This window comes from Micromonospora sp. NPDC007271 (assembly GCF_040634005.1).
In the GTDB taxonomy this organism is placed as follows: domain Bacteria; phylum Actinomycetota; class Actinomycetes; order Mycobacteriales; family Micromonosporaceae; genus Micromonospora.
The window spans coordinates 1-57,197 of record NZ_JBEYER010000006.1 but is presented as its reverse complement, the minus strand read 5'-3'; the positions used below and the strand labels follow the sequence as shown (position 1 = coordinate 57,197).

The 57,197-nt window shown below is 72.7% G+C and carries 51 protein-coding genes (1 of these 51 running past the window's edge); 25 read left to right on the top strand and 26 right to left on the bottom strand.

Annotated elements, in window-relative coordinates; genetic code table 11:
• Positions 1–640, top strand: the 3' portion of a protein-coding gene (locus ABZ570_RS04115) for an ABC transporter substrate-binding protein (RefSeq protein WP_358056569.1). It extends 581 nt beyond the left edge of the window; only the last 640 of its 1,221 coding nucleotides appear in the window; the start codon falls outside the window, past its left edge; its stop codon occupies positions 638–640.
• 76 nt (positions 641–716) lie between these two features.
• Here the strand turns inward: ABZ570_RS04115 and ddaH are convergent, their stop codons facing one another.
• Positions 717–1,550 (bottom strand): dimethylargininase, encoded by an 834-nt coding sequence (gene ddaH / locus ABZ570_RS04110; RefSeq protein WP_358056567.1) that lies wholly within the window; start codon positions 1,548–1,550, stop codon positions 717–719.
• A gap of 59 nt (positions 1,551–1,609) precedes the next feature.
• On the opposite strand from ddaH, the gene ABZ570_RS04105 reads away from it, so the two are divergent.
• From ABZ570_RS04105 to ABZ570_RS04095, 3 genes are all read left to right on the top strand, one after another.
• Positions 1,610–2,068, top strand: coding sequence for an Lrp/AsnC family transcriptional regulator (locus ABZ570_RS04105; protein ID WP_091126566.1), 459 nt, complete (start codon positions 1,610–1,612; stop codon positions 2,066–2,068).
• A gap of 54 nt (positions 2,069–2,122) precedes the next feature.
• Complete coding sequence (locus ABZ570_RS04100) at positions 2,123–3,997, top strand: beta-propeller domain-containing protein (protein WP_358056564.1); 1,875 nt, start codon at positions 2,123–2,125, stop codon at positions 3,995–3,997.
• A gap of 153 nt (positions 3,998–4,150) precedes the next feature.
• The gene (locus tag ABZ570_RS04095) at positions 4,151–5,107 is read left to right on the top strand and encodes a zinc-binding dehydrogenase (protein ID WP_358056562.1); all 957 of its coding nucleotides are present in this window, start codon (positions 4,151–4,153) and stop codon (positions 5,105–5,107) included.
• Between the two features lie 80 nt (positions 5,108–5,187).
• On the opposite strand, the gene ABZ570_RS04090 is transcribed toward ABZ570_RS04095, so the two are convergent.
• The 3 genes from ABZ570_RS04090 to ABZ570_RS04080 form a co-directional block, all read right to left on the bottom strand.
• Positions 5,188–6,291, bottom strand: coding sequence for a hypothetical protein (locus ABZ570_RS04090; protein WP_358056560.1), 1,104 nt, complete (start codon positions 6,289–6,291; stop codon positions 5,188–5,190).
• Between the two features lie 89 nt (positions 6,292–6,380).
• Positions 6,381–6,638: a DUF6457 domain-containing protein gene (locus ABZ570_RS04085; RefSeq protein ID WP_358056558.1), complete on the bottom strand. Its 258-nt coding sequence runs from the start codon at positions 6,636–6,638 to the stop codon at positions 6,381–6,383.
• A complete protein-coding gene (locus ABZ570_RS04080; RefSeq protein ID WP_358056556.1) occupies positions 6,635–7,234 on the bottom strand; it encodes an NTP transferase domain-containing protein in 600 nt (199 codons plus the stop codon). Before ABZ570_RS04080 ends, ABZ570_RS04085 begins: the two co-directional genes overlap by 4 nt.
• A 216-nt stretch (positions 7,235–7,450) precedes the next feature.
• Here ABZ570_RS04080 and fdhD point away from each other — a divergent pair, with 216 nt between their 5' ends.
• Positions 7,451–8,305 (top strand): formate dehydrogenase accessory sulfurtransferase FdhD, encoded by an 855-nt coding sequence (gene fdhD / locus ABZ570_RS04075; protein ID WP_358056554.1) that lies wholly within the window; start codon positions 7,451–7,453, stop codon positions 8,303–8,305.
• Positions 8,306–8,657: 352 nt separating this feature from the next.
• On the opposite strand, the gene ABZ570_RS04070 is transcribed toward fdhD, so the two are convergent.
• Entirely contained in the window at positions 8,658–9,701 is a 1,044-nt protein-coding gene (locus ABZ570_RS04070; RefSeq protein ID WP_358056552.1) for a DUF4192 domain-containing protein, read from the bottom strand.
• A gap of 163 nt (positions 9,702–9,864) precedes the next feature.
• Here ABZ570_RS04070 and ABZ570_RS04065 point away from each other — a divergent pair, with 163 nt between their 5' ends.
• The 5 genes from ABZ570_RS04065 (at position 9,865) to ABZ570_RS04045 (ending at position 16,684) form a co-directional block, all read left to right on the top strand.
• A complete protein-coding gene (locus ABZ570_RS04065; RefSeq protein ID WP_358056550.1) occupies positions 9,865–10,779 on the top strand; it encodes a fructosamine kinase family protein in 915 nt (304 codons plus the stop codon).
• Entirely contained in the window at positions 10,776–11,789 is a 1,014-nt protein-coding gene (gene moaA / locus ABZ570_RS04060) for a GTP 3',8-cyclase MoaA (RefSeq protein WP_358056548.1), read from the top strand. The genes ABZ570_RS04065 and moaA overlap by 4 nt, the downstream gene beginning before the upstream one ends.
• Before the next feature lie 3 nt (positions 11,790–11,792).
• A complete protein-coding gene (locus ABZ570_RS04055) occupies positions 11,793–12,038 on the top strand; it encodes a MoaD/ThiS family protein (protein WP_358056546.1) in 246 nt (81 codons plus the stop codon).
• A 13-nt stretch (positions 12,039–12,051) separates the two neighbouring features.
• On the top strand, positions 12,052–13,401 hold the full coding sequence (locus tag ABZ570_RS04050; protein WP_358056544.1) for a metallophosphoesterase: 1,350 nt from the start codon (positions 12,052–12,054) through the stop codon (positions 13,399–13,401).
• Positions 13,402–13,495: 94 nt separating this feature from the next.
• Positions 13,496–16,684 carry a UvrD-helicase domain-containing protein gene (locus ABZ570_RS04045; protein WP_358056542.1) on the top strand — a complete coding sequence of 1,063 codons (3,189 nt, stop codon included), beginning with the start codon at positions 13,496–13,498 and terminating at the stop codon, positions 16,682–16,684.
• Between the two features lie 234 nt (positions 16,685–16,918).
• Here the strand turns inward: ABZ570_RS04045 and ABZ570_RS04040 are convergent, their stop codons facing one another.
• Complete coding sequence (locus ABZ570_RS04040) at positions 16,919–17,560, bottom strand: A24 family peptidase (RefSeq protein WP_358056540.1); 642 nt, start codon at positions 17,558–17,560, stop codon at positions 16,919–16,921.
• Between the two features lie 11 nt (positions 17,561–17,571).
• On the bottom strand, positions 17,572–18,567 hold the full coding sequence (locus tag ABZ570_RS04035; protein WP_358056538.1) for an EamA family transporter: 996 nt from the start codon (positions 18,565–18,567) through the stop codon (positions 17,572–17,574).
• Positions 18,568–18,653: 86 nt separating this feature from the next.
• Here ABZ570_RS04035 and ABZ570_RS04030 point away from each other — a divergent pair, with 86 nt between their 5' ends.
• Positions 18,654–19,493, top strand: a complete 840-nt coding sequence (locus ABZ570_RS04030) for a flagellar basal body protein FliL (protein ID WP_358056536.1) — start codon at positions 18,654–18,656, stop codon at positions 19,491–19,493.
• A 193-nt stretch (positions 19,494–19,686) separates the two neighbouring features.
• Positions 19,687–20,922 carry an ATP-binding protein gene (locus tag ABZ570_RS04025; protein WP_358056534.1) on the top strand — a complete coding sequence of 412 codons (1,236 nt, stop codon included), beginning with the start codon at positions 19,687–19,689 and terminating at the stop codon, positions 20,920–20,922.
• A gap of 17 nt (positions 20,923–20,939) precedes the next feature.
• Here ABZ570_RS04025 and ABZ570_RS04020 read toward each other — a convergent pair whose 3' ends face one another.
• Entirely contained in the window at positions 20,940–21,482 is a 543-nt protein-coding gene (locus tag ABZ570_RS04020; RefSeq protein ID WP_358056532.1) for an N-acetyltransferase, read from the bottom strand.
• Positions 21,483–21,628: 146 nt separating this feature from the next.
• On the opposite strand from ABZ570_RS04020, the gene ABZ570_RS04015 reads away from it, so the two are divergent.
• Entirely contained in the window at positions 21,629–22,174 is a 546-nt protein-coding gene (locus ABZ570_RS04015) for a DoxX family protein (RefSeq protein ID WP_358056530.1), read from the top strand.
• A 174-nt stretch (positions 22,175–22,348) separates the two neighbouring features.
• A complete protein-coding gene (locus ABZ570_RS04010; protein ID WP_358056528.1) occupies positions 22,349–23,785 on the top strand; it encodes a glycosyltransferase 87 family protein in 1,437 nt (478 codons plus the stop codon).
• A gap of 43 nt (positions 23,786–23,828) precedes the next feature.
• On the opposite strand, the gene ABZ570_RS04005 is transcribed toward ABZ570_RS04010, so the two are convergent.
• From ABZ570_RS04005 to moaC, 4 genes are all read right to left on the bottom strand, one after another.
• On the bottom strand, positions 23,829–24,260 hold the full coding sequence (locus ABZ570_RS04005) for a molybdenum cofactor biosynthesis protein MoaE (RefSeq protein ID WP_358056526.1): 432 nt from the start codon (positions 24,258–24,260) through the stop codon (positions 23,829–23,831).
• Positions 24,261–24,366: 106 nt separating this feature from the next.
• The gene (locus ABZ570_RS04000) at positions 24,367–25,623 is read right to left on the bottom strand and encodes a molybdopterin molybdotransferase MoeA (protein ID WP_358056524.1); all 1,257 of its coding nucleotides are present in this window, start codon (positions 25,621–25,623) and stop codon (positions 24,367–24,369) included.
• A gap of 37 nt (positions 25,624–25,660) precedes the next feature.
• Positions 25,661–26,131 (bottom strand): MogA/MoaB family molybdenum cofactor biosynthesis protein, encoded by a 471-nt coding sequence (locus ABZ570_RS03995; RefSeq protein ID WP_358056522.1) that lies wholly within the window; start codon positions 26,129–26,131, stop codon positions 25,661–25,663.
• On the bottom strand, positions 26,128–26,619 hold the full coding sequence (gene moaC, locus ABZ570_RS03990) for a cyclic pyranopterin monophosphate synthase MoaC (RefSeq protein ID WP_358056520.1): 492 nt from the start codon (positions 26,617–26,619) through the stop codon (positions 26,128–26,130). The genes ABZ570_RS03995 and moaC overlap by 4 nt, the downstream gene beginning before the upstream one ends.
• Before the next feature lie 650 nt (positions 26,620–27,269).
• Here moaC and ABZ570_RS03985 point away from each other — a divergent pair.
• From ABZ570_RS03985 to ABZ570_RS03970, 4 genes are all read left to right on the top strand, one after another.
• Positions 27,270–29,822 carry a bifunctional diguanylate cyclase/phosphodiesterase gene (locus tag ABZ570_RS03985; RefSeq protein ID WP_358056518.1) on the top strand — a complete coding sequence of 851 codons (2,553 nt, stop codon included), beginning with the start codon at positions 27,270–27,272 and terminating at the stop codon, positions 29,820–29,822.
• Between the two features lie 154 nt (positions 29,823–29,976).
• Entirely contained in the window at positions 29,977–31,308 is a 1,332-nt protein-coding gene (locus tag ABZ570_RS03980; protein WP_358056516.1) for a glycosyltransferase 87 family protein, read from the top strand.
• Positions 31,305–31,937, top strand: coding sequence for a phosphoribosyltransferase family protein (locus ABZ570_RS03975; protein ID WP_358056514.1), 633 nt, complete (start codon positions 31,305–31,307; stop codon positions 31,935–31,937). The genes ABZ570_RS03980 and ABZ570_RS03975 overlap by 4 nt, the downstream gene beginning before the upstream one ends.
• 23 nt (positions 31,938–31,960) lie before the next feature.
• Positions 31,961–32,344 carry a zf-TFIIB domain-containing protein gene (locus ABZ570_RS03970; RefSeq protein ID WP_358056512.1) on the top strand — a complete coding sequence of 128 codons (384 nt, stop codon included), beginning with the start codon at positions 31,961–31,963 and terminating at the stop codon, positions 32,342–32,344.
• A gap of 166 nt (positions 32,345–32,510) precedes the next feature.
• Here ABZ570_RS03970 and dnaB read toward each other — a convergent pair whose 3' ends face one another.
• From dnaB to rpsF, 6 genes are all read right to left on the bottom strand, one after another.
• Positions 32,511–35,210 carry a replicative DNA helicase gene (dnaB, locus tag ABZ570_RS03965; protein WP_358056510.1) on the bottom strand — a complete coding sequence of 900 codons (2,700 nt, stop codon included), beginning with the start codon at positions 35,208–35,210 and terminating at the stop codon, positions 32,511–32,513.
• 406 nt (positions 35,211–35,616) lie between these two features.
• Positions 35,617–35,814: a hypothetical protein gene (locus ABZ570_RS03960; protein ID WP_358056508.1), complete on the bottom strand. Its 198-nt coding sequence runs from the start codon at positions 35,812–35,814 to the stop codon at positions 35,617–35,619.
• 145 nt (positions 35,815–35,959) lie between these two features.
• Positions 35,960–36,406, bottom strand: a complete 447-nt coding sequence (rplI, locus tag ABZ570_RS03955) for a 50S ribosomal protein L9 (RefSeq protein ID WP_358056506.1) — start codon at positions 36,404–36,406, stop codon at positions 35,960–35,962.
• 14 nt (positions 36,407–36,420) lie between these two features.
• Entirely contained in the window at positions 36,421–36,660 is a 240-nt protein-coding gene (rpsR, locus tag ABZ570_RS03950) for a 30S ribosomal protein S18 (protein ID WP_013289355.1), read from the bottom strand.
• 41 nt (positions 36,661–36,701) lie between these two features.
• The gene (locus ABZ570_RS03945; RefSeq protein WP_358056504.1) at positions 36,702–37,229 is read right to left on the bottom strand and encodes a single-stranded DNA-binding protein; all 528 of its coding nucleotides are present in this window, start codon (positions 37,227–37,229) and stop codon (positions 36,702–36,704) included.
• An 80-nt stretch (positions 37,230–37,309) separates the two neighbouring features.
• Positions 37,310–37,600, bottom strand: coding sequence for a 30S ribosomal protein S6 (rpsF, locus tag ABZ570_RS03940; protein WP_046563719.1), 291 nt, complete (start codon positions 37,598–37,600; stop codon positions 37,310–37,312).
• Positions 37,601–38,256: 656 nt separating this feature from the next.
• On the opposite strand from rpsF, the gene ABZ570_RS03935 reads away from it, so the two are divergent.
• Entirely contained in the window at positions 38,257–39,048 is a 792-nt protein-coding gene (locus ABZ570_RS03935; RefSeq protein WP_358056502.1) for a deoxyribonuclease IV, read from the top strand.
• Positions 39,045–41,372 (top strand): hypothetical protein, encoded by a 2,328-nt coding sequence (locus tag ABZ570_RS03930; RefSeq protein WP_358056500.1) that lies wholly within the window; start codon positions 39,045–39,047, stop codon positions 41,370–41,372. Before ABZ570_RS03935 ends, ABZ570_RS03930 begins: the two co-directional genes overlap by 4 nt.
• 182 nt (positions 41,373–41,554) lie before the next feature.
• Here ABZ570_RS03930 and ABZ570_RS03925 read toward each other — a convergent pair whose 3' ends face one another.
• The 3 genes from ABZ570_RS03925 to ABZ570_RS03915 all read right to left on the bottom strand — a co-directional run bounded on the left by ABZ570_RS03925 (position 41,555) and on the right by ABZ570_RS03915 (position 46,896).
• The gene (locus ABZ570_RS03925; protein ID WP_358056498.1) at positions 41,555–43,051 is read right to left on the bottom strand and encodes a glycosyltransferase 87 family protein; all 1,497 of its coding nucleotides are present in this window, start codon (positions 43,049–43,051) and stop codon (positions 41,555–41,557) included.
• A gap of 342 nt (positions 43,052–43,393) precedes the next feature.
• Positions 43,394–46,237, bottom strand: a complete 2,844-nt coding sequence (locus ABZ570_RS03920) for a transglycosylase domain-containing protein (protein ID WP_358056496.1) — start codon at positions 46,235–46,237, stop codon at positions 43,394–43,396.
• A 194-nt stretch (positions 46,238–46,431) separates the two neighbouring features.
• Positions 46,432–46,896, bottom strand: coding sequence for a DUF5318 domain-containing protein (locus ABZ570_RS03915; protein WP_358056494.1), 465 nt, complete (start codon positions 46,894–46,896; stop codon positions 46,432–46,434).
• 174 nt (positions 46,897–47,070) lie between these two features.
• Between ABZ570_RS03915 and ABZ570_RS03910 the strand changes: the two genes are divergently transcribed.
• Both ABZ570_RS03910 and ABZ570_RS03905 read left to right on the top strand, forming a co-directional pair.
• Positions 47,071–47,709, top strand: a complete 639-nt coding sequence (locus ABZ570_RS03910; protein WP_358056492.1) for a PadR family transcriptional regulator — start codon at positions 47,071–47,073, stop codon at positions 47,707–47,709.
• Between the two features lie 23 nt (positions 47,710–47,732).
• Positions 47,733–48,812 (top strand): inositol-3-phosphate synthase, encoded by a 1,080-nt coding sequence (locus ABZ570_RS03905; RefSeq protein ID WP_358056490.1) that lies wholly within the window; start codon positions 47,733–47,735, stop codon positions 48,810–48,812.
• A 54-nt stretch (positions 48,813–48,866) separates the two neighbouring features.
• Here ABZ570_RS03905 and ABZ570_RS03900 read toward each other — a convergent pair whose 3' ends face one another.
• The 3 genes from ABZ570_RS03900 to ABZ570_RS03890 form a co-directional block, all read right to left on the bottom strand.
• Entirely contained in the window at positions 48,867–49,355 is a 489-nt protein-coding gene (locus ABZ570_RS03900) for a methylated-DNA--[protein]-cysteine S-methyltransferase (protein ID WP_358056488.1), read from the bottom strand.
• A gap of 91 nt (positions 49,356–49,446) precedes the next feature.
• Positions 49,447–50,010, bottom strand: coding sequence for a hypothetical protein (locus ABZ570_RS03895; RefSeq protein ID WP_358056486.1), 564 nt, complete (start codon positions 50,008–50,010; stop codon positions 49,447–49,449).
• On the bottom strand, positions 50,007–50,573 hold the full coding sequence (locus ABZ570_RS03890; RefSeq protein ID WP_358056484.1) for a sigma-70 family RNA polymerase sigma factor: 567 nt from the start codon (positions 50,571–50,573) through the stop codon (positions 50,007–50,009). Before ABZ570_RS03890 ends, ABZ570_RS03895 begins: the two co-directional genes overlap by 4 nt.
• A gap of 107 nt (positions 50,574–50,680) precedes the next feature.
• On the opposite strand from ABZ570_RS03890, the gene ABZ570_RS03885 reads away from it, so the two are divergent.
• The gene (locus ABZ570_RS03885) at positions 50,681–51,202 is read left to right on the top strand and encodes a hypothetical protein (RefSeq protein WP_358056665.1); all 522 of its coding nucleotides are present in this window, start codon (positions 50,681–50,683) and stop codon (positions 51,200–51,202) included.
• A 24-nt stretch (positions 51,203–51,226) separates the two neighbouring features.
• A complete protein-coding gene (locus tag ABZ570_RS03880; RefSeq protein ID WP_358056482.1) occupies positions 51,227–52,732 on the top strand; it encodes an SPFH domain-containing protein in 1,506 nt (501 codons plus the stop codon).
• A gap of 72 nt (positions 52,733–52,804) precedes the next feature.
• Here ABZ570_RS03880 and ABZ570_RS03875 read toward each other — a convergent pair whose 3' ends face one another.
• Both ABZ570_RS03875 and ABZ570_RS03870 read right to left on the bottom strand, forming a co-directional pair.
• Positions 52,805–54,838, bottom strand: coding sequence for a S8 family serine peptidase (locus ABZ570_RS03875; protein ID WP_358056480.1), 2,034 nt, complete (start codon positions 54,836–54,838; stop codon positions 52,805–52,807).
• A 193-nt stretch (positions 54,839–55,031) separates the two neighbouring features.
• On the bottom strand, positions 55,032–56,492 hold the full coding sequence (locus ABZ570_RS03870) for a CCA tRNA nucleotidyltransferase (protein WP_358056478.1): 1,461 nt from the start codon (positions 56,490–56,492) through the stop codon (positions 55,032–55,034).
• Positions 56,493–56,621: 129 nt separating this feature from the next.
• On the opposite strand from ABZ570_RS03870, the gene ABZ570_RS03865 reads away from it, so the two are divergent.
• Positions 56,622–57,197: lipid II flippase MurJ (locus ABZ570_RS03865; RefSeq protein WP_358056476.1), on the top strand; the 576-nt coding region annotated here is incomplete at its 3' end.

The window sequence follows — 57,197 nt, the reverse complement described above, 5'->3', positions numbered from 1 at the left end:
CTACGTGCGGGGCCTCCGCAAGATCGGCACGCCGGTCTACACCCCCGACCTGCCCAACCCCGGCAAGGGCGTGTACGCCACCGCGATCCGGAAGGTGCTGGGCAAGCGGGATAAGCCGGACGCGGTCTTCTGCCACTACACCGGCACGGCCGCGGTGAGCTTCATCAAACAGCTCTACGACGAGGGCTACCAGGGCCCGATCTACGCGCCCGGGTTCCTCACCGAGGGCGCCGTGCTGGGCCAGCTCGACGACGGCGAGGGGGGCGACCTGCGGAGGCAGATCGAGCGCTACCGCATCGAGACCGCCCTGAACTACTCGGCCGACCTCAACAACTCCGCCAACCGGGTGTTCGCCACGGCGTACCGGAAGACCCACCACACCACCCCGACCACCTACGCGATGGCCTCGTACGACGCCGCGCAGGTGCTGGACAAGGCGATTCGGCTGGTCGGGGCGGACCCGACGCCGCAGCAGGTCAACCTGGCGCTCGGCAAGATCGGCCAGATCGACAGCCCGCGCGGGGCCTGGCAGTTCAACCAGCCGCGTACCCCGCAGCAGAAGTGGTATCTGCGCCGGGTCCAGCTCGACGGCCGGATGCTGTCGAACGTCGTGGTCAGCGAGCTGGCGACGCTCGGCTGACGCCCCTCGTACGCCGAACGGGCGGCCTCCCTCGCGGGGGAGGCCGCCCGTCTGAGTGCTCGGCGTCCGGCGTACGTCAGTGGCGCAGCTCGGCGATGCAGCACTTCACGCTGCCGCCGCCCTTCTTCAGCTCGGCCAGCTCGACCGGGACCGGGGTGTACCCGGCGGCCTTGAGCTTGCCCGCCAGCCGGGTCGCCTCGCTGTTCAGTACGACGTTCAGCCCGTCACTGACCAGGTTCAGGCCGAAGGCCAGGGCGTCCTCGTCGTCGGCGAGCACCGCGTCGGGGAAGAGCTGGGCGAGGACCTTCTGGCTGGCCGCCGAGAAGGCGCCCGGGTAGTAGACGACGTTCTCGTCGTCGATCGAGGCGAGCGCCACGTCCAGGTGGTAGAAGCGCGGGTCGACCAGGCGCAGCGAGACCACCGGCCGGCCGAGCGCCTCCTGCGCCTCGGCGTGTGCCGCCAACTCGGTGCGGAAACCGTGGCCGGCGAGGATCAGCCCGCCGTGCGCGTCCGGCAGGTACGCGAAGTCGCCCTCGCCCTCGTTGGTCTCGCTCGGCGCGATGAACCGCCAGCCGTTCGCCTCGTAGAAGGCCCGGTGCGCGCCGGCCTCCGCGGTCCGCTGCTCGTGCTTGAACTGGGCGCCGTAGACCGTGCCGTCCACCACGAAGGCGCCGTTGGCCGCGAAGACCATGTCCGGCAGCCCGCGCTCGGGCGTGAGCAGGTGCACCTCGTGGCCGAGGCCGACGAGCGTCTCCCGCAGGCGGTCCCACTGCTTGACCGCCAGGGTGGCGTCGACCGGCGCGGTCACGTCCATCCACGGGTTGATCGCGTACTCGACCGCGAAGTGCTCGGGCGAGCACATGAGATATGTCCGCTTTCGCGGGACTCGCTGCTGGTTCACGGTCACCAAGAGTAGGTAGGGTACAACTTTGGTAACAGCCACAACCATTGCTTCCCAGAGGCGGAACGTTGCAGATAGACGCAGTCGACCAGCGAATCATTGCGTTGCTCGTGGCCGATGCCAGAGCCTCGTACGCGGACATCGGCGCGCGGGTGTCACTCTCCGCCCCCGCGGTCAAGCGACGCGTCGACCGGCTCCGATCCGCGGGGGTCATCCGGGGCTTCACCGCGGTCGTCGACCCGGCCGCCGTCGGCTGGACCACGGAGGCGTTCGTCGAACTCTTCTGCGCCGGCCGCACCACCCCGGCCCAGATCGGGGCCGCCGCGCGACGGCACCCCGAGGTGGTCGGCGCGTACACCGTCTCCGGTGAGGCGGACGCGCTGGTGCACCTGCGGGCCGCCGACATCGCCCACCTGGAGGAGGCACTGGAGCGGCTGCGGGCCGAGTCCTTCGTCACCTCGTCCCGCAGCACCATCGTCCTCTCCCGGCTGGTCGAGTCGCCCGGCGTCGGCCCGTCCGGCTCCTGAACCCGGCCCCGGACCGCGGGGAACCGGTCCGGGCGGGTCGGCGTCGAAACGGACATGAGACCGGTAAAGGTCACCGTCGGGGCAGCCGGCCTGCTCGCGCTGGCCCTGTTGCCCGGCAGCGCCGTCACCCAGACCGGCTTCACGCCGAGCGCACCCGCCCCGCCGCCACCCGCCGCGCTCCGGCTGATCGCGTACGACTCGTGCGCCGAGGCGCTGGCCGGGCTGCGGGCGGCCAGCAGCGCCGCCGTCGGCCCGTGGGGCTTCGAGCCAGGCTGGCGGCGCGCCGGGGAATTCGGTGGCGTCGTACCGGCGCAGGGCGACGCCAGGCGGGAGGCCGTCACCGCGACCGCGCCGTCGGCACCGGGGTACTCCACCACCAACAACCACGAGCCGGGTGCCGACGAGCCGGACCTGGTGAAGACGGACGGGCGGCGGATCGTCACGGTCACCGGCGGGGTGCTGCGGGTGGTGGATCCGGCGACCCGGCGGGAGATCGGCCGGCTCGACCTCGCCGGGGCGGACCGGGACCGGTGGTGGCCGGAGAACGACATGCTGCTGCACGGCGACCGGGCGCTGGTGCTGGTCCGGTCGCCCGCGCCGATGGCGGGCCCGTTCCCGGGGCGGGCCGCCGACGACACCCGGCCCCGGCTGCTCCTGATCGACCTGGCCGGGCCGCCGAGGATCGCGGGGACGTACCGGATCGAGGGCAGCCTGCTCGACGCCCGGCTGACCGGCTCGACCGCCCGGGTGGTGGTCCGCTCGGAGCCGCGATTCTCCTTCCCGTACGACGAGCGGAGCACCGACGCCGAGCGGACCGCGGCCAATCGCGCGGTGATCGCGAAGGCCGGCCTGGACGCCTGGCTGCCCCGGTACGAGTGGACCGCCGGCGGCATGCGGCACACCGGGCGGGTCGGCTGCGACCGGCTCAGCCGGCCGGCGGACGCCGCCGGCACCTCGCTGGTGACCGTGCTCAGCTTCGATCTCGCCGCGGGTCGACTCGGCGACGGGGATGCGGTCAGCGTCGCCTCCGACGCCGACCTCGTGTACGGCACGCCGGGCAGCCTCTACCTGGCCGGCGTCACCTGGCCGGAGCCGCGCCGCTGGGACCGGCCGTGGCGGCCGGAGGCCGTCCGGACGACGATCTACCAGTTCGACACCGGCGGCCCCGGGCGGCCCCGGTACGTCGCCGCCGGCAGCGTCCCCGGCGCGCCTGTCAACCAGTACGCGCTGTCGGAGTGGCAGGGGCACCTGCGGGTGGCCACCACCCGGACCGCCGCCGGAGGTGGCACCAGCGAGTCTGCCGTCCACGTGCTGACCCGCCGGGCCGACCGGCTGGCCCGGACGGGGGTGGTCGACGGTCTGGGCCGGGGCGAACGGATCTACGCGGTCCGTTTCCTCGGCGACACCGGCTACGTGGTCACCTTCCGGCAGACCGACCCGCTGTACGCGCTGGACCTGACCGACCCGGCCGCCCCCCGGGTGACCGGCGAGCTGAAGATCACCGGCTGGTCGGCCTACCTGCACCCGGTGCCGGGAGACCGGCTGCTCGGGGTCGGGCAGGAGGCCGACACCCGGGGCCGGACACAGGGCCTGCAGGTCTCCCTCTTCGACGTCCACGACCCGGGTCACCCCACCCGCCTGGCCCGCTACCACGTGCCGGAGGCCATGTCGACGGTCGAGTACGACCCGCACGCCTTCCTGTTCGAGCCGGCGACCGGGCTGGTCGCGCTGCCGCTGGGCACCGGCTCGATCCGGCTGCTCAACGTCACCGAGCGGGACATCACCGAGGTGGGCACGGTCGGTCACGGCAGCGGCCAGGCTCGCCGCTCGCTACTCATCGGCGGGGAACTCTGGACCGTGTCCGAGGAGGGGCTGCGGGTCACCGATCCGGCCACCGCCCGCAGCCTCGGCTGGCTGCCCCTGACCTGACACCGCCCTCCCCCCGGCGGGTGGGGCTCCACCGGCCCGACCCGCCACCGGACGCCACCGGGCACCCGGTGCCCCATGCCCGGTGCCCGGCACGGTTGACCTCAATTCGGGTTGAGGTTGTTGGCTGTAGGCCGATCGTCGGGAGGGGGACGGATGCGCGCGGTGTGGTTACGGGAGTTCGGCGGGCCGGAGGCGTTGGTGCCGGGGCCCGCGCCTGATCCGGTCCCGGGGCCGGGCCAGGTGCTGATCAAGGTGGTGCACGCGAACCTGACCTTCGTGGAGACCATGTTCCGGTCGACCGGCTTCGGGCCGTTCACCGGTTCGCTGCCGCTGATTCCCGGCAACGGGGTCGGCGGCGTGATCAGCCAGATCGGTCCGGACGTCGATCCGGCGCTGGTGGGGCGGCGGGTGGTGACCAGCACCGGCGGCTCCGGCGGGTACGCCGAGCGCGTGGTGGTCGACCGGGACGCGCCGTTCGAGGTGCCGGACGGGCTGCCGCTGGACCAGGCGGTGGCGCTGCTCGCCGACGGTCGTACGGCCCTCATGCTGGTGCACGCGGCCCGGCTGCGGGGAGGGGAGCGGGTGCTGGTCGAGGCGGCGGCGGGTGGCGTCGGCAGCCTGCTCACGCAGCTCGCCACGGCCGCCGGAGCGCGGGTGGTGGCTGCCGCCGGGGGTGCCCGGAAGGTCGCCCTGCTCCGCGAGCGTGGCGTCGACCCCGCGGTCGACTACCGGCAGCCGGACTGGACCGACCGGGTACGGGCGGCCACCGGCGGGATCGACGTGATCTTCGACGGGGTGGGTGGTCTGCTCGCCCGCGACGCGTTCGACCTGCTCGACCCGGGCGGGCGAATGCTCAGCTTCGGGCTGGCCAGCGGCGCCTGGGCGGACCTACCCGCCGACCTCGCGGCGGCGCGTGGCGTGACCCTGCTCCGGCCGTCCGCCGGGCCCGCCGAACTGCGGGCGTTCACCGAGCGGGCGCTCGCCGAGGCGGCGGCCGGGCGGCTGCACCCGCTGATCGGGCAGCGCTTCCCGCTGGAACGGGCCGCCGACGCACACGCCGCCATCGAAGCCCGCGCCACCGTCGGCAAGACCCTCCTCGACGTCGCCTGAGCCCCTCTCCCCCGCATGGCCAAGATCCGCGCAACTGCAGGGAAAGAATGGCCACCTCCCGTCCGGAGGCTGGCGGCGGATCAGAGGTACATGCCGGTGCGGTGTTCCGCCTGGGCACGGGACGGCTTGTCGCCCTCGCCGAAGAAGCGCTTGCCCCCGAACTCGCCGTGCAGCCGGTCGTCCAGCTCGTCGGCCAGGCCGGTCATCACCTGCACGGCGAGCATCAGGTGGGTCGGCTGGAAGTTGCGGCCGAACACCGGGATCGAGGCCCAGACCGTGTCGTCCGCGCAGTAGAGGCGGCCGATCGGCATCCGGTTGGTCAGCTCGGAGAGCTTGACGTAGAGGCGTTCGGTCGGCTCGACCTCGGTGAGCACCGGGGAGAAGACGTCGACCAGGGGCGGATTGTCGCGTACCCGGACGAAGACCATCGCCGAGCCGGCCCGGATGTTGATGTCCCCGTCCGAGTCGACCTGCAACTGGTCGGACTTGGACCGCAGCATGGTGGAGACGACCGTACGCACCCGGTCCTCCAGCGCGAGCACGTCGTCGTCGCCGGTCCGGCCGGTCGCCGCGACGGCCAGCGCCTCGTCGAGGTCGGTCGCCGTGTCCTGGTCCGGGCCGAACTCGCTGCGGGCGGTGCCCAGCGGCTCCACCGGCAGCGGCTCCCCCTCGGCGTCGTGCACGAGGTACACCAGGAAGGCGGGGTGCGGGGCCCCGTAGACGTCCCGCAGGGTCCGGGACAGCACGGCCGCCAACCGGGCGTTCTCCTCGGCCGCGCAGTCCAGGCCGAACTGGTCGCCGGAGCCCTCCACCACCCCGGGCGGGGACCAGCCGAGCGCGATCATGTCGGCCACCGCGGCCCGGTCCAGCCGGTAGCCCTGCGGCAGCGTGGCGTTGCCGACCGCCCGTGCCGACAGCCGGCCCTCCTCGCCGACCGCCACACTGATCGAGTAGACAGCGTCCCCGGTGCCGGAGGCGGTGGGGTCGAGGGTCAACTCCAGGTGCGTGCCAGCGGGCAGGCCGCGCAGCCGGTCGGCCAGCGCCCGCGCGAACTCCCGCCAGGCCTCGGTCACCTTGGCCCGGAGATCGGCCGTGGTCGGCTCGTCCAGCAGGATCGACTCGTACTGCTCCGACGCCGCGCCGGCGGGCTCGTCGGCCGGCGCCGAGGGGTGGTCTGCCGTCATGATCGCCTCCGTCCGTCACCGCCACCCTACCCACGGGCGGTGGAGGCCGAATCACGCCGGGACCGGGATCGGACACCGGCCCGAAACGGCTACTCGGTCGGCGCGGTCCCGTCCAGCTCGACCGGCCAGGAGCCGGCCAGCTCGCTGAGCCGCGCGGCCGCCGCGGCCGGGTCGGCCCCCCGCCCCACGGCCACCCCCAACAGGTACGCGGTGACCGGCGCACCCGGGCGCAGCACCTGGTGAGCCACGTCCTTCGCCAGATCGAGCACGACCGGCACCGACACCTCGCCCGGGTCGAGCCCCAGCTCGGCGCAGGCCGCCGTGACCCAGTCGTCCATCACCGTCATCGCGTCCACTCCTCGACCCGGCGTACGTCCTCGTCAGTGTCGCAGTCGAACCAGGGCGGTGGCCCGGAGCCGGACCAGGAAACCTCCCGGACCACCGCGCCGGCCAGCAGCCCGCGTACCGAGGCCCCGTCGACCGTGCCGCCCCGGTCGGCGGCCAGCCGGTCGACCGCGGCGCGCAGCGCGCCGGCCCGCCACACCCCGCAGAGCTGCTGTCGGCGGCCGTCACCGTCGACGTAACAGGCGACGCCGGCCGCCGATCCCTCGAGCGCGCGCCGCAGGTCGGCCAGCGCCGCCGGGGTGAGCAGCGGCAGGTCCGCGGCGAGCAGGGCAACGGTGGGCGTACCGGGGTCGAGCAGGGCCAGCCCGGCCGCTGCGGCGGCCACCGGTCCACCGCCGGGGGGCTGCTCGCGGGTCAGGCGTACGCCCTCGGGAAGCGGGCCGGCCGGGCCGACCACGATCCGCGGCGCGGCGTCGGCGACCGCGGCCAGCACCCGGTGCAGCATCGGCCGGCCGCCGACCGGCCGGGCCGGCTTGTCCACCCCGCCCATCCGCCGGGCCGCGCCACCCGAGAGCACGATCGCCGCGTACGCCGTCACCGGGCCACGGTAACCGCGTACGCCGGCCTCCGTCCGGCACCCGCTGCCGGGGTCGCTCAGGCCGGCGCAATCTGCGGCAGGTTGCGGCATTGGGCGCGCGGGATGCCGCGACATGCCGCAACCTGAGTGGATCATGCGGCAGCGCGCCGGCCGGCAGGTGCCGGCGGCAGCGGCGTCGGCGTGCGGGTGGCTGGCCTGGCGGGGCAGGATGGCGGGATGGGACGGGCGACTGACCGGCGCGGTGTGCTCCGGATCGACCTCGATGCGGCGGCCAGCGGGCGCACCCGGGTACGCCGGCAGGACACCCTGGCGGTGGAGGAGCCGCTGGAGATCCGGGTCGGCCCGGGCGGCCCGGGCCGGCGGAAGCCGCTGGCGGTGACCATGCGTACGCCCGGCGACGACCTCGACCTGGCGATCGGGTTCCTGCTCACCGAGGGGCTGATCCGGTCGGCCGACGACGTGCACACCGCACAGCTCTGCGCCGGCGCCGAGACGCCGAACACGTACAACGTGGTCGACGTGGTGCTGGCCCCGGGCGTACCCGAGCCCACCACCGACCCGGCCCGCAACTTCTACACGACCAGCTCCTGCGGGGTGTGCGGCAAGGCGAGCATCGACGCCGTACGCACCCGGTCGCGATTCCCCGTGCGGGACGACGCGCTCACCGTGGCCGCGCAGCTGCTCGCCGCCCTGCCGGACCGGCTGCGCGCGGCGCAGCGCGCCTTCGACCGGACCGGCGGCCTGCACGCGGCCGGCCTCTTCACCGCCGACGGTGAGCTGGTGGTGCTGCGCGAGGACGTGGGCCGGCACAACGCGGTGGACAAGGTGATCGGCTGGGCGGTACGGGAGCGCCCGCTGCCGCTCGCCGGGCACGTGCTGCTGGTCTCCGGCCGGGCCAGCTTCGAGCTGACCCAGAAGGCGTGGATGGCCGGAGTGCCGCTGCTGGCGGCGGTCTCCGCGCCCAGCACCCTCGCCGTCGAACTGGCCGAGGAGGCCGGCATGACCCTGGTCGGCTTCCTGCGCGGCCAGACGATGAACGTCTACGCGGGCGCGCAGCGGATCAGCGAGTAGGTCACGAGGCAAGATGGCGCTGGCTGGCCCTGCCAACCCGCTCGGCTGGCCCTACTGGTGGAGTACCGCAACGATCGCACCGCCCTGCTGGTCTACCTGAGCACCCTCATGACCGAGGCCGGCGCGTAGCTCTCCCAGCTCAACGGACACGCGCTCCCGGGGAACCTGACCGAGCGCTCTTTGGTCTGGGCTCGCACCCGATAGCGCGCAGTGGCCACGATCAATACGGGCACCTGGGCCACGATCGTTGACAGACAGGCTGGGGGTTCCTCGGCGTGTCGAGCAGCTGCGCTGCCACGATCACGGTTCGGCTCGCCGGCTGGATCGGCGGGGCAACCGGGGCGGCGGGGGATCAACGGGTGCCACGACGGCTCCGTCTGCGCCGGACGACCTCGCCGGAGCCGACCGCGGGCCAGCCGTCCAGCTCGGACGGGGGCAGCCCGCGGCGGAGCATGTCGTCCAGGAGCAGCGCGAGCGAGTAGTCGGGGTGGGCGGCGAGGACCCGTTCCAGGGCCACCGCAGCCAGGGCACCCTGCCCAGCGCGAAAGGCCGCGAAGGCGAGCAGGCTGCCCGGCGCGGCGATCAACTCCGGCTCGGCCCGGCGCAGCACGTCCGTCCAGAGGCTGATGTCGGCGTCCCGCCCGTCGGTCCGTTCCCAGGCGTGGTCGCGTACCGGGAGTTGGGTGAGCAGCACGGTCAGCCAGGCCACCTGGTCGTCGCTCAGCCGCTCGCCACGCCGCTGCCGGCGGAACGCGTCGCGCACCGCCGCCACGCCGGCGGACTGCACCGTCCGGCCGCCGACCAGGACCGTCTCCGCCGATTCCTCGATCAGGTCCATCATCCGCCGGCGGGCCCGGGTGGTGGCTCGGCGCATGGCGACCCGGGCCGGCCCGTCGAACGGGGACACCTGCGCGGTCAGCGCGGCCCGGTCGGGCAGGGCGACCTGGCCGGCGAAGACGGCCGCCGCGCTGACCTCGCTGCTGGCCGGGTCGTACGGGGTGCCGTCGGGTGGGCAGCACTCCGGCTCGGTGCAGAGGTAGGACCACCAGCGCCCGTCGGTCACCCGCAGCGCGTCGAGGACGAGGAGCCCGGACGCGTCCAGCGCCTCGCCGATCGCGTCGACCGCCCCTGTCACCCGGGCGGCCGGGCCGTAGCCGATGACGGTGGCCGACTCGGTGCCCTGCCGGGCGACGACCTGCGCGAGATGCTGGGCGGCGGGCCGTGGGTCGGTACCCGGCTCGGGCAGGTCGCCCCGGGCGGCGAAGACGACCCGGCGCCCGCGCAGCGCCACCACGACCACGCTGTCGGTGGGGTGGAAACCGAGCAGGTACGGCACGGCGGCGACGAGGTCACCGGGGGAACGGACGGCGAGCCGTGGGCGGTCGGTCGGAGTCATGCCGGCAGCGTGCGGCGGCGGACCGCCGGCCCGACAGGCCCTGTGGACGACACGCGGTTTGTCCACAGATACGGAGAGTATTGGTGCAGGTGAGCGCCGTACGGCAGTGGGCCGGTTCGGCGCGTGACCCGCAGCGTACGCCCGGACCGGCTACCTTGCGCTCATGGACCTGGCGTACCTGCGGGCGCACCCGGAGCACCTGCCGACGTTCCTGACCCACCAGCGGATCCGGGAGACCCCGGTCTCCGGCGGCGACATCTGCGCCGCGTCCCGGCTCACGCTCGACGACGGGCACTCGGTCTTCGCCAAGACCTGGCCCGAACGGGCGGGCCGTCCGGTTCCCGAGGGCTTCTTCGCCGCCGAGGCGGCCGGGCTGCGCTGGCTGCGCGAGGCGGGCGCGGTGGCCGTGCCGGAGGTGGTGGTGGCGCTGCCGGAGCTGCTGGCGCTCGACTGGGTCGACCCCGGCGAGCCGACGCCGGACGCGGCCGAGCGGTTCGGGCGCGAGCTGGCCGGGTTGCACCGGGCCGGGGCACCAGCGTTCGGTGCCGAATGGACCGGCTTCATCGGCTCGTTGCCGCAGGACAACACGCCGGACCCAGGCCCGTGGCCGGAGTGGTTCGCCCGCCGCCGGCTGGTGCCGTACCTGCGGATGTCGGTCGACAACGGCGCGCTCGCGGACGCGGAGGCCGGCCTGGTCGAGGAGCTGATCGACCGGATCGGGGAGCTCGGCGGCGACGAGCCGCCGGCCCGGATCCACGGCGACCTCTGGCCGGGCAACCTGCTCTGGGGGGCGGACGACCGGGTGTGGCTGGTCGACCCGGCCGCGCACGGCGGCCACCGCGAGACGGACCTGGCCCAGCTCGCGCTCTTCGGCGGCGCGCCGCACCTGGACCGGGTCCTCGCCGCCTATCAGGAGGTGTGGCCGCTGGCCGACGGTTGGCGGGAACGGGTTCCGCTGCACCAGCTTCATCTGCTGCTGGTGCACACCGCCCTGTTCGGCGCGGCGTACCACGGGGCGGTGGGCTCCACCGCCCGGGCCGCGCTGAGGGGCGCCGGACGCGCTACGGTCGACGGGTGACCGCCGCCCCGACGACCGACGGGTTCCTCATCGACCGGTACGGCCGCGTCGCCCGGGACCTGCGGGTCTCGCTGACCGACAAGTGCAACCTGCGCTGCACGTACTGCATGCCGGCGGAGGGGCTGCCCTGGCTGGCGGGGTCGCAACTGCTCACGGACGACGAGATCGTCCGGCTGATCCGCATCGCGGTGCACCGGCTCGGCGTCGCCGAGGTCCGCTTCACCGGCGGGGAGCCGCTCATCCGACCCGGCCTCGTCGGCATCGTGTCGGCGGTGGCCGAGCTGGAGCCCCGGCCCCGGATCTCACTGACCACCAACGGCATCGGGCTGGCCCGCCTCGGGCCCGCCCTGCGCACCGCCGGCCTGGACCGGGTGAACGTCTCGCTGGACACCCTGGACCGGGCCCGGTTCACCGAGCTGACCCGCCGGGACCGGCTCGACGACGTGCTCGCCGGGCTGGCCGGCGCGGCGGCCGCCGGGCTGACCCCGGTCAAGGTCAACGCGGTGCTGATGCGCGGGGTCAACGACGACGAGGCCCCCGCGCTGCTCCGGTTCGCCCTGGCGCACGGCTACGAGCTGCGCTTCATCGAGCAGATGCCGCTGGACGCGCAGCACGGCTGGGACCGCACGACGATGGTCACGGCCGAGGAGATCCTCGCCGCGCTGCACGCCGAGTTCGACCTGAGCGCGGACCCGGCCGAGCGGGGCGCGGCGCCGGCCGAGACCTGGCTGGTGGACGGCGGCCCGGCCCGGGTCGGGGTGATCGGCAGTGTGACCCGGCCGTTCTGCGGCGACTGCGACCGGACCCGGCTCACCGCCGACGGCCAGGTCCGCGCGTGCCTCTTCGCCACCGAGGAGTCCGACCTGCGCGGCGCGCTGCGCGCCGGGGCGGACGACGCCGAACTGGCGCGGCGCTGGCGTACCGCGATGTGGGGCAAGCGGGCCGGCCATGGCATCGACGACCCGGCGTTCCTGCAACCGGCCCGCCCGATGTCGGCGATTGGAGGCTGACCGGTGCAGCTCACCGTCCGCTACTTCGCCGGGGCGCGCGCCGCCGCCGGCCACGCCGAGGAGACCGCGCCCGCCGGCCGGTCACTCGACGAGCTGATCGACGAGTTGGCCGCGCGGCACGGCGAACGGCTGAGCGTTGTGCTGAAGGCGGCCAGTTTCCTGGTCGACGGGGTGGCCTGCCACGATCGCCGGGCACCGCTGCCGGCCGGGGTGACGATTGACGTGCTCCCGCCCTTCGCGGGCGGCTGAGGGAGGCCCAACGTTGGTGATATTCATCGGCTTCGTCCTGCTCACCCTCGTCCTGGTCCACCTCTACCTGTGGAAACGCCTGATCCTGGACACCACCGTCCCGGGGCGCCGGCGGAGGATCGGCGGCATCGTCGTCCTGCTCCTGGGGCTGCTGGTGCCGGCGACCATGGGCACGAGCCGCGCCGGCGTGGACATCCTGGCCTGGCCGGGGTTCGTCTGGATCGCGCTGATGTTCTACCTGCTGGTCGTGCTGCTGGCGCTGGAAGTGCCGATGGCGGTGGCGAAGCTGGTGCTGCGCCGGCGCTCGCGGGTCGTCCAGCCGGCCAGCCCCGCGCCGGAACCGGCCCTCGTCGCGGCCGGCGACGCGGCCAGCCCCGCGCCGGAACCGGCCCTCGTCGCGGCGGGCGATCCGGCCGGCACCGCCGAGCCGCCGGCCGCCGCAGCTCCGCCGGCGGCGGGTACCGGGCTGCCGCCAGCCGACGCCGGCCCGCCGGCCGCCGCGGCGGTCGGGCAGCCCGACCACGACCCGTCCCGCCGGCTGCTGCTCGCCCGGGGCGCAGCGATCTTCGCCGGGCTCACCGCCGCCGGCATCACCGGGTACGGCGTCCGCACCGCAATGGGTCCGCCCCAGCTGGACCGGGTGCGAATCCCGCTGGCCAAGCTCCCCCGGAGCATGGACGGGCTGCGGATCGCCACCGTCTCCGACATCCACCTCGGGCCGCTGCGCGGTCGTTCGCACACCGAGCGGATCGTGGCGATGATCAATCGGCTGGACGCCGACCTGGTGGCGGTGGTCGGCGACCTGGTCGACGGCTCGGTGGCCGAGCTGGGCGCGGCGGCGGAACCGCTGCGCGACCTGCGATCCCGGTACGGCAGCTTCTTCGTCACCGGCAACCACGAGTACTACTCGGGGGTCGAGGAGTGGGTCCGCGAGGTGGACCGGCTCGGCCTGCGGGTGCTGCAGAACGAGCGCCAGGAGATCCACGCCCGGGGTGGCGTCCTGGACCTGGCCGGGGTCAACGACGTGAGCGCGGCCGGCACCGGGCTGGCCGCCCCCGCCGACTACGCCGCTGCCCTCGGCGACCGGGACCCGAGCCGTCCGGTGGTGCTGCTGGCCCACCAGCCGGTGGCCGCGCACGAGGCCGCCAAGTTCGGCGTGGACCTCCAGCTCTCGGGGCACACTCACGGCGGCCAGATGGTGCCGTTCAACCGGCTGGTGGAGCTCCAGCAGCCGGTGGTCTCCGGCCTGGGCGAAATCGACGGCACCAAGGTCTACGTCACCAACGGCGCCGGTTTCTGGGGCCCGCCGGTCCGGGTCGGCGCACCGCCGCAGGTGACCCTGGTCGAGCTGCGTGCCCAATAGCGCGGCCGGGTCGCGCAGTCCAGCACCGGATTGCTCAGGTCACCAGTACGCGTGGCGGCGGGCGGCCGCTGCCCGGCTCGTGGCAGGATGCGGCGTGCCTCCGTTCAGCGCCGCACCCCCCGGTGGCCCTTCGCCGTTCGTCGCGGATCTGCACATCCACTCGAAGTACTCGCGCGCGTGCAGCCGCGATCTGACCCTGCCGAACCTGGCCCGCTGGGCCCGACGCAAGGGTCTCGGCGTACTCGGCACCGGCGACTTCACCCACCCCGCCTGGTACGACCACCTGCGGGAGACGCTGCACCCGGCCGAGCCCGGCCTGTTCCGGCTCAGCCCCGAGGTGGAGCGGGAGATCGCCCGCCAGCTGCCGCCCCGGCTGGCCAGCGAGGCGGAGGCGGACCCGGTCCGGTTCATGCTCAGCGTCGAGATCTCCACGATCTACAAACGGGACGATCGGACCCGGAAGGTGCACCATCTGATCTACCTGCCGGACCTGGACGCGGTGGCCCGGTTCAACGCGGCGCTGGGGCGGATCGGCAACCTCGGTTCGGACGGCCGGCCGATCCTCGGGCTGGACTCCCGGGACCTGCTGGAGATCACGCTGGAGGCCAGCCCGGACGGCTACCTGGTCCCGGCGCACATCTGGACGCCCTGGTTCTCCGCGCTCGGTTCGAAGTCCGGCTTCGACGCGATCGCCGACTGCTACGCCGACCTGGCCGAGCACGTCTTCGCCGTGGAGACCGGCCTCTCCTCCGACCCGGAGATGAACTGGCGGGTCGGCAGCCTGGACCGCTACCAGTTGGTGTCCAACTCGGACGCGCACTCGCCGCCGGCGCTGGGCCGCGAGGCCACCGTCTTCACCGCAGCGCGCGACTACTTCGCCGTCCGCGAGGCGCTGCGGACCGGGGACGGGCTGGCCGGCACCATCGAGTTCTTCCCGGAGGAGGGCAAGTACCACGCGGACGGGCACCGGCTCTGCGGCGTCAACTGGTCGCCGGAGCGGACCCGGGCGGCCGGTGGGCGGTGCCCGGAGTGTGGCAAGCCGCTGACGGTCGGCGTACTGAGCCGGGTCGAGGAGCTGGCCGACCGGCCCGAGGGACACCGGCCCGCGCACGCCCGCGAGGTGACCCACCTGGTGCCGCTGGCCGAGATCCTCGGCGAGATCAACAAGGTGGGCGCCCGCTCGAAGAAGGTCGAGGGCAAGCTCAACGAGCTGATCGCGGCGCTCGGCCCGGAGCTGGAGCTCCTGACCACCACCCCGCTGGACGAGATCGGCCGGGTCGGCGGCGAGCTGCTCGCCGAGGGCATCGGCCGGCTGCGCCGCGGCGAGGTGCGCCGGATCCCCGGCTACGACGGCGAGTACGGGGTGATCACCCTGTTCGACCCGGCCGAGCTCGGTGGCGGCGCGTCCGGCGGGCAGGAGACGCTCTTCGACGTACCCGTGCCGGCGCCGCGGAAGCCCGCGGAGCCGGCACCGAAGCCGAAGGCCACCCGCCCGGCGGCGGCCAAGGCGGAGCCGAAGCGGAAGCTGGCCCCGCCGCCTCCGCCACCGATCGCGCCGGCGCCGTCGCCGCACGAGCCGTTCGAGCCGATGCTCGCCGGCATGGAGGAGGTCGGCACCGGCCTGCTGGACCGGCTCGACGCGATGCAGCGGGTGGCCGCCTCCGCGCCGGGCGGCCCGCTGCTCATCGTGGCCGGCCCCGGCACCGGGAAGACCCGTACGCTGACCCACCGGATCGCGTACCTCTGCGCGGAGCTGAACGTCTTCCCGGAGCAGTGCCTGGCGATCACCTTCACCCGCCGGGCGGCCGAGGAGCTGCGCCACCGCCTGGACGGGCTGCTCGGGCCGGTGGCCGAGGACGTCACGGTCGGCACGTTCCACTCGCTCGGCCTGACCATCCTGCGGGAGAACGCCGAGGCCGCCGGGCTGCCGACGGGCTTCCGGATCGCCGACGACGCCGATCGGGCCGCCGCCCGCACGGAGGCCGGTGACGACGACGACCGGTACACCGCGCTGTTGCGCAAGCGGGACCTGGTCGACCTGGACGAGCTGCTCACCCTGCCGGTCGCGCTGCTGAAGGCGGACAAGAAGCTGGTCCGCGAATACCGGGACCGCTGGAAGTGGATCTTTGTCGACGAGTACCAGGACGTGGACGCCGTCCAGTACGAGCTGCTGCGCTTGCTCAGCCCAGCCGACGGCAACCTCTGCGCGATCGGCGACCCCGACCAGGCGATCTACTCGTTCCGGGGCGCCGACGTCGGCTACTTCCTGCGCTTCTCCCGGGACTTCACCGACGCCCGGCTGGTCCGGCTGAACCGTAACTACCGTTCCTCGGCACCGATCCTGGCCGCCGCGGTGCAGGCCATCGCGCCGTCGTCGCTGGTCCGCGGACGCCGGCTCGATCCGGCCCGGCTCGACCCGGAGGCTCCGCTGGTCGGTCGGTACGCCGCGGCCTCCGTCGCCGACGAGGCCGACTTCGTGGTACGCACCATCGACGAACTGGTCGGGGGCCTGTCCCACCGTTCGCTCGACTCGGGCCGGATCGACGGCCGGTCCACCTCGCTGTCGTTCTCCGACATCGCGGTGCTCTACCGCACCGACTCCCAGGCTTCGGCGATCCTGGACGCCCTGGCCCGGGCCAACATTCCGGTGCAGAAGCGCTCGCACGACCGGCTCCGCGACCGGCCGGGGGTGCTGGCGATCGCCCGCGAGCTGCGGCACGCGGGGCTCGACGGCTCGTTGCCCGCCCGGGTCCGGCTGGCCGGTCAGCTCCTGGCGGACCGCTTCGCCGTGCCGACGCTCGACGGTGCCGGCTCGGTCCGCCCCGAGGACGTGCGTACGGCGGTGGACCTGCTCACGCCGCTGGCCCGGCGGTGCGGCGACGACCTCGGGCTCTTCCTCTCCCAGCTCGCGACCGGCGCGGAGGTGGATGCCCTGGACCCGCGGGCCGAGGCGGTCACCCTGCTCACCCTGCACGCGGCCAAGGGGCTGGAGTTCCCGGTGGTCTTCCTGGTCGGTGCGGAGGACGGCCTGCTGCCGCTGCGCTGGCCGGGATCGGAGCCGGACGACGACGCGGTCGCCGAGGAGCGGCGGCTCTTCTTCGTCGGCCTCACCCGCGCCCAGGACCGGCTGTACGTCAGCCACGCCGCCCGGCGCAGCCGGCACGGCGCGGAACGCGAGTGCCGTCCGTCCCCGTTCCTCGACGTCATCGACCCCGGCCTGTTCGAACGTCTCGGCGAAACCGAACCCCGCCGCCCCAAGGACCGCCAACTCCGCCTGATCTGACCCGCGGCCCCGCGACGGCCGAGAAAGGCGACTCGCCGAGCCGGCACCTGTCGTGCGGGCCTGACGGGGACGGCGAGGCGGACGATGCGTGGCGAGCGATATGCCTGAGAGGCATTTTAATGTCCCTGAGGCATATCGCTCGCCCGCCTTGCCTCGGCCGGGCGGGCGGGGCGGGCGCGGGGCGGGGCGGGGCGGGGCGGCCAACGATCGTGGCGGGTCGCCGAGGAACGGCGGTCAGGCGAGCAGCACCGCAAGCCAGGTGCCGGCGAGAAGCGCCGGGCCGAACGGCAGGGCCGTGTCCCGGCGGACCCGCCGGGCGGCCAGCAGACCGAGCACCACGACGCCGTTGAGCACGTGGGGCAGGATCAGCCCGAGCCACAGCACGGGCCAGCCGAGCCAGCCGAGCGGCAGGCCGAGCGCGCTGGCGAGCTTGACGTCGCCGAAGCCCAGCCGCGAGCCGGGCAACAGCGCCAGCAGCACGTGGCCGGCGAGGGAGACACCCGCCCCGGCCAGCGCCATCAGCAGGCGGCCCGGGGCATCGGCCGCCAGCGCCGCGCCGACCAGCCCGAGGCCGCCGAACAGTGCGGCCGCGCCGACCAGCGGATCGGGCAGCCGGAGACAGGCCAGATCCACCACCGCGAGCACCAGCCCGGCGGCCGCCATCAGCAGGAACGCTGGCAGTGCCGGATCGGCGCCCCGAGTGGCGGCGAGGCCGCCGAACAGCGCCGCGCCGATCGGCGCCAGCGCCCAGCTTCGCACGAGGACGCGCCCGGGCGACCCGTCCGAGCGGCCCGTGAAGCGACGGGCGGCCACCGGAGTGACGCAGCCGGCCAGCGCGCCGAGGAGCGCGACACCCGTCACCAGCCCGGCGGACACGCGCCGGGATGTTACCGGCGGACCGGCTGCGGGGCTGCCCCGTCGACCCGTCGGCGGGGACGCTCGGTGCTCACCACCACCGCCACCCCGGCGACGATCACCGCCCCGCCGAGCAGCACCTGGTTGGTGACCGGCTCGGCGGCGAGCAACGCGCCGAGCGCCACCGCGACCGCCGGGTTCACGTACGCGTACGTGGCGACCAGGGAGATCGGGGCGTGGTGCAGCAGCCAGACGTACGCGGTGAAGGCAATCAGCGAACCGGCGACCATCAGGTACGCCAGCGCCGCCCAGGAGCGGCCGGTCACCTCGCCGGGGGAGAAGCCGGTCAGCTCGCCCCGGACGGCGGCGACCACGGTGAGCGCCAGCGCGCCGGCGACCATCTCGTAGACCGTGGCCACGAACGGGTCGGCCGGCATCCGGATCCGCCCGGAGAGGAAGGAGCCGACCGACCAGCAGGTGGCGCCGACGACCACGGTGAGCGCGCCGGCCAGCGGCACGCTGCCCGGCCCGCCGCCGGGGAGTACGAGCAGGACGAGGCCGACGAAGCCGACGGCCACCCCGGCGAAGGTCCACGGTCGGGGACGGTCGCCGCCGAGCGTACGCAGCAGCACGACGAGCAGCGGTACGGTGGCGACCAGCAGCGCCGCGATGCCGGAGGGCACCGCCACGCCGGCCGGGCCGGACTCGGCGAGCACCACGAGACCGTTGCCGCCGGCGAGCAGCAGCAGGCCGACCAGGGCGGCGGAGCCGAGCTGCCGCCGGTCGACGCGGAGCGCCCCCGGTCCCCGCCGGAACCGCAGCACCAGGGCGAGCACACCGGCCGCCGCGGCGAACCGCGCCGCCGCGGAGGTGAGCGGCGGCAGCGACTCGACCGCCACCCGGATACCCAGGTAGGTCGAGCCCCAGAGGACATAGACCAGGACCAGCGCGGTCCAGACCAGGGCGGGACGCACGGCAGCGGGGGCGTGTGCGACGGCCGGCGTCGCACTCGGGGGGCGTGAGCTCATCGGTGGACCACGCTACGGTGACCACGGCGTCGGCGTCCCCCGTTGGTGGCCGGCCTCTCAGCAACGGCTTACCCAGGAGGGCGTTGATGGCCAATTTCGGACCACCGGGCGGCGGATCGCCGGAGCCGTGGGGCGGGCGGCGACCGGAGGACGAGTACTCTCCGCCGGCCGACCCGCGCTACGACCCCGGCTACGCGGCCCAGCCGGGCCGCTGGGGCGAGCCGCCGTACGAGTCGCCTTACGAGCCACCGGCCCGACGGTACGAGCCGCCGACCCAGCGGTACGAGCCGAGCTCTTCCTGGGACGGCGGGCAGCCGACCGGCCCCGCGACCTACCAGGGGTACCCGGCGGCGGAGCCCGGATACGGCGGGCAGCCGCCGTACGGCGAGCCGACGTCGTACGGCGGGCAGCCGCCGTACCCGGAGCCGGCGCCGTACGGCGAGCCGACGTCGTACGCGGAGCCGGCGCCGCCGAAGCGCGGCAAGGGCCCGCTGGTCACCGTGCTGGCCGTGCTGCTGGTGCTCGCGCTCGGCGGCGCCGGGGCGTTCTGGTACCTCGGCCGGGACAGGTCGACCGCGGCGAGCGGGACCGGCGCCCCCGCCTCACCGGCCACCGACCCCACCGGGCAGGCGAGCGAGCCGGCCGACCCGGTCACCACCGCTCCGGCCCCGGCGTCCTCGACCGATCCGCGCTTTGTGAAGGCGGGCCAGTGCCTACGCAACGAGGGCGGGGCCGAGAAGCCGAAGCTGGTGATCACCGAGTGCGGCGCCAAGACGTACCAGGTGCTGCGTCGGATCGACGGCGAGACCAGCGGCAGGAAGGACGCCGAGGCGAAGTGCGCCAAGGTCGACGGCTACACCGACTGGTACTTCTTCGACAGCCAGCTGGACACCCTCGACTTCGTGCTCTGCCTCAAGCGGCACTGACCGGGGCGCCGCCAGCCGCCCCGCCAGCTGCCGATAACCAAAACTAGGGTTGTCTAGCATCGATGCTAGACAGCCCTAGTTTTATCTCGACGGTTCTGGGCCGCTGCCGGTGCCGTCGAGCACCGCGACACGCCGGTAGCGGCATCTACGAATGTCTAGCCTGGCAGCTAGAACGCCCGATACTGTGCGATTCGTGGATCCGGTCCGCAACCCGTACGCCCCCGGCGCCGGCCAGCGTCCGCCCGAACTCGCCGGGCGCGGGCGTGAGCTGGACGTCTTCGACGTGGTGCTGGAGCGCATCGCCCGGGGCCGCCCGGAACGCAGCCTGATGCTCACCGGCCTGCGCGGGGTCGGCAAGACGGTCCTGCTGAACACCCTCCGCTCGGAGGCGATCAACCACCTCTGGGGCACCGGCAAGATCGAGGCCCGGCCCGACCAGTCGTTGCGCCGGCCGATCGCCGCCGCGCTGCACATGGCGGTCCGCGAGCTGGCGCCCCGGCACCGCGCCCCGGACCGGATCGACGGCTTCCTCGGCGTACTCAAGGCGTTCGCCCAGCGGGCCGCCCCCAGCGGTCGCGGCGGGGCGGCGCCCAAGCTGCGTGACCGCTGGCAGCCGGGCATCGACGTGCCGGCCGCCAGTGGCCGGGCCGACTCCGGGGACATCGAGATCGACCTGGTCGAGCTGCTCACCGACGCCGCGGCGGTCGCCACCGACGTGGGCACCGGCGTCGCGATCTTCATCGACGAGATGCAGGACCTCGGCGCGGAGGATGTCTCGGCGCTCTGCGCCGCCTGCCACGAGCTGTCCCAGCTCGGTGCGCCGCTGATCGTCGTCGGTGCCGGCCTGCCGCACCTGCCGGCCGTGCTGAGCGCCGCCAAGTCCTACTCCGAGCGGCTCTTCCGCTACCAGCGCATCGACCGGCTCGACCGGCTCGCCGCCGACCAGGCGCTCTGCGCGCCGGCCGAGCGGGAGGACGTCGAGTACGAGCAGAAGGCCCTCGACCTGCTCTACGAGAAGTCCGGCGGCTACCCCTACTTCGTCCAGGCGTACGGCAAGGCCACCTGGGACCACGCGCCACGCTCGCCGATCACCGCCGGCGACGTACGGGTCGCCGCGCCCGAGGCGGAGGCCGAACTGGCCGTCGGCTTCTTCGGCTCGCGGTTCGAACGGGCCACGCCGGCCGAACGCGAGTACATGCGGGTCATGGCCTCCCTCTCGCTGGTCGAGGGGGAGGAGAGCGGCCGGGACGACATGGACGCGGCGGTGCCCACGGCGGAGATCGCCCGCGCGCTGGGCCGGAAACCGGCCAGCCTCTCCCCGGCCCGGGACGCGCTGATCAAGAAGGGGCTGATCTACTCCGGCGAGCGGGGGACGGTCGCCTTCACCGTCCCGCACTTCGGCCGGTACCTGCGTACCCAGCCGTCCTGAGCGCCGGGCGCGGAGAGTCAGACCTTCGACCAGGGCGACGGGAAGACCACCTCGCCCGGCGGTGGGTCCTCGCCGGTGCCGGACGGCGGCAGCACCAACGCCTGCCACGGCTCCCCCAACCCGGACCACGGGCTGGTCAACCCCATCCGGTCCGCCCGGGTGAACCCGAAGCGCCGGTAGAACGTCGGCGCACCGAGCACCACCACCAGCCCCTCATCCAGCTCGGTGGCAGCGTCCAGGGCCGCCTGGACCACCGCCGTACCGTGTCCGATCCGCTGCCGGTGCGGCGCGACCGCGACCGGGCCGAGCGCCAGCGCCGGGAACGCGGCGTCGTCGGCGCGCACCCGGACCCGGCTCAGCAACGCGTAGCCGACCACCTCGCCGCCGTACTCGGCGACCATCGCCAGCTCGGGGATCCAGGCGTCGCTGTGCCGGAGCTCGTCGACCAGACGCACCTCGGGCGGCGCGGCCACGTCGGGGCGGGCGAAGGCGCCGGCCAGCACCCGGGCGACCGGTTCCTCGTCCGCCGGATCCTCGGGTCGCAGTCGCAGCGTCGTCACCCGCGCGACCTTACCGCGCGTAGGCGGTCCATCCGCGACGGTCGCTGAAATCGGCACGCCGGCCGGCCTCGCCGGACGTCCACGTCGGCCGATCCCTTTTGAGTGTTGCGGGGGTGGCGGCCGCCGCGACGGGGTATGACTGATTCATGAAGCCCGTGCGTTCCCTCGCCCGCGTCATGTTGAGCGGCATCTTCGTGGTCAGCGGCGCCCGCAACTTCACGAACCCCGGCCGGCTGGTCCCCGCCGCGAAGCCGGTCACCGACCGGGCCGCCCCACTGATCCAGAACCTGCATCCCCGCATCCCGACCGACACCGAGACGCTGATCCGAGCCAACGGGGCCACCCAGGTCGTGGGCGGGCTGATGCTGGCCACCGGGCGGTTCGCCCGACCCGCCGCGCTCCTCCTCGCCGGCACCCTGGTGCCGACCACGATCGCCGGGCACCCCTTCTGGAACACCGACGACCCGGCGACGCGGAGCAACAATCAGATCCACTTCCTGAAGAACCTGGGGCTGTTCGGCGGCCTGCTGCTCGCCGCCGCCGACACCGGCGGGAAGCCCGGCCTGCGCTGGCGCGCGGGCCACCGGATCGGCCACTCGCGACGCTCGGTGCAACGGGCGATCCGAACCGCCCGCCGGGAGGCGAAGATCGCGGTACGCTCGGCGGCCACCGGCCACCGAATTCCCGGCTGAGCCCCGGCAATACGGCCACCACCCCCCGCAAGGCCGCCAATCACCTGAACCACCCCACACCTGTGGGATCGGACACGGTCACATGACGCGGGAGGCTGCAACGTGAGGCACGGTTCTAGGCTCCGTGCCGGACCTGGACGGGTAGCACGATCCTGGTACGGAGGTGGCCACGGCATGCCGACGCCCGTCGGTAGACCGACGCGCCGCTTTGTTCCAGTCCCTTACCGGACGCGTGGCGTCGACCGCAGGACTGCCGTACGGAGCGCCGCCATCGCCGCCGTCGCCTACGCCGCGTGGGTCGCGATCGGCGCCTTCGGGCGGCCGTACAACTTCTTCGACATGAAGATCTACCACGGTGCCGTGGTGTGGTGGGCGGGCGGCAACGAGCTGTACGACTTCATCGCACCCGCGACGAACCTGGGCTTCACCTATCCGCCCTTCGCCGCCCTGGTCATGCTGCCGATGTCCTGGCTGCCGGTCGAGGCTGCCGGCTGGCTGAACGCGCTGGCCAGCATCGCCGCGCTGGCCGTCGTGCTGGCCGCGCTGCTGCGCCCGATCGTCGACCGGCTGGGTTGGTCGCTCTGGTTCACCGTCGGCATCGCCACGCCGGTGGCCCTCGCCATCGAGCCGTCCCGGGAGACCCTCGGCTACGGCCAGGTCAACCTGCTGCTCTTCGCCCTGGTCATGGCGGACCTGGTCGGACTGCGCTGGCGGGCGAAACGAGGCACCCACCACGACACCGCCGACTCGGCGCTGGCCCGGTTCGTCTACGGCGGCGGATGGGCCGGGGTCGGCATCGGTCTGGCCACCGCGGTCAAGCTCACCCCGGCGCTGTTCATCGCCTACCTGGCGATCACCCGGCAGTGGCGGGCGGCGGTGATCGCTCTCAGCACCACCATCAGCGTGACCCTCGGTACGTTCGCGCTGGTCGGCCCGGAGTCGCGGACGTACTTCACGGACGTGCTGTGGCAGACCGAGCGGATCGGCGCCGCGGACATGACCGCCAACCAGTCCCTCGCCGGCCTGCTCGCCCGGCTCTACGACTCCATCGAGACGCCCGGTCTGCTCTGGCTCGCCTTCTCGCTGCTGGTGCTGGCGCTCGGGCTGTCCCGGGCGGCCGCCGCCCGGGCCGACGGCGACGAGCTGACCGCGTTCACCCTGGTCGGGCTGACCGCCAACGTGATCAGCCCGATCTCCTGGTCGCACCACCTGGTCTGGGTCATCCCGGCGATCATCGTGCTGGCCGACGCCGCGCTACGCCGCCGCGAGGCGAGCCGTGGGCTGCCGCCCCGGGTCACCACGGCACCGCCCACCGGCGGAGTTCCGCCGCTGCGTCCACCGATGTGGTACCCGGCACTCACCGGCCTACGGCACGGGGCCGGCGCACTCGCGCTCTACCTGCTCTTCCTGATCTCGCCGATCTGGCTGTACGAACACCAACTCCCCGAGGTGTCCCACTACCAGGACGGGTTGTTCGGCGCGCTGATGGAGAACTCCCTGGCGATCGCCCTGATCGCGCTGGTCGCGGCGCTGCCCTGGCGCCCGGGCGCCGAGCCGGCGTTCTACCAGGAGCGGCTGGTCCGCACCGCCCAGCTCACCGCCCGCCGCTGACCGGCCCGCCTGGCGCTGACCGGTTCGCCGGGCGACCGGCCGGTCAGGGGCAGTTCACCCACTCCTCGGTACCGTCGGCGAAGACCTGCCGCTTCCAGATCGGCAGCCGCGCCTTCACCTCGTCCACCAGCCGGGCGCAGGCCGCGAAGGCCGCCGCCCGGTGGGCGGTGCTGACCGCCGCGACCAGGGCCACCTCGCCGATCTCCAGCCGGCCGATCCGGTGCGACACGGCCACCGCGTACACCTCCGGGTCGGCGGCGATCTCCGCCGCCACCTCGCGCAGCACGGCCTCGGCGGTGGGGTGACCCTCGTACTCCAGCACGGTGACCGTGCGGCCGTGGTCGTGGTCGCGGACCACGCCCTGGAAGGAGACGACCGCCCCGGCCCGGCGGTCGGCCACCGCCGCCTCGTGCGCGGCCAGGTCGAGCGGCCGGTCCGCCACCGAACCGATGACGATCGCCTCCGCCCGGCTCACGGTTCCTCCTTCGTTCGCGACTGCGGGGCTCGCCACCCCGGCTCAAGCGCGCATTCCGGCTCGGCCGCATCCCAGGCGAGCCGCCCCGGAACGCGCGTCCTCGCGCTCACCAGGCCCGCTCCCCGGGGAGCAACGGCAACGGTACGACGGGCACCCGGTCCCCGACCTCGCCGCTGACGCCCGGGCGGACAACCGCGAAGCCGTCCGCCCCGGCCAGGCCGCGCAGCATCGCCGAGCCGGCGTGGCGCAGCGGGTGTGCGGTGCCGGCGGCCCGGTCCAGCCGGACCAGGGCGAGGTGGGTGTAGTCGCCCCGGCCGGGGATCGGCTCGGCGAGGGTGGCCTGCGGCAGCACCGGCATCGGCCGGCCCTGAAGGCCCGCGAGCAGGGGCGCGACCAGTGAGACCAGCGCGACGACGGCCGACTGCGGGTTGCCCGGCAGGCCAGCCACGAACCGGACCCGCCCGTCGCCGTCCACCAGCCGGGCCAGCAGCATCGGGAAGCCCGGACGGACCGCCACGGTGTTGACCACGTAGTCCGCGCCGAGCGCCGCCAGCGTCGGATGCAGGTGATCGACCGGGCCGTGCATGGTGCCGCCGGTGGTGCAGACCAGGTCGGCGTCGGCGAGCGCGCCCCGCAGGGCCGCCACGTGGGCGGGCAGGGTGTCGGCGACCGGGCCCACCACGTCGGCCGGGCCCACCTGGCAGCCGTACCGGCGCAGCCAGCCGGGCACCGCCGGGCCGAGGGCGTCGCGCACCCGGCCGGCACCCGGTGGACCGGAGGTCAGCAGTTCGTCGCCGAAGACCAGCAGCGCGGCGCGCGGCTGCCGGCGGACCCGCAACGTGTCGTACCCGCAGGAGGCGGCCAGGCCGATCAGGGCCGGGTCGACCGGCGTGCCGGCGGGCAGCAGCTCGTCCCCGGCGTACGCCTCCTCGCCCGGCTCCCGCCACTCGGGCGTCGGGCGCGGCGTGCCGGCGACCCGGCCGTCCGCCGTCCGGGTCGACTCCTCGATCCGCAGGATCGCCCTGGTGCCCGCCGGCACCATCGCGCCGGTGGCGATCTCGGCGGTGGTGCCGTCGGCGGTCAACGGGGGCGGGGTGTGCCCGGCGAGCACCCGGCCGACCACCTGCCACGGGCCGTCCCCGCGCACCGCCCAGCCGTCCACGCTGGAGGTGGGGAACGCCGGCAGGTCGGTGCGGGTGGTCAGCGGCTCGGCGAGGGTGTGGCCGTCGGCCTCGGCAAGCGGGCGCTCGACCGCGGGGAGCGCGGCGGCAAGGCCGACCGCGTACACCCGGGAGCGGGCCTCCTCCCATCCGGCGGGCGGTGCGGCGGTCCGCGCCGCCGCGGCTGCGGTTTCCGTGCTCATCCGGCGAGCCTATCGCCGGGACGGACGCCGTGCGTGTTCAGTGGTCACCGCCGCGGAGCTGGTCGACGGCGTGCCGGAGGATCGGCCCGAGCACGGCGAGCCCGTCCTTCGCCCCACCCCGCGAGCCGGGCAGGTTGACCACCAGCATCCGGCCGACCACGCCCGCCAGCCCGCGGGACAGGGCGGCGGTGGGCACCCTGTCCCGGCTGTACGCCCGGATCGCCTCGGCGATGCCGGGGATCTCGTAGTCGAGCAGGGCCCGGGTCACCTCCGGGGTCCGGTCGGTCGGGGTGATCCCCGTGCCGCCGCTGGTCAGCACCACGTCGACGCCCTCGTCGCGGGCGGCCCGCAGCGCCGCGCCGACCGGCTCGCCGTCGGGCACCACGACCGGCTCGTCGACCACGCAGCCCAGCTCGCGCAGCCCGGCGACGAGCAGCGGGCCGCTGGTGTCCGCGTACACCCCGGCGGCAGCCCGGTTGGAGGCGACGACCACCCGGGCCCGGATCACGGCCGGTCCTCCGGCCGGACCCACTCGCCGGTCTTGCCGCCCTCCTTACGGAGCACGCGCACCGCGTCGACCGACGCCGCCGGGTCGACGGCCTTGACCATGTCGATCAGCGCGAGCCCGGCCACGGCCACCGCGGTGAGCGCCTCCATCTCCACGCCCGTCCGGTCGGCGGTCTTCGCGGTCGCGGTGATCTCGACCGTGTCGGTGGTGAGCCGCAGGTCGACGGTGACGCCGTGCAGGGCGATCGGGTGGCAGAGCGGGATCAGGTCGGGGGTCCGCTTCGCGCCCATGATCCCGGCGAGCCGGCCGACCGCGAGCGCATCGCCCTTGGGCAGGCCGTCGCGGCGCAGCAGCTCCACCACCTCGGGCGTGGTGCGGAGCCGGCCGGCGGCGACCGCGAGCCGACCGGAGACCGGCTTGGCGGAGACGTCGACCATCCGGGCCGCGCCGGCGGCGTCGACGTGGGTGAGCTGCGCGGAATCGGTCACGGCCACGAGCCTATCCACCAGCTACGACGTTGCGGCTTCGGCGTACCGAGGTGGCACTCTCTTTTCCGAACCTGGCGGCGAGGCCACCGAGGACCCGAATTTCCACGAGGCGACTCCGCCCCAATGTGCGCAAACCAATTGAAGAAAAATTTCAAGAGGTGGATCGGAGGGCCTGGTCCGCAAGGCGTTCTGTTGGCCACCGAGCGGCGTTTTCGCCCATTCCCGCTCGGGTCGTCAGTCGAAGCGCCAGGTGAGCAACTACTGATCACCCTGGCGGGCCGGACACTGCTTCCATCAAGATGGCTGCGAGGGGCAACCGGTCCGGTACATCCCGGATCCGAGCAACTCCGCTCCGCGCAAGGTTCATGGACCGAACGTCACATATCACCACAGTCTTGGCTAATGTTGCGCATAACGACATTTATCTCTTCTAATCGCCAGGATCTGACTCCTAAGCTGTCTTTCAGGAGATCCCGAGGATCGACCAATTGGGTGCGAAAGACTGCCGGGAAAGGAGTCGGGCGATGCGCAGCATCGAGTGGCACTGAGCGGAGACTTCTCGTAAAGAGTCCATCACGATAGGCTCCGGAGGCATCGAACCTGCTGGTTGACGCAGGGGAAAGCGTCAACCGTTCGGCTGCTGGAGCTGGATGAGCAACACCAACGGACGACGTGTTGGGACCGATCGGCACCTTGTGGCGCTCGTCGGTCTCATCGTCGTTGCCGCGTCAGCGGTCACCGTGTCGGCAACCGTCCTGCTCGGACGGCAGCCCCCGGCCTCGATCCGAGACGTTGCGACGCTCCTCACGCTGATCTTCATGATCGCGGTCGGTGGGGTCGTCAAGACGTCCGTCCGGATCCGGTCCACCACCCTCTCCGTAGCCTGGGTGGAAACCGCCGTGGTGATCGGGGTCGTCATCGCGCCCGGCCCCTGGGTGATCGTGAGCACCGGGATGGGGGTTGCCGCCGCTTCCGCCATCCTGCGGCTGCCGGCCATCAAGACCGCCTTCGGCATCGGCAAACACGTACTCGTTGCCGGTGGTGCCGTCGCGGTCGCGACCATCCTCGGCTGGCCCTGGTCGGCCATGCCGATCACGGACCTGGTCGTCCGGCTGGGGATCGTCTACCTGGTCGCGGCGTTCCTCGACGAGGCGATGGCGATACCCGTGATCGCGCTTGCCACCGGTACCCCGGTCCGACGTCAGTTCCGGTCGAACTGGGACCTGCGGGTGGTCGGCGTCGTGGTGCGGTTCGTGGTGACGGTGTGCACCCTGCTCATCCTGCGGGCCGACCCCCGGCTGCTGCTCGCCGTGCCGCCACTGGTGCTCAGCCTGCACCTGGCGTACTCCACCCGGATCCGGGCACGCACCGAACAGCAGGCGTGGCAGCGGCTCGCCCAGACCACCGACGCGCTCAACGTCGTCGGCCTGGACCAGGTACTGGCGACCGCCGTCACCCAGGCCGCCGAGCTCTTCTCCGCCGACGAGGTGGAGGTCGAGCTGCACGAGAATGACCGGACGGTCCGCGGCGGCACCGGCGGCATCGCGTACGACGGCGCGACTCCCGAGCCCAGCACCGCGGACGGCACGATCATCCCGGTGGCGCTGGAGGGGCACGACCACTCGGTCAACCTCGGCGTGCTGCGGCTCCGCTTCGCCGGGCCGGTCGAGCTGTCCGAGCGGGAGCGGTACACCCTGCGTACCTTCGCCTCCGCGCTCTGCACCGCGGTCCGCAACGCCCAGGCGTACGCCGAGCTGGCCCGGATCGCCGAGGAGCATGCGTACGCCGCCACCCACGACGCCCTGACCGGGCTCTCCAACCGGCGTCACCTGCTCGACGAGGGCACCGAGCAGCTGACCGGCCGGCACGCCGACGGCGTCACGGCCCTGGTGCTGATCGACCTCAACCACTTCAAGGAGGTCAACGACACCCTCGGTCACGGCGCCGGCGACCGCGTACTGATGCAGGTCGCCGACCGGCTGCGCGGCGCGGCCAGCCCCGGCGACCTGGTGGCCCGGCTCGGCGGCGACGAGTTCGCCGTCCTGTTGCGCGGGCTGCCGGCCCCGGCGGTGGCCGCGCACCGGGCCGACACGCTGCTCGCCGCCCTGCACGAACCGCTCGACCTGGACGGCATGCGGATCAGCGTGGAGGCCAGCGGCGGCATCGCCGTCGCACCGGCCAGCGGCGGGATGGCCGAGCTGCTGCGCCGGGCCGACGTGGCGATGTACCAGGCCAAGCGGTCCGGCCGGAGGACCGCCACGTACGCGCCGACCCACGACACCGCCGACCTGGGCCGGCTCACCCTCGGCGGCGAACTGCCCCGCGCGGTCGCCGACCACGAGTTCACCGTCAACTTCCAGCCGATCGTCGACCTGGGCAGCGGCGAGGTGATCGGCGCGGAGGCGCTGGCCCGCTGGCACCATCCCACCCACGGCATGATCGACCCGCTGCGCTTCATCGAGGCGGTGGAACGCTCCGGGCTGCTGCCCGCGTTCGCCGAGGCGATCCTCGACCAGGCGCTGATCGCGGCCGGCACCTGGCGGGACGCCGGCTTCGACCTGCCGGTCTCGGTGAACGTGTCGCCGCGCAGCCTCCTCGACGCGCGCTTCCCCGGGGCGGTGCTGGCCCGGCTGCGGGCGCACGACCTGCCGCCGGACCGGCTGGTGCTGGAGCTGACCGAGACCCTGACGCTCAGTCAGCTCGACGTGGTGGACCGGGTGCTCAGCCAGCTGCGCGACTCCGGCGTACAGCTGGCCCTCGACGACTTCGGCACCGGCTACTCCTCGCTGTCGCTGCTCTCTCGCATCCCGGTGCACGAGTTGAAGATCGACCGAAGCTTCGTCATCGCGATGGAGAGTTCGGCCGAGGCCGCCGCCGTGATCCGCTCCACCCTCGACCTGGGCCGCAGCCTCGACCTGACCGTGGTCGCCGAGGGCGTGGAAAGCGAGCCGCAGCGCCGGGCACTCTGGGAGCTGGGCTGCGCCGCCGGGCAGGGCCATCTCTTCGCCCGGCCGCTGCCGGCCGGCACGCTGCTCGCCGCCCTCCAGCGGGGCGCGGGTGGACGCCCCGGCACCCTCGCGCCACCGCTGCACGACGCGGGCGCGGTGATCCGCCTGCCGGGCCGCCGCTCGGGCGGGCGCGGCCGGACGGCCGCCGCCGAACCCACCGCCGCCCAGACCGTCAACGAACCCAGCCACCATTGATCCCGCGCCCCGGAACCCGACGCACGATCGGCTCAGAACCATGGACAGCTGCCCTCAGCTCCGATCGGAAGCCGTCCAGGATCCGCACGCAGGGGGCGGCGGGACGAGGTGCACGACGTGGGCCGGGGGGCGGCCGTCTGCCAGACTGGCCAGCGTGACCGCCGACCCCGACCGGCCCGCCACCGCCACCCGGCGCTGGGCGGCGATCGACTCCGCAGCCGGTGGGCTCGCCCTCGACCTGGGCCTCTACGCCGCCGCGGCGGCCTTCGCCGGGATCACCGCCGTCACCTCCACCCTGCTCCCGCACCGGGCCTGGGGGACGCTCGCCACCGCCGGCTACCTGCTGGCGGCGCTCGCCGTGGCCGGCCAGCTCCTCGCTCGGCGCCGGCCCGCCGCCACACCACTCGCCGGGCTCGGTGCCCGCTGGGCGGTTACCGGGTTCACCTGGGCCAGCACGGCGCTCCTGCCCGTCGTCGCGCAGAGCGTCCAGCGGGCGGCCGGGCGTACCGACCGGGCCCAGGAGGAGGTGATCGTGGTCGAACACGCCGGCAGCCGGCTCGCCGAGCACGGCACCCCCTACCTCGGCCACGACGCGATCGCCGCGCTGCCACCGGCGGAACAGCTGCTCGGCTACACCCCGTACCAGCCGGGGATGGCGCTGTTCGGGCTGCCCCGGGCCGCCACCGACGCCTGGTGGGCCGACGCACGGATCTGGTTCGCCCTGGCCACCGCCGCGATGCTGGCCCTCGCGGTGGCCACCCTGCGGGCCGCTCCCGGCCCGGTCCCGCCCGGCCGCGGATCCGCCGTGCTCCGGGGCGTACAGGCGGCCACCGTGCTGCCGGTCTGCGCACTCACCCTGGCGACCGGCGGCGACGACCTGCCCGTACTCGCACTCTGCCTGCTCGCGCTGGCCCTCGCCGCAGCCGACCGGCCCGGGCGGGCCGGCCTGGCGGTCGGCGCGGCCGGCGCGCTGAAACTCTTCGCCTGGCCGGTCGCGGTCGTGCTGGTCTGCTGGGCCGCCACCCGCCGGGCCGGCGTCCGCGCCGCCCTCGGGGCCTTCGGGCTGCCGGCCCTCGCGCTGCTACCCGCCCTGCTGGTCGACCGGGACGCCCTGGTCGAAAACGTGCTGCGCTTCCCGCTCGGACACGGCCTGGTGACCAGCCCCGCGCAGTCCCCGTTCCCCGGCCACCTCATCGCCACCGCGCTGCCCGCCGGCCGAGCCGTCGCCGCCGCGCTGCTGGTCGCGGCGGGCGTGGCGATCGCCGTCCGGCTCCTCCGCCGTCCGCCGCGCACCGCCGTCTCCACCGCGCTGATCTGCGGGTACGGGCTGCTCGCGGCGATCCTGCTGATGCCGTCGACCCGCTTCGGCTACCTGCTCTATCCGGTCGCCCTGCTGGTCTGGGCCCCCGCGCTGGCCACGGCCGACCGGCTTTCGGTCAACTTCCGCCACGCGACCCGCCCCGAGGGCGTAGACCTGAGAGCATGACCACCTATCGCGACCGGGCCGAGGCGGGCCGGATGCTCGCCGATCGCCTCACCGACCTCGCCGGGCGGCCGGACGTCATCGTCCTCGGGCTGGTACGCGGCGGGGTACCCGTCGCCCGGGTGATCGCCGACCGGCTCGGCGCCCCGCTGGATGTGCTGGTGGTCCGCAAGCTCGGCGTGCCGTGGGCACCCGAGGTGGCGTACGGCGCGCTCGGCCCCGGCGGGGTGCAGGTGCTCAACGAGATGGTCGCCGGCCGGCTCAGCGACGCCGACAAGGCCGAGGTGCGGCAGCGCGAACAGGCCGAACTGGACCGCCGGGAGCGCCGCTACCGGGCCGGCCGCCCCCAACTCACCCTGACCGGCAAGACGGCGGTCATCGTCGACGACGGGCTGGCCACCGGAGCCACCGCCCGCGCCGCCGTCCAGGTCGCCCGCCACCTGGGCGCCGCCCGGGTCGTCGTCGCCGTGCCGGTCGGCTCCGACCAGGCGTACGAGATGCTCGCCGCCGAGGCGGACCAGGTGGTCATTCTCGAGACACCGCCCGATTTCATGGCGGTGGGCGCGTACTACGAAGACTTCCACGAGGTCTCCGACGACGAGGTGACGGAAGCGCTCACCGCCACCGCGTGAGGTCACCGGGTACCGTTTGTCCCATGCAGCTCACCTGTCCCAAGTGTCATGGAGACATGCGCCAGTACGAGCGCAGCGGAGTAGTCATCGACCAGTGCGGCGAGTGCCGGGGCATCTTCCTCGACCGCGGCGAACTCGAGAAGCTGTTCGAGGCCGAGGCGAACTGGAACCAGCAGCACACCCCGCCGCAGGCCGCACCCGCCGCAGGCGGCTACACCCCGCCGCCGCCCCCGCCGCCCACCGCCGCCCCGCACCAGCCCGGGTACGGCGCCGTCCCGCCGCCCCCTCCGCCGCCGCCCGGCCACGGCTACGCGCAGCCCGCGTACGGCCACGGGGGGCACTACGGCTACCACGGCCACTACAAGCGCAAGAAGCGCCACGGCTTCCTCGGCGAACTCTTCGACTGACAGTGAGGATGTAGGGGTGGGGTCACCCGGTTGGGTGTGACTCTCCGACTGACCGACGGTGCTGTCCTGCTGCGGATTCGTCGATTCGGCCGGGTGACCCCGTTCCTGCACGTCACTGGCAGAGGCTTCCCGCTGACTCGCTGCCGACGGCTCGCGGCGGGACGAGTCAGACGATGGCCATGTCGACGAAGCGGGACAGGTGCAGCTGGGCCGCGACCGTCACCGTGTCGGTCGGACCATTTCTGTGTTTAGCGACAATGAAGTCCGCTTCTCCGGCCCGCGGCGACTCCTTGTCGTAGTAGTCGTCGCGGTGCAAAAGAATGACGACGTCGGCATCCTGTTCAATTGAGCCTGATTCGCGCAAATCGGACAATTGTGGCCGCTTGTCGGTGCGCTGCTCGGGGCCGCGGTTCAGCTGACTCACCGCGATCACCGGGCACTCGACCTCCTTGGCCAGCAGCTTAAGGCCACGGGACAGGTCGGCGACCTCCTGCTGCCGGCTCTCGGTGCGCTTCGGTGAGGTCATCAGCTGGAGGTAGTCGACCACGATCAGCTTGAGGTCGTGCTTCTGCTTGAGCCGCCGCGCCTTGGCCCGGATCTCCATCAGGTTCATGCTCGGCGTGTCGTCGACGAAGAGGGGCGCCTCGCTGATCTCGCCCATGCAGCGGGCCAGCTTGGTCCAGTCGTCGTCGGAGAGCTGGCCGCTGCGCAGCACGTGCAGCGGTACGCGGGCCTCGGCCGAGAGCAGCCGCATGACGATCTCGACCTTGCTCATTTCCAGCGAGAAGATCGCCGACGCCTGGTTGGAGCGAATGGCCGCATTTCGGGCAAAGTCCATGCTCGCCGTGCTGTTGTGCGTCGGGATCATGGACCGGCCGGCCAGGTAGAGGTGGTCGGGGTTGTCGACCGTCACGCAGCGCACCGGAACGCTGGCCACCGGCCGGACGTCCACGATGAACCGGGAGGTGGTCCGGGCGTCCGAAGACGTCCGGCGCCGCTCCGCGTGCGCCGCACGCTTGCGTGCGAGCCGGAAGACCGGGTCCGGCGTGGAGAAGTTCAAGGTATAGGCGGTGGACGAATCCTCGGTCCGCCCCCGTACCCGCTCTTCGCTGATCGTGCAGCGGTAGCCCAGGCTGACCACCAGCTCCCGGACGCCCTCGATGAGGCGCTTGGAGGTGGACGTGTACTGGAGGTTCCCCGCCGGGGCGACCGTGCCGTCGGTGTCCATCAGGCCGGCGAGCAATGCTCGACGCTGCGCCTCCGAGGCTCGTAGGTACTCCTGCGGGATGTGCTTCTCTTGCGCCACGCCGGCTTGCCGGAGCAGCGCCAGGAAGGAACCGCTCCGGTCGTGGCACTCAGCGCACCGGCGAGTCGAGGCGTTCTCGCGCCGGGCTCGGGTGGAGCAGCCGCAGTCGACACAGGTCCGGTCAGGGTTGGCGGCGGGAGCGAGCGGCACGATGGTGTAGACCATCGGCCCGCTGGGGCGTACCACAAAACCGTCCTGCGCGACCAGATCGACCACATCGGCGTCGGCCGTCGTGAAGCGACTCGCCCCGGTGTGCCCGTCGCCGAGCCACACCCCGAGGGTGTACGGCGGAACAACCAGGTCCCGCTCGGGGAGTTGGAGTGGCGCGCAGTTCTCCACCGCGTGGTTCAGCCGGCGGTCCGCCGTTTCGGTGCGCAGGGTTGCCGCGATCTGCGCGGTCGTCACCACACCGTCGTGGCGCGCCCGGGCACCGCTGTTGACGTGCCGCTCGCCCCGCTCGCGGAGGCCGGCCAGGAGAGCGCCGGCCGGATAGCCGGGAGCATGCGCGAGCGTGACCAGGCGGTGCGGGTCCGCTCCGGCCGTCGCCGCAGCCGCCCGCACCGTGGCCAGCGAGGCCTCGGACCAGTAGTGGCGCAGGCGCGCCTCCGGCTGCCGCCGGCTGGCCCGGGTGGTCGTCTTCCACAGGTGCTCGGCGTCCGCCACGATGACCGAGCCGTCAGAGAACTCGACCTCGTAGCAGGGTCGGTCGTACATCACATCGAAGACGGCCGTGATGGTGGTCGGTGTGCCGTCCGCCGCGAGCAGCTTGTCCCCGACCGCCACCTCGCCCATGACGGTCCAACCCTCGGGGGTGGGCAGCGGGGTGTCGAGCGCCAGGGCCTTCCCCAAACCCGGCCGGCCCGCCACGATGATGAGTTGCCCCGGGTGCAGGCCGTTCAACAGCCGGTCGAGGTCGCTGAAGCCGGTCGGTACCCCGGTCATCACGCCGCCCTGGGCGCCCACCGCCTCGATCTCGTCGAGCGTCGGCTGGAGCATGTCGGCGAGGACGGCGAAGTCCTCGCTGACCCGCTTCTCGGTCACCTCGTAGACGGCCTGTTGGGCGAGGTCGACGATGTCGTCGACATCCCGGCTGCCGCCCTGGCCGGTGCCGTACCCGAGCTGAACGATCCTGGTGCCCGCCTCGACCAGCCGGCGCAGCACGGCCCGCTCGCCGACGATGCGCGCGTAGTAGGCGGCGTTGGCGGCGGTCGGCACGCTGGCAATCAGCGTGTGCAGGTAGGGCGCGCCGCCGATCCGGGCCAGGTCGCCGGAGTCGGCGAGGGCGGCCGCCACGGTGATCGGGTCGGCCGGCTCGCCGCGGCCGTAGATGTCGAGGATCGCGTCGAAGATGGTGGCGTGCACCGGGCGGTAGAAGTCGTTGGACTTCAGGATCTCCACGACATCGGCGATGGCGTCCTTGGAGAGCAGCATGCCGCCGAGGACGCACTGCTCCGCGGCCACGTCCTGGGGTGGGGTCTTCTCGAACTGCGCGTCCCGCTGCGCCGGCGCGGGCGGTTGTCCACCGGTCCGCTCCGCACGCGTATCGTCGGTGACCGACACGGGTCCCCCCTCGCTGCGTCGGATCGAATCCAGCTCCACCGCCGGCTCTGACAGCTCCGACGACCCTCCGGTCGGTCGGGGGCCACCGCCCGGACGGTCGGGGGACACGATACGGAACCCGAGCTCAGGCTCTCAACAATGCCGGTGGACGAGCCTCGGGACAACCTGTGGACGCCGGGGGACAGACATGTGTGCAGGATGTGCACAGGGGTGTGGACAAGCGGTGGGGATTCCTGTTCCATGCGGCTCTGGCCTGCGGTTATGTAATCCCCACCCTGTGGACGACAGATTCCGGGTCAAGTCCGCCCCCGGCCGCCATCTGGTCCGAGCGGCGACACCTCGACAGCGGGCGCTCCGGCCGTGAGACACCGGGACTGGCGAGCGGAGAGCTCAGTTCGCTCGAACGTCAGCCGACCGGCCCGTCACGCTCCCGAGCCCCGGTCGGCGGAGCCGGTACCCACGCCTTCGCGTCGCTGATCGCGGGCGCACCCCGGTTCGGGCTGGCGCTGAGCAGTCTGGTCGTCGCGATGGTGCTGCCGGGGGCCGGGACGACCTGGCGCTCGGCGACGTGGCGCTGGCGGCGGCCGTGGTCCAGGGTGCCCACTCGACGGTGGCGATCAGCGCGGTGACCGGCCAGCCGATCGGCTGATCGGCGACGGCTCCGGGTCGTGGCGCGGCGTCAGGCCGGCGGGCATGCCGAAGGGCCCGCACCGGGAGTCCGGTGCGGGCCCTTTGGTCGTTGTCGGGTGTCAGCCCTGGACGACGTTGAGGTTGAACTTGGCGCTCACCTCGGGGTGCAGCTTGATGGTCACCGGGTAGGAGCCGATCGACTTGATGTGACCGGGCAGCTCCAGCCGGCGGCGGTCCAGAGCCGGACCGCCGGCCGCCTTGACGGCCTCGACGACCTCGGCCGGGGTGACCGAGCCGAAGAGGCGGCCGCCGTCGCCGGCACGCGCCTTCAGGTTGACCTTCAGGCCTTCAATCTGGGCCTTGACCTCGTTGGCGTGGCCGAGGTCGCGGATCTCCCGGGCCGCGCGGGCCCGCTTGATGACCGTGACCTGCTTCTCCGCACCCTTGGTCCAGGCGATCGCGAAGCCCTGCGGCAGCAGGTAGTTACGGCCGTAGCCGTTCTTCACCTCGACGATGTCGCCCGGGGCACCGAGGCCGGACACCTCCTGAGTCAGGATGATCTTCATGTCGGTGCCTCCTCTCAGCGGGTCGTGGCCGTATACGGCAGGAGCGCCATCTCGCGGGCGTTCTTGACCGCACGGGCGATCTGCCGCTGCTGCTGCGAGGTCACGCCGGTCACCCGCCGAGCGCGGATCTTGCCGCGGTCGGAGATGAACTTGCGCAGCAGCGCGGTGTCCTTGTAATCGATGTAGGTGATCCCGTCCTTGTCGAGCGGGTTCACCTTCTTCTTCGGCTTGCGAAGTGCCGCAGCCTTGGCCATTGCTCTTGCTCCTGGTTTGCGATCGCGGGCGCTCGGCGCCATTAGAACGGGGGCTCCTCGTCGAAGTTTCCGCCCGAACCACCGCGCGAGGGAGCCGGGGCAGCCGAGGCCCAGGGGTCGTCGAAGTTGCCTCCGCCGCCCTGGCCACCACCACCACCACCGAAGCCGCCACCGCCGCCGCCCGAGCGGGACATCTTCTGCACCTTCGCCGTGGCGTAGCGCAGGGACGGGCCGATCTCGTCGACCTCCAGCTCGATGACGGTGCGCTTCTCACCCTCGCGGGTCTCGTACGACCGCTGACGCAGCCGGCCGGACACGATCACCCGGGCGCCGCGCTGCAGCGACTCGGCGACGTTCTCGGCGGCCTGCCGCCAGACCGTGCACGAGAGGAACAGCGGCTCGCCGTCCTTCCACTCGCCGGACGCCTTGTCCATGAAGCGGGGCGTCGAGGCGACCCGGAACTTGGCGACCGCCGCCCCGGAGGGGGTGAACCGCAACTCGGGGTCATCGGTCAGGTTGCCGATGACCGTGATGGTGGTGTCTCCTGCCATGACCATCTCCTCGCGCACTCATCTCTGTGCCCTACAGGCTCTCAGAGCCCTCCGACAGCGTCGATGAGGCTTGATCCGGACGTGCCGGGTCTAGATGCTCAGCGCATCTCCGGGCGGATGACCTTGGTGCGCAGCACCGACTCGTTGAGTCGGAGCTGACGGTCCAGCTCAGCCACGGCCTCCGGCGACGCCTGGAGGTCGATGACGGCGTAGATGCCCTCGGCCTTCTTGTTGATCTCGTACGCGAGGCGCCGGCGGCCCCACACGTCGGTCTTCTCCACCGAGCCACCCGCGGTCCGGATCACGTTCAGGTACGTGTCGAGCGACGGGGCGACGGTGCGCTCCTCGAGGCTGGGGTCGAGGATCACCATGACTTCGTAATGACGCAAGACGTGCTCACCTCCTGTGGGCTAAGCGGCCACGGTCCTTCCGTGGCAGGAGGTCGTGCGTCGCGTCCGTGACCGGCAGCGGGGGGACCCGGCCGGGCGCGGACAACCGGACCAGGATACCCGGTCCGGACGATCATGCCCGGGCCGGTCGTGCGCGGTGCCCGGACGCGGTGACAGGGGCCCACCTCCGGGTGCGAGCACCGGAAGTGGACCCCTGTCCACGGGGCCGCGGGGCGTCCCGTCCGCATTCCTTGGGTGGGACCTGGGGAGGAACGACCACACCGATGAGGTTGGATCGAGGACGCCCCGCGGAGCTCTATCGTGTTGTCACGTGCTCTGACCATACAACCGCTCTCGTCACCTGTAGGGGGAATTGGAATAATTTGCCCGCTATCCTGCTGTCAGCCGGTCAGGTGTGACGAGTCGGATCCCGCCCCGTCGTGCCGGGCCGCACGGCGGGGCGCCCCGTTCCGGGGGTCTTCCCTGCATCCGGACGCCTGTGGAGACTGCGCTCGGGTGCAGCGTCGACCGTCGATCCCACCTCGGTCAACGACCACCGGACCGACTGGTGACGCGGATGCCGGCGGCACCGACGCCCACCATCCACGCCCTCGTGGTCACCCCGCTCGTCGGAGGGGCGACGTAGGCTGCCCAGCATGCGAATCGGAGCCCACGTCGATCCGACCGACCCGCTGGCCGAGGCGGCCGCCCGGGACGCCGAGGCCGTGCAGTTCTTCCTCTCCGATCCCCAGGGGTGGAAGGCCCCGAAGCCGCGGGAGGACGCCGAGCGGCTGCGCGCGGCCGACGTCGACCTCTACGTGCACGCGCCGTACGTCATCAACGTGGCCACGCTGAACAACCGGATCCGCATCCCCAGCCGCAAGCTGCTCGTCGGCCACGCGGTCGCCGCGGCGGCCGTCGGGGCCAAGGGGCTGATCGTGCACGGCGGCCACGTCAACGCGGGCGACGACGTCGCCGCCGGCTTCGACAACTGGCGCAAGACCTTCGCGTACGCGGCGGAGTCCGGTGGATTCCCGCTTCCGGTGCTGATCGAGAACACCGCCGGCGGCGACAACGCCTGCGCCCGGCACCTCGACGCGCTGGCCCGACTCTGGGACGCGCTCGGCGACTACGAGGTGGGCTTCTGCCTCGACACGTGCCACGCGCACGCCGGGGGTGAGGAGCTGCTGGGCCTGGTGGACCGGGTCAAGGCGATCACCGGCCGGATCGACCTGATCCACGCGAACAACTCCAAGGGCGCCTTCAACTCGGGGCAGGACCGGCACGACAACCTCGACGGCGGGACCATCGACCCGGAGCTGGTGGTGGCGGTGATCCGGGCGGCCGGCGCGCCGGTCATCGTGGAGACACCGGGCGGGGTCGAGGGCCAGGCGGCGGACATCGCCTTCCTGCGCCGGCAGTTGGGTACCGGGACGCCGGCGGCATGACGACCGAGCAGTCCGACGGCACCCGGCCGGCCGAGCGGTCCGCCGACGGCGACGGGCAGCCGCCCACCGGCGGGAACGGAGTCGCCGAGGCGGCGCAGGGTGCGCCCTCGTCGGGCCGGATCGGCCCGACCGGCAGTGCCCCGGCCCGGACGACCGACCCAGACGGCCCCGACCAGGCCGCCGCCGACCGATCCGGCCTCGACACGGGCGCGGGCGCCACCAGGATCGACCCGGGCGACACCGGTGCTGCCGGCGAGCCAGGGAAGAACGGCCGGGCCGGCGAGCCCGGGAAGACGGGCCGGGCCGGCGAGCCCGGGAAGACGGGCCAGGGCGGCAAGCCCGGGAAGACGGGCCAGGGCGGCAAGGCGGCCGGGCCGGCTGCGGCCACGAAGGACGGCCCGGGCGACACCGACCCGCCCAGCGAGCCGACCGTGGCCACGAAGACCGGCCGGGACGGCGACGCCGATGGGCACGGAAAGCCCGACGAGGGCAAGGACACGACCGCCGGTGCCGGAGAGAAGGACACCGCAGCCGAGGGCAAGGAGCCGGCCGACCGCTGGTCCGCCTTCGGCCCCGCCCCGGAACCCGTGCTCACCCGGCCGCGCCGGGCGCTCCGCGCGGTGGGCCGGTTCCTGATCCACGAGTGGACGCTGGCCACCGTCGCCTCCCTGGTGCTGGCCGTCCTGATGACCTGGCCCACCCTGCGTTACCCGCGCTACACGCTGCCGCAGGACTACTGGGACCCAAGCCTGCAGTCCTGGCAGATGGCCTGGTCCGGGCACGTTCTGCTGACCGACCCCGCGCAGCTCTGGCACTCGAACACGTTCTTCCCCGACCGGTGGAGCTTCGCCTTCTCCGACACCCTGCTCGGGTACGCCCCGGCCGGCATGCTCGGTCACGGCCCCGAGGCCGCCCTGCTGCGCTACAACATCATGTTCGTGCTGGCGCACGCGCTCGCCACGCTCGGGGCGTACGCGCTGGCGCGGCAACTCGGCGCGGGGCGGATCGGCGCGGCGGTGACCGGCGTCGCCTACACGTACGCCCCCTGGATCCTGGCCCAGGCCGGGCACCTGCACATCATCTCCAACGGCGGCATCCCGCTGGCGCTGGCGATGCTCGCCCGCGGCCACGGTTGGTCCCTCCGGTACGGCTACCGGCCCCGGCGCCGGCACGCCGGCTGGGCGTTCGCCGGCTGGCTGGTGGCGGCGTGGCAGCTCAGCCTCGGCTTCGGCATCGGGCTGCCGTTCGCGTACCTGCTGGCCGGCGTCGTGCTGGTCTCCGCCGTCGTCTGGTTCGCCCGGCGCTGGGTGGTGCGCCCGGTGAAGCGGCCGTTCGGTGGCCGGCTGCTCCTCGCCGACGTGCTCGGCGGCGTCGTCTTCGCCGCGGTGGGCGCGCTGCTCGCGGTGCCGTACTTCAAGGTCGCGGAGCTGCACCCGAACGCGGCGCGGTCGCTCGCCGAGATCGACCTCTACTCGCCGCCGGCCAGCGGGTTCCTCACCGCCCCGGCAGAGTCGCGGATCTGGGGCCCGTTGCACGAGGGGGCCCGCAGCGTGCTGCCCTGGCACCCGGAGATGACGCTGCTGCCGGGCTTCGTGCTCTACGCCCTGGCGGCCGGCGGGCTGTTCTTCTCGGTCTGGCGGGTACGCCACCGGATCTTCCTGCTCGCCGGGGTGCTGGTGGCGATGGCCCTGGCCATGGGCACCAGGCTCTTCGACGGCCGGTTCACCTACGTACCGCTCTTCGACCACCTCCCGGGCTGGAACGGGCTGCGCACCCCGGGTCGGATGATGCTCTGGGCCACCCTGCTGCTCGGCCTGCTCGCCGCCGGTGCGGTCACCGCGTTCTGCGCCCGCGTACGCGAGTTCGCCGCCGAGCGGGTCCCGCCGTGGCCCGGTCCCTGGCTGCGGCTGGCCACCCTGCTGCCGCTGCTCCTGGTCGTCGTGGAGGGGCTGAACACCACGCCGCACCCGGTGGTGCCGCAGCAGCCTCCGGTGATGCGCGCGGTCGAGGGCCCGATGCTGGTCCTGCCCAGCAGCCAGGCCCTGGACCAGCCGTTGATGCTCTGGTCGACCAGCCGGTTCCAGCCGATGGTCAACGGCGGCAGCGGCTTCACTCCGAAGGGTCAGGCCCGGGCACGCGACGTCAGCGTCGGCTTCCCCGACCAGACCAGCGTCGACCACCTGCGCCAGATCGGCGTGAAGACCGTGGTCGTGCTGCCCGGCCAACTCGGCGGCACGCCGTGGGAGGGGCTCCTCGACCGCCCGGTCGACGGGCTGGGCATCACCCGCGAGGAGGTCGACGGCGCGGTGGTCTACCGGCTCTGAACCGCCGGGCACCGGTCGCGGTCCGGGCACCCCGAATCACCCGACCAGGGCTGCTGGCCGAGGCACGGGCATCGGCTGGCCCGACGATCTGGTGGACCGGTCGGTACTGGCCGGCCCGCCGGCCCGGACGGCGGCAGATGGCCGTCCGGGCCGGCGTCCCCGGCAACAGCGCCACGTCCCGCTCAGGTCGAGGCGGGCACCTCGGCGCGCAACTGTTTCGCCCGCCTGGGGAACCAGGGGGCGTCCGGTGCACCGTCCAGCACTCCGCCGTCCGGGTCGTCCGCGTACGTGGCGCGGACCCCGTCCCGCTCGGGCCGGAGGATGTCCCGGATCACGAAGCCGCAGAGCACCGCCACGGTGATCAGCCGCAGGCTGGCCGCCAGCACGAACACGCCCTCGGGGAAGACCGGCCGGCTGGTGGCCGAGCCGAGCAGTTCGCCGTAGAAGGCGACGAAGTAGCAGACTTCGGCGATCTGCCAGGCCAGGAAGGCTCCCCAGCGCGGCCGGGCGAGCACGGCCAGCGGCAGCAGCCAGAGCACGAACTGCTGGGACCAGACCTTGCTGAAGATCAGGAAGGCGGCGACCACCAGGAAGCCGAGCTGCGCGAGCCGCGGCCGGCGCGGAGCGAGCAGCCCCAGCGCGGCCACGCCGAGGCACGCCAGCCCGAAGAGCAGGTACGACACCCAGTTGAGGGTGGGGATGTTGGCGCTGAGCCACTCGAACGGCCCCAGCTCGCCCGGCTTGGACGGGCTCACCTTGCCGTCGAGATAGCGGCCGATGTACCAGAAGGTGCCCCAGTCGATCGCCCGGGTGCTGTTGAGGTCGAAGAAGCGGTTCCAGCTGTCTCGGTACGGGATCGCCACCGGCAGATTGACCACGACCAGCGCCACCAGGCCCGCGCCGGTGGCGGTGAGCGCGGCGCGCAGCCGGCCGGCCCGCAGCCCGAGCACCAGGATCGGGCCGAGCAGGAACAGCGGCCACATCTTCGCCGCCCCGGCCAGGCCGAGCAGCACGCCGGCGATGGCGGGGCGGCGTCGTGCCCAGGCCAGCAGCCCGAAGGCGGCCAGCCCGACGGCGAGCAGGTCCCAGTTGACGGTGGCGGTGAGCAGCAGGGCCGGTGCGAGCGCGAACATCGCCGCGTCCCACGGTCGTCGGCGGCGCAGGTTGAGGATGACCGCGACGGTGGCGACGGCGAGTGCGCTGAGCACCAGCGCGTTCAGGTTGTAGAACCACTGGCCCTGGTTGATGCCGGGGTTGTCCACGCCGAGGGCGTGCACCGGCAGGCCGAGGACACCCATGAAGTAGCCGGTCAGCACCGGGTACTCCACCGGGTGGTCGGCGTAGGGCACCTTGCCCTCGTTGAGCCCTTCGGCGTAGTAGAGCGCCAGCACGTCGGTGTAGCACATCCGGGTGTACTGGATGTTGTTCTGCCAGGCACCGTCCTGGCAGGGCGACTTCTGCACCCAGTGCAGCGCAAGCGTCAGGCAGACCAGCGCCAGCACGATCCGGGCGGCGGTCCAGAAGCGGCCCTCCCGGTGCACCGGCCGGTCCACGGCGACCGCGTGGTCGCCGAGCGGGCCACCGATCAACTCGGAGGCGCCTCGGACGAAGCCATCCGACCGGGACGGATGGTCGATGGGCCCATTGTCGTCGATGCCTGCCGTCGACTGGATGCTCATGGAAAGGCATCCTGCCCTATCTCGGACCCGCCGACGAGAACTGACGGCAGCGGACGTCGGCGTCCCAGCGGAGTCCGCAAGATCCATTGCGCTGGTGGCGACAGACAACCCGGATCCAATCCCCCGACCACCCTGCTTCACCGTGGCCTCGGCCTGTGGCGCGGCGCTGCCCTTCAGGATGTCGACTCACCGGCCCTGCGGGCCGAGGCGATTCACCGGGCGCTGACCGAGACGACGCAGGCGCTCGAGGTGCTCAGCAGCGCCATAGCGAACCGCTGACGGCCCGGGTAAAGCCGACGGCGGCCGGACCAGTGGTCCGGCCGCCGTCGTCAGGCCCTGCCGTCAGTACGCCTGATCTGGTGGTGTGCTGGGCAGGAGGCCACCACCGCGACCGCCGCCGCCCGGGCCCCACGGGAAGCCGCCGTTGCCGTTGCCGTTGTTGCCGCCGGTGTTGCCTCCGTTGTTGTCGCCGTTGCCGTTGTTGTCACCGCACGGGAAGAGGCCGAGCGGGTCGCACTGCTGCTCGGTCGGCGGCGCGGGCGGCGGGTCGCCGTTGCCGCCGTCGTCCTTGCCGATGTGCGCGGCGGGCGGGAAGTCCATCTTCTCCTTGCCCTGGAGCGCGTCGTTCATGAACCGTTGGAAGATGGCACCGGGCATCCGGGCACCACTGATGTCCGTCTTGCCGTCCTTCATCAGGATCGCCTTGCGGGCACCCTTGTTGCCGACCCAGACGGCCGTGGCGAGTTGCGGCGTGTAGCCGATCATCCAGGCGTCGCCGTTGTGTGAACTGCCGTCGCCCAGTTCCCAGGTACCGGTCTTCTCCGCTGCCTTGCGGCCACCTGCGAGCTTGCGGTTCACCTGGCCCGGGTACTTCTCGAGCACCGAGGTCACGTCGGCGACGACGTTCTTCGGGATCCGCTGCACCGAGTTCAGCTTGTGGCTACCCACCAGGTCCCACTTACCGGTGCTGAGGTTCTGCTTCTCGACCTTCTTGATGAAGTGCGCCTTGTTGTAGACGCCCTGGTTGGCGAAGGTGGCAACGCCGTTGGCGTGGTCGAGCACCGTGATCGGGTACTGGCCGTAGCCCACCGGGTAGTAGAACGGGTCCGGCGCCACCTCCGACGCCTTCATCTTGGTGAGGTCGTACTCCTTGGCCGGATCGGTGTCGATCCGCCACATCATCGTGACGCCCGCGCGCTTCGCCATGTCGACGACCTTGTCGGCGCCGATCTTCTCGGTGACGTGCCAGAACGGCACGTTCAGCGAGAGCAGCGTCGACTTCTCCAGCGTGCAGGAATCGCCGCAGGACGGGTTGTCCGTGCCCGCGTTGCTGATCGGATTCTTGAAGCCCTCCGGCTTGAAGGCCTTGCCCTTCCAGCGCGACTCGATGGAATGGTCGGCAGCGAGCGCCGCCGCCAGGGTGTAGATCTTGAAGCTCGAACCCGGGGAGTGGCCGCCGGTGATGATCCCGTTCTCGTAGTTCTTGCCGGCGTAGTCGTGGAAGGTGCCGTTGTCACCGCCGTAGTAGGCGCGCACCTCACCGTTTCTCGGGTCGATCGCCACCACGGCGGCCATCAGGTTGTCGCGCTGGCCGTAGAGCTCGGAGCCCTTCTTGGCCCGCTGGGCCGCGTCGAGCGCCGCTTTCTGCATCTTGGTGTCGATGGTGGTGGTGACCCGGTATCCGCCCCGGCTCAGCGCCTTCGAGCAGAGCGGCTTGTTCGGCGTCGCCTCGGCGTCGTTGTCGGTGCAGAGATTCATCTCGCGCATCTCCTGCACCACGTAATTGACCACGTTGCCGTAGGGCGTGTCGAGACCGAAGCCCCCGGCGTTGCCCTTGGGGCTGAGCGCCTTGATGTTCTTCGGGTACTCGGTGGGGTGCTGAGGCTTGCCGGGCGCGTCGAGCCACCCTTCGGTGATCATGCCCCGGATCACGTAGTTCCACCGGTCCAGCGCGTCCTGCGCGTTGGTCGCCGGATCATAGCCCTTGTGGCCCGTGGACCTGTCCAGCTCGGGCTGCTTGATCAGCGCGGCGAGCACCGCGCCCTCGGCCACGGTCAGGTCCTTGCTGTCCTTGCCGAAGTACGTCCGCGCCGCCGCCTGGATGCCGTACGCACCCCGGCCGAAGTAGATCACGTTCAGGTAGTGCTGCATGATCTCCGGCTTGCTGTACCGGTCGTTCAGCTTGGAGGCGAAGATCGCCTCCTTCACCTTGCGCGCGTACGTGTCCTGGTCGAGGTTCTCGAAGGCGTTGCGGGCGTACTGCTGGGTGATGGTCGAGGCGCCCTGCTTGCCGCCGCCGGTGAGGTTGTTCCAGGCGGCCCGGGCGATGCCCTTGTAGTCCACGCCGGAGTGCCGGTAGAAGTTCCGGTCCTCCGCCGCGGCCACCGCGTGCTGCACGTGCTCGGGGATGTCCTTGATGGTGACGAACTGGCGGTTCTCTTCACCGACCTTGGCGATGGTCTGCTTGTCGGCCGAGAGAATCGTGGTGGACAGTGGTGGCACGGTGTCCTCGGGCAGGACCACGTTCGTGGAGTAGTAGGTGAAGCCGACCACGCCGATGCCGGCGAGCATGATGAAGACGGCGAAGCCGGCGATCAGGATGTTGATCCGGCGCCGCTTCTTCGCCCGGGCCCGCGCGGCGGGGTCGTCACCACGGCCACCACGGCCACCACGGCCACCACGACCACCCCGGCCGGGGCCGCCCGGGCCACCCGGTCCGCCGGGACCGCCGGGACCGCCGCCGGCCCCGCCTACGCCGGCCCGGGCCACCGCGGCCCGCCCACCGACGGCCGCCGAGCCGACGCCCGCCCGCCCGGCCGCACCCGCGCTGGCCGCGGCCCGCCCCGCCGGAGCGCCCGGAGACACCGGCACCGAGGCCCGGCCGGCGCCCGCGCGGCCGGAGGCGCTACCGGGCGCCGGCGACACCGGCACCGAAGCCCGTCCCGCGCCGGCCCGGCCCACCGAGGCCGCACCCGACGCACCGTGCGGTGTCGGGGCCGCACCGCCGACCGAGGCGCGCCCGCCGGACGCGGGGCCCCGGGGCGTCACCGAGGCACGGGCCGACGCACCGCCTGCCGCCCCGGATGACCAGCCGTTCCCGTGCGGGCCTCCGCCGCGGTCGGGGTCGCCGTTCGGGCCCGGGACCTGGGCCCGCCCATGCGAAGAACTGGGATCGCCGTAGTTCATTCCTCACACCCTGCCGGTCGCGGTGGGGCGCGGGGGCGCCGCCACCGGGTTGCCGTGAGCTGGGACACGAGACGCTACCCGCCGGGCATGCCGGGGCGTAGCCGTCGAATCCGACCCAATCGGACCTATCAGACTGAACAACTGTCCGTCGTCCCGCCCGGGCGTCAGCCGGGGGTCGACCGGTACAGCCAGATTCACCGTTGCGCCTCTCGCCTTCGACGAGTGGCGGAGCTGCCCGGCGCGGACAAGCCGCTCGCCGCCTCCTGCTCCGACCCGTCTTCCACGCCACCGGCCAGCCCGTCCCGGCCGAGCAGGTACTGCTCGACGAGATGGTTCCAGTCGCAGCCGGGGCAGACCTCGACCACGAAGACCTGAAACTCACGCAGCGTCATCGCCAGGACCGACAACTCGGCCCGGGTACGCGCCTGGCCGGCGGACTGCTTGAGTTCGTCGCCGTAAATGTAGTGGACATGCACGAGGTGCTCGACACGGCAGATCGGGCAGCGCTCCTCGGTGGGTTCGCCGTGGAAGCGGGCCGCGTTCTTCAGGTACGGAGAGGCGTCGCAGACGTCGTACCTGCCCACCCGGGCGGCGAGAAGATCACGCAGCACCGCTCGCTTCTGAAGCGAGTAGTCGACGACCTGGCGCTGCGTACGCATGCGGCAAAGGGTACGCGGTCCGGCCGGACGAGGCGACCACCGTCACGATCCGTGACGACAAAACCGCGTAGCCGAAGGTTTGCCCTGATCATGGGTCTCCGCTAACGTGCGATGTATCGGTCCGATACATCGCGGCGGTTACGCCTCCGCGCCGGGGGTAAGAAGGGGTGGCCCATGCTCGAGCTCGCCATCCTGGGCCTCCTGCAGGAGGCTCCGATGCACGGCTACGAGCTGCGCAAGGAGTTGGCCGCCAAACTCGGGGCCATCCGGGCGGCGATCAGCTACGGCTCGCTCTACCCGACTTTGCGCCGACTGCAGGCGGCAGGGTGGATCAGCGAAGCCGCCGAGACACCCGCGACCGCCGAGGAGGTCCCCGCGCTGACCAGCCGACGCGGTCGGGTGGTCTACACCATTACGGCGGAGGGCAAGGAACGCTTCGCCCAACTGATAGCGCAGGCTGGGCCCGAGACGTACGACGACACGGGCTTCGGCGTGCACTTCGCGTTCTTTGCCCGGACCGACCAGGCCACCCGGCTCCGGATCCTGGAAGGTCGCCGCCGGAAGATCGAGGAACGTCGCGAAGGCCTGCGCGACGTGCTCGGCCGGGCGGCCGAGCGTCTCGACGCGTACACCCTGGAACTGCAACGCCACGGGCTCGAGGCCTGTGAGCGCGAGGTCCGCTGGCTGGAGGAGCTCATCGCCAACGAGCGCTCCGGCCGAGCCCCGACGGTCCCGCAACCCGGGACGGCCGGCGGCCGACGAGATAACGACAGCCCGCCCCCGCCTGGAGAGTCCAGGAAAGAGCGGCCGTGATGAAAAAGAAGGAGGCAGACGCTATGGGCTCCGTCCGCGTCGCCATCGTCGGCGTAGGTAACTGCGCCTCGTCCCTCGTGCAGGGCGTGGAGTACTACCGCAACGCCGACCCGACCGACCGCGTCCCGGGTCTCATGCACGTCACCTTCGGCGACTACCACGTCTCCGACGTGAAGTTCGTCGCGGCGTTCGACGTGGACGCCAAGAAGGTGGGCATGGACCTCGCCGAGGCGATCGTCGCCAGCGAGAACAACACCATCAAGCTGTGCGACGTGCCGCCGACCGGCGTCACCGTGCAGCGTGGCCCGACCTTCGACGGTCTCGGCCAGTACTACCGCGAGATCATCGAAGAGTCGGACGCCGAGCCGGTCGACGTGGCCCAGGCGCTGCGCGACGCGCAGGTCGACGTGGTCGTCTCCTACCTCCCGGTGGGCTCCGAGCAGGCCGACAAGTTCTACGCCCAGGCCGCGATCGACGCCGGCTGCGCGTTCGTGAACGCCCTGCCGGTCTTCATCGCCTCCGACCCGGAGTGGGCGAAGAAGTTCGAGGACGCCGGCCTGCCGATCGTCGGCGACGACATCAAGAGCCAGGTGGGTGCCACCATCGTGCACCGTGCCCTGGCCAAGCTCTTCGAGGACCGCGGGGTCGAGCTGCTGCGCACGTACCAGCTCAACTTCGGCGGCAACATGGACTTCATGAACATGCTGGAGCGCAACCGCCTGGTCTCGAAGAAGATCTCGAAGACCCAGTCGGTGACCTCCCAGATCCCGCACGAGATGCAGAAGAGCGACGTGCACATCGGCCCGTCGGACCACGTGCCGTGGCTCGACGACCGCAAGTGGGCCTACATCCGCCTGGAGGGCCGCTCCTTCGGTGACGCCCCGCTCAACGCCGAGCTCAAGCTCGAGGTGTGGGACTCGCCGAACTCGGCCGGTGTCATCATCGACGCCGTCCGCGCCGCGAAGATCGCGCTGGACCGGAAGATCGGTGGCCCGATCCTCTCGGCCTCCTCGTACTTCATGAAGTCGCCGCCGGAGCAGTACGCCGACCACGACGCGCACGCCGCCGTCGAGGCGTTCATCGCCGGCGAGATCGAGCGCTGACGCGCTGCACCACCGCACGGTCGAGGGCCGGGTCCGCACGGACCCGGCCCTCGCTCAACGGCCGGGTGACCAGGCCCGTTCCAGGGCCACCCGGGCCTCCAGTTCCAGCAGCGTCACCTTGCGCGGCAGCCCGCCGCCGAATCCGACCAGCTTGCCGCCCGCTCCGACGATGCGGTGGCAGGGCACGATCACCGGCACCGGGTTCCGGTTGCAGGCCACCCCGACCGCCCGGGCCGCTCCTGGATCGCCGACCGCCTTCGCCACCTCGCCGTAGGTCTTCGTCTCCCCGTACGGGATGAGGGTCATCTCGCGCCAGACCGCGCGCTCGAAGTCCGACCCCCGGCTCGTCATCACCGGCACGGTGAACTCGGTCAGCTCCCCGGCGAAGTACGCGCGCAGCTCGGCCAGTGCGCGGGCGGCCACCTCGTCGCCGGGGCGGTCGGTCGCCGACTCCACCCGGCCGAAGTGCGCCCCGCGGACGGCCTCACCGTCGGTGGCCACGGAAAACTCCCCGATCGGCGAATCGAGCACGCTCCAACGCATGGGTCGATTGTCCCGCCTGAGGCGCGGGCCGCCACCGGCCGGGGCAGGGCAGCGTGACCCCGGCGGAGGACGGCTCCGCCGGCACGCGCTCTCAGTTGCCGTCAGGGGCCACGAGCATGCCGACGGATCCGCACGTCTCAGCCGCGTTCTTGAACTGCTGGCCGTCGACAACGTAGACGAGCTTTCCCCACTCAGGTGAGGGGGAAGCGGTGCTTCCGGGGGAAGGGCTCGCCTGGACGCGCTGCACGCACGCGTAGAGGTAGGTCGGGGCGTCGTCGCTGAAGATCCGGCGCCACGATCTACGACACGCATCGACCGAGGTCTCGCCCTGCCTGGCCGTGGAGTCGCCCATCCGGTGCAGTCCCTGCGTGGCGCACACGAACGCCTCCCGGTTCGCGGGCTGCGCCTCAGGTGGCGCGGTAGGCGCGTGATAACCGCCGATCGCTGCGGTGGCGCCGCCGGCGAACAAGGCGGACACCGCAACCAAACCCACGATGCCCACCGCCTTCTTCCGGGGCCGCCGCTGCGGCTGTCGCGGCGTGTCGAGGATCCGAGCCAGCAGCACTGTTCCCTGTTCGCTTGCCGTGAAGCTCACCCGCGCGCTGGGCCGGGCCCGCCTGATGAGTTCCTCGGTCCCGCTGTCGTGCCACTTCACCGCAGCCCCCTCGAGTACGCCGGCAAGATGCCCGTGGCCGGCAGCTTCGGCTCGACCAACCGCCCATAGACCTGCTCGAACCGGCGGCGTGCCCGGTGCAGCCGAACGGCGAACGTCGCCGCGGTGCAGCCCAACACCTTCGCCGACTCGCTGCCACTGAAGTCGTACCAGTAACGCAGCAGCAGCACTTCGCGGTCGCTCTCGGGCAGCGCCGCCAGGGCCGTGAGCACGTCAGCCCGTTCGGCGGTGGCCGGACCGACGTGCCGGCTGTCGCTGGTTTCGATCTGCGAATGCAGGCGGACCTGCAATGCCGCCTGCCCCGCGCGGCTGCGCCAGTGCTGCAGCAGGAGCCGCCGCGCGACCCCGAACAACCACGGCCGTTCCTGGCCAGGCTTGATCGTCTCCAAGCGCCGCCACGCCACGACGAACACCTCGGCCACGAGATCTTGAGCATCCTCCGCGCCCAGCCGATCACTGGCGTATGCGAAGACGGCGTCCCCGTGTCGACGAAACAGATCGGCCAGGCGCTGGCCATCCGCGGTCGTGCGCTGAGCGTCCGGCACCGAACCTCCAGGTGGTGGTCTCACGCCCATACTTGTCGCCGCGCCGTCAGATCCTTACCGCCGACGGCAGATTTCGCGCAGCCGGCGACTTGCCCGGCATCGATATCGTGCGGGTCGTGGCCACCGGAACGCTCATTTTCCTGATCATCGGCGGGGTCGGGGCCGGCGTGCTGGCACTCGCCCTGCTCGGCGCTGAGCTGTTCACCTTCGGCCACCCGGACGTCGACGGTCCGGTGTCGCTGGAGGCGGTCGCCGGGTTCATCGGGGCGTTCGGCTTCGGCGCCGCCATCGTCAACGAGCTGCTCGGCGGGCGTACCCCCGGGATGATCGCGGCGGCGCTGGCCGGCGGCGCGCTCGCCGCCGTGCCCACCGGCTGGCTGGCGGCCCGGCTCAGCCGCGCGGCGCGGAACATGCGCACGGACGCCACGCCGACCCGGGACCATCTGGTCGGCGCGATCGGCCTGGTGGTGACCCCCATCCCCGCCAGCGGCTACGGCGAGGTCCGGGTACGCCTCGCCGGCCAGCCGGTCAAGCTCAACGCCCGCGCCGACCAGCCGATCCCGGTCGGCGCTCGGATCTTCGTGGTCGAGGCACTCAGCGAAACCAGCGTGCACGTCGAAACCTACTGATTCCCCAGCAGAGACGGAACTGCCATGCCCCTGCTCGTCGCCATCGGCGGCGCGGTCCTCCTCGCCGTCCTTTTCATCCTCTTCGTGCTCTCCCGGATCAAGGTGGCCGGCCCGAACGAGGCGTTCATCGTCACCGGCCGCAAGGGCCGGACCACCCAGACCGCCGACGGCGGGCGTTCCACCGACATGTCCGGGCAGAAGGTCGTGCTCGGCGCGTCGGTCTTCGTCCTGCCGGTGGTGCAGAAGCTCCAGTCCCTCGACCTGTCCAGCCGCCGGATCGACGTCGGCATCAAGGGCGCGGTGAGCAAGCAGGGCATCCGTACCGACCTGCACGGCGTCGCGATCGTCAAGGTGGGCGGGACCGAGGACGCGATCCGCGCCGCCGCCCAGCGCTTCCTGCACCAGCAGGACGAGATCGACAACTTCACCCGGGAGGTGCTGGCCGGCGCGCTGCGCTCGATCGTCGGGCGGCTCACCGTCGAGGAGGTCATCCGGGATCGCGCGGCGTTCGCCAGCGCGGTGGCCGAGGAGGCCGAGCACTCGATGACCAACCAGGGCCTGGTGCTGGACGCCTTCCAGCTCCAGGACATCCTGGCCGAGGGGTCGTACCTGCAGGACCTGGGCCGGCCGGAGGCGGCCCGGGTGCTCAAGGACGCCGCCATCGCCGAGGCCCGGGCCCGCCAGCAGGCCGAGCAGGAGCGGCTGCTCGCCGAGGAGGCGATCGCCGAGGCGAACCGGAACCTGGCCCTCAAGCAGGCCGCCATCCAGGCCGAGATCGACGCGGCGAAGGCGAAGTCGGCGGCGGCCGGGCCGCTCGCCCAGGCCGAGCGGGACCAGGCGATCCTCTCCGAGCAGCAGAAGGTCGCCGAGCGCAACGCCGAACTGAAGCAGCGCCAGCTCGACACCGAGGTGCGCAAGCCGGCCGACGCGGCCCGCTACAAGGTCGAGCAGGAGGCCGAGGCGGCCCGCAACGCCGCGGTGCTCAACGCCGACGCGCAGCGGCAGGCCACCATCGCCGCCGCGCAGGCCGCCGCCGAGCAGGCCCGGCTCACCGGTGAGGGCGAGCGGGCCCGCCGGGCCGCGCTGGCCGAGGCGAACGCGATCGAGGGTGCCAAGGAGGGTGAGGCGGAGCAGCGCCGGCGCTCCGCGATCGCCGAGGCGGTCGAGCGCGAGGGCCAGGCCGAGGCCGCGGCCATCCTGGCCAAGGGGCAGGCCGAGGCCGACGCGATGGCCCGCAAGGCCGAGGCGTTCGCCGCGTACGGCGAGGCCGCCGTGCTGGACCTGCTCGTCAAGGTACTCCCGCAGGTGGTCGAGGCGGCCAGCGCGCCGATCGGTGCGATCGACAAGATGACGGTCATCTCCACCGACGGCGCGTCGTCGCTGACCAAGTCGGTGGCGGGCAACGTTGCCCAGGGTCTTCAGCTCGGCAGCGACCTGACCGGCATCGACCTGGCCGGGCTGCTCGCCAAGCTGGGCAGCGCGCACACCAACGGGAAGACCACGGTGGACGGCAGCGCCGTCGAGCACTGAGCACGACCGGAACGACGGCGCCCGCCGGACCCCCTGGTCAGGGGACTCCGGCGGGCGCCGTCGTGCTCGGGGCTAGAGGACGGCGACGACGAACTTCTCGCCGACGCCGAGACCCAGGGTCTGGCTGTTCCAGTTGATGGTCCGGCTGGCGATCAGCTGGCTGGTGCCGGTGCCACCGGCGGTGACCGCCTTCCCGTTGGCGTACGCCCGCAGGTAGATCGAGCCGTCGGCGTTGTAGTCCAGGAAGTCGAACTTCTCCCAGGCGCCGATGGCCGTCGCGCGGGCGATCAGCGGCTTGGCACCCGCGCTCTCCGCGGTCACGTACTTGCCGTTGATCAGCGCCCGCAGGCTGAAGAAGCCCTTGCCGACGTTGACGATCTCGAACTTCTCCCAGGCGCCGACGGTCGCGGCCCGGGCGATCAGCGGCTTGCTGCCCCCGCTCTCCGCCGTCACGTACTTGCCGTTGGCCGACGACCTGATGCCGACCACCGGCGCCGGTGCCTCGAAGTCGAACTTCTCGGCCGTACCGATGGTGGTCTTGCTGGCGATCAGCGGCGAGGTGGCGCTCGGCGCCGTGACGTACCGGCCGTTGATGTTCGCCTTCAGGCTCACCGTGCCGTCGGTGTTGTTGACGACCTGGAACTTCTCCCAGGCACCGATCGACGCGGCCCGGGCGATCAGCGGCTTGCTGCCCGCGCTCTCCGCCGTCACGTACTTGCCGTTGGCCCTCGCCCGCAGCCCGACGAGGCCGCCGCCCGCGTCGACGACGTCGTACTTCTCCCACGGCCCGAGGGCGGAACCGCGGGCGACCAGCGGCTTGGTGCCCCCGCTCTCCGCGGTCGCGAACTTGCCGTTGACCCGCGCCTTGAGGCCGTACGAGCTGCGGGCGGGCTGGACCGGGCCGACGTGCAGAAGCCGGTCCATCGATCCCATCGGGTCGTGCACCGCGCCGGCGATGCCGGTGGTGACGATGCTGTCGCGCACCTGCTGCGGCGCCCAGGTCGGGTTCGCTTCGAGCAGCAGCGCGGCGGCGCCCGCCACGTGCGGGGCGGCCATCGAGGTGCCGCTCATCACGGCCGTCCGGCCGCCCGGCACGGTGGAGACGACACCGACGCCGGGGGCGAAGGTGTCCAGGCAGCGGCCGTAGTTGGAGAACCAGGCCCGGAAGTCCACCTGGTCGGTCGCGCCGACGGTGATGGCCGCCGGCACGCTGGCCGGCGAGAAGTTGCATGCGTCCTGCCCGTCGTTGCCGGCCGCGACCGCGTACGTGACGCCGGCGGCGATCGAACGGGCGACCGCGTCGTTGACCGCCTTGTCGATCTCGGAAACGCCGAGGCTCATGTTCGCCACGGCAGGCTTGGCCGCGTTCGCGGTGACCCAGTCGATGCCGGCGACGACCTGCTCGCTGTTGCCACCGCCCGCGCAGTCCAGCACCCGCACGGCGACGAGCTGCACGTCCTTGGCGACGCCGTGTTTCGTGCCGCCGACCGTGCCGGCCACGTGGGTGCCGTGGCCGTTGCAGTCCTGGGCCACCGTGTCGTTCTCGACGAAGTCGTAGCCGTTGGCGGCCCGCCCGCCGAAGTCCGGGTGGGCGACGTCGATGCCGGTGTCCAGGACGTAGACGGCGACCCCGGCCCCGGTGGTCGGGTAGTTGTAGCGACCGTCGGTCCTGGCCGTCGTCTGGTCGATCCGGTCCAGGCCCCAGGGTGGGGTGGTCTGGGTGCCGGTGGCCCGGTAGCGCCGGACCTGCTCGACGTAGGCCACGTCGGGATCGGCCGCCAGTCGCTCCGCCTGCCGCCGGCTCATGCTCGCGGAGTAGCCGTTGAGGGCCGTGGTGAAGACCCGGCGGACCGAGCCGCCGTGCGCGTCGGCCAGCGCCGACACGTTGGCCCGCACCTTGCCGGGGCTGGCCTTGCGGTCCTTCAGCACGACGATGTACCGGTCGGGTACGGCGTCGGCGCTGTCGGCGCCCCGGACCTGCGCCCGGGGCGGGTCGGCCGGATCGGCCAGCGCGGTGCCGCCGGTGGCGGCACAGAAGATGGATGTCGCGGAGGCGAGGGCGACCCCCGCCAGCGCGGAGCGGCGCAGTGCGCCAGGACGTATCACTGAGCAGTTCTCCCCGTGTTCCGGCGACCGTCCGGATCGGACGGGCGGACGAGTGATCAGCGCCGCCTCAGCTCGGACGAACGAGAGACTGGCGACGGTCGCATCATCATCCATGACGATCACCGCCCGGGGCGTCAACCGTTCGGTCGATACGCCGGCGTGTCGTCGTACGCCCGTGCCGGACGCGCCGAGCTCAGCCGAGAACGCCCTGCTCCCGGGCCCAGCGCAGCAGTTCCGCCTCGGCCTCGTCGCGGTCCAGCGGGCCGCGCTCCAGCCGCAGCTCCTTGAGGTGCTGCCAGGCCTTCCCCACCACCGGGCCCGGCGGTACGCCGAGCAGCTCCATGATCGCGTTGCCGTCCAGGTCGGGGCGGACCCGCGCCAGGTCCTCCTCGGCGGCGATCCGGACGATCCGCTCCTCCAGCGCGTCGTAGTCGGCCGCGAGCTGGGCCGCCTTGCGTCGGTTGCGGGTGGTGACGTCCGACCGGGTCAGCTTGTGCAGGCGGGACAGCAGGTCACCGGCATCGGTGACGTACCGGCGCACCGCCGAGTCGGTCCACTCGCCCCGGCCGTACCCGTAGAAGCGCAGGTGCAGCGCGACCAGCTTGACCACCTGGCCGATGACGTCCTTCGGGTAGCGCAGGGCCTTCATCCGGGCCTTGGTGAGCCGGGCGCCGACCACCTCGTGGTGGTGGAAGCTGACCCGGCCGTCCGGGCCGACCGCCTTGGTGGCCGGCTTGCCGACGTCGTGCATCAGCGCGGCCATCCGGAGCACGAAGTCGCAGCCGTCCGCTTCCAACGACATCGCGTTGCTGACCACGGTCAGGGTGTGCTCGTAGACGTCCTTGTGCTGGGCGTGCTCGTCGATCTCCAGCTTGAGCCCGGTCAGCTCGGGAAGGAAACGCTCGGCCAACCCGGTGTCGACCAGCAACCGCAGCCCGGTGATCGGGTCCGCGCCGCAGAGCAGTTTGGTGAACTCGTCGCGGATCCGCTCGGCGGTGATCCGGTCCAGGTCGGCGGCCATCCGGGTCATCGCCTCGCGGACGTCCGGGTGGACCGTGAACCGCAGCTGGGCGGCGAACCGGGCGGCGCGCAGCATCCGCAGCGGGTCGTCACCGAAGGACTCCCGGGGCGTACCCGGGGTACGGATGACCTTGGCGGCCAGGTCGGCCAGGCCCCCGTACGGATCGGTGAACCGGTGGTCGGGGACGCTGACCGCCATCGCGTTGACGGTGAAGTCGCGACGCCTGAGGTCGTCGGTCAGGTTGGTCCCGTACTCGACGATCGGGTTCCGGCTGACCTGGTCGTACGCCTCGGCGCGGAAGGTGGTGATCTCCAGCCGGAGCCCGCCGCGCTGGCAGCCGATGGTGCCGAACTCCCGGCCGGTCTCCCAGATCGACTCCGCCCAGCCCCGAACGATCTTGATCGTCTGATCCGGATGAGCGTCGGTGCAGAAGTCGAGGTCCTCACCGAGACGGCCGAGCAGCGCGTCGCGTACCGAGCCGCCCACCAGGTGGAGTTCGTGACCGGCCTGTGCGAACCGCCGGCCGAGTTCGTCGGCGACCGGCGAGACGCGGAGCAGTTCGGCGACCGCGGTACGTTGCGCGGCGGTCAGCTCGCGGCGGTCGGCGGCGTGGGAGGCGGAGGCGTCGGACATGGGACGGCCAGCCTATCGGGCGGGGGCGGGATCTACTGCGCCGGGCATGGGTAAGCGGTCGAGGTTGACTAAGGTCGTGGGCGTGCGGGCCCCGAGGTCCGGCTCCGACGTACCCCTTGGAGGCTGGAGATGAGCGGCGGGCTCTACCGCAGCGCGAACGCGCACGCCGGCGGCCAGCCGCCGGACGACGGTGCCGTCTTCATCTCGGCCGAGCCGCTGAACCAGCCGGGCGTCGAGGCCACCGCCCCGCCGCAGGAGGTGGTCGCGGAGACCAGCGCCGCGGCGAACAGCGCGGTGATGGCGATCGGCAGCCTGGTCAGCCGGGGTACGGGCTTCATCCGCAACCTGATGATCGGCGCCGCCCTCGGCAACGCGGTCAGCAACGTCTACACCACCGCCCAGTTCCTGCCCAACCAGGTGTACGAGTTCCTGCTCGGCGGCGTGCTCACCAGCGTGCTGATCCCGGTGCTGGTCCGGCGCCGCAAAATCGATCCGGACCGGGGCGAGGCGTACGCGCAGCGGCTGCTGACCCTGGCGGTGCTCACACTGGCCGCCGCCGCACTGCTGGCGGTGGTCTCGGCGCCGGTGCTCACCGCGATCTACGCCGCCGGCAAGGACGCCGCATACAAGGAGCTGGTCAACGACCTGTCCTACCTGATGCTGCCGATGCTGTTCTTCACCGGGGTGAGCGCACTGATCGCAGCC

Excerpts from the sequence above, each read along its gene's own strand:
- ABZ570_RS04100 (WP_358056564.1), top strand. The coding sequence starts at position 2,123 with ATGAGACCGGTAAAGGTCACCGTCGGGGCAGCCGGCCTGCTCGCGCTG.
- ABZ570_RS04095 (WP_358056562.1), top strand. The coding sequence starts at position 4,151 with ATGCGCGCGGTGTGGTTACGGGAGTTCGGCGGGCCGGAGGCGTTGGTG.
- ABZ570_RS04090 (WP_358056560.1), bottom strand. The coding sequence starts at position 6,291 with ATGACGGCAGACCACCCCTCGGCGCCGGCCGACGAGCCCGCCGGCGCG.
- ABZ570_RS04085 (WP_358056558.1), bottom strand. The coding sequence starts at position 6,638 with ATGACGGTGATGGACGACTGGGTCACGGCGGCCTGCGCCGAGCTGGGG.
- fdhD (WP_358056554.1), top strand. The coding sequence starts at position 7,451 with ATGGGACGGGCGACTGACCGGCGCGGTGTGCTCCGGATCGACCTCGAT.
- ABZ570_RS04070 (WP_358056552.1), bottom strand. The coding sequence starts at position 9,701 with ATGACTCCGACCGACCGCCCACGGCTCGCCGTCCGTTCCCCCGGTGAC.
- ABZ570_RS04065 (WP_358056550.1), top strand. The coding sequence starts at position 9,865 with ATGGACCTGGCGTACCTGCGGGCGCACCCGGAGCACCTGCCGACGTTC.
- ABZ570_RS04035 (WP_358056538.1), bottom strand. The coding sequence starts at position 18,567 with ATGAGCTCACGCCCCCCGAGTGCGACGCCGGCCGTCGCACACGCCCCC.
- ABZ570_RS04030 (WP_358056536.1), top strand. The coding sequence starts at position 18,654 with ATGGCCAATTTCGGACCACCGGGCGGCGGATCGCCGGAGCCGTGGGGC.
- ABZ570_RS04015 (WP_358056530.1), top strand. The coding sequence starts at position 21,629 with ATGAAGCCCGTGCGTTCCCTCGCCCGCGTCATGTTGAGCGGCATCTTC.
- ABZ570_RS04010 (WP_358056528.1), top strand. The coding sequence starts at position 22,349 with ATGCCGACGCCCGTCGGTAGACCGACGCGCCGCTTTGTTCCAGTCCCT.
- ABZ570_RS04000 (WP_358056524.1), bottom strand. The coding sequence starts at position 25,623 with ATGAGCACGGAAACCGCAGCCGCGGCGGCGCGGACCGCCGCACCGCCC.
- ABZ570_RS03985 (WP_358056518.1), top strand. The coding sequence starts at position 27,270 with ATGAGCAACACCAACGGACGACGTGTTGGGACCGATCGGCACCTTGTG.
- ABZ570_RS03975 (WP_358056514.1), top strand. The coding sequence starts at position 31,305 with ATGACCACCTATCGCGACCGGGCCGAGGCGGGCCGGATGCTCGCCGAT.
- ABZ570_RS03970 (WP_358056512.1), top strand. The coding sequence starts at position 31,961 with ATGCAGCTCACCTGTCCCAAGTGTCATGGAGACATGCGCCAGTACGAG.
- rplI (WP_358056506.1), bottom strand. The coding sequence starts at position 36,406 with ATGAAGATCATCCTGACTCAGGAGGTGTCCGGCCTCGGTGCCCCGGGC.
- rpsR (WP_013289355.1), bottom strand. The coding sequence starts at position 36,660 with ATGGCCAAGGCTGCGGCACTTCGCAAGCCGAAGAAGAAGGTGAACCCG.
- ABZ570_RS03935 (WP_358056502.1), top strand. The coding sequence starts at position 38,257 with ATGCGAATCGGAGCCCACGTCGATCCGACCGACCCGCTGGCCGAGGCG.
- ABZ570_RS03930 (WP_358056500.1), top strand. The coding sequence starts at position 39,045 with ATGACGACCGAGCAGTCCGACGGCACCCGGCCGGCCGAGCGGTCCGCC.
- ABZ570_RS03925 (WP_358056498.1), bottom strand. The coding sequence starts at position 43,051 with ATGAGCATCCAGTCGACGGCAGGCATCGACGACAATGGGCCCATCGAC.
- ABZ570_RS03920 (WP_358056496.1), bottom strand. The coding sequence starts at position 46,237 with ATGAACTACGGCGATCCCAGTTCTTCGCATGGGCGGGCCCAGGTCCCG.
- ABZ570_RS03915 (WP_358056494.1), bottom strand. The coding sequence starts at position 46,896 with ATGCGTACGCAGCGCCAGGTCGTCGACTACTCGCTTCAGAAGCGAGCG.
- ABZ570_RS03910 (WP_358056492.1), top strand. The coding sequence starts at position 47,071 with ATGCTCGAGCTCGCCATCCTGGGCCTCCTGCAGGAGGCTCCGATGCAC.
- ABZ570_RS03905 (WP_358056490.1), top strand. The coding sequence starts at position 47,733 with ATGGGCTCCGTCCGCGTCGCCATCGTCGGCGTAGGTAACTGCGCCTCG.
- ABZ570_RS03900 (WP_358056488.1), bottom strand. The coding sequence starts at position 49,355 with ATGCGTTGGAGCGTGCTCGATTCGCCGATCGGGGAGTTTTCCGTGGCC.
- ABZ570_RS03880 (WP_358056482.1), top strand. The coding sequence starts at position 51,227 with ATGCCCCTGCTCGTCGCCATCGGCGGCGCGGTCCTCCTCGCCGTCCTT.
- ABZ570_RS03870 (WP_358056478.1), bottom strand. The coding sequence starts at position 56,492 with ATGTCCGACGCCTCCGCCTCCCACGCCGCCGACCGCCGCGAGCTGACC.